This is a genomic window from Bacillus cereus (genome assembly GCF_002561295.1).
Classification (GTDB): Bacteria; Bacillota; Bacilli; order Bacillales; family Bacillaceae_G; genus Bacillus_A; species Bacillus_A cereus_S.
In genome coordinates this window covers 115,343-164,526 of the sequence record NZ_NTUG01000030.1, presented here as the reverse complement: position 1 = coordinate 164,526, position 49,184 = coordinate 115,343, and the positions used below count along the sequence as shown (strand labels likewise).

The following is a 49,184-nucleotide window of genomic DNA, read 5'->3' as shown; positions in this document are numbered from 1 at the left end:
TTTCGTCATTTTGAAATTTCTCCGATTCTCATTTTTCTCTCATTATACAAGAAATACCCTATCGAATAGACTTTTTTAAGTGTCTATTCAATAGGGTACAGTGTAGATATAGCATTCCTTTTTTATTTCTTATACTTGTTTTAAAAAATTTAATACTATTTTAGGAGCATTCTCGTTTATTTGAATTCCTTGAACAGAACCTTTATCTACATCTTTTGCGATTATAATGTTATTTTTATCATCTATCCAGACTAACAAACTTTCTTTCGTATCATCATCAAAAACGACTTCCATATTCGTATGTACAGCATCCCTTACTTTTTTATCTAAAGCTATTTTTTTAGACGTACCAGCTTTGGTTGCGGTAACAATTTGATTGATTAGATCTTCATTATCCGTTCCTGCTTTAGAAATATTATCTTGATCTCTCCTCACTAAATTCATTTCTTTTATTTGTTTTTTCTCAAATACTATTGATGTTTCTTTTTCCTCTTTTTGTTCAGTTGAAGAAGAAGTTTTTGAAGAACTTGTCATATTAGAACATCCAATTAAACTCAAAAACAATATCATTACCAGAAATAAGATCATATTTTTTCTCATTTCACTCACCCCTTCATACAATTTTCAATACTGAATATCGGTATAAATCGATTCCTCAACTCCCGGAAGAAATCTGTATACACTTATTCCGAGTAACGCTTCTATTTCTTTTTTTATTTTATAAAATCCTTTCCAATGAGAAGAAGTATGAGCATTGGTGCCGTGTCTCAATCCAACTGAGATCAATCTTTTTTCAAGTGTAGTAAATCCTTTATCATCGGCTAAAGCATCACAAAGAGTAATAACTTTATCGTATAAATCATAGTTGCTATTTTCATTTAATATCTCTATAAGCTTCACTTTCATGTTTAGAGGAACAAGCTCCCAAGCAGCTGCAACTTCTATATCTTTATTCCCACAAGGAAATGAATGCGTTACACATTTAATTGCATTCCCTCTAAATCCTAATTGTTCTAAGTACATGTATCCATCATAAGAATGTATAACAGATTTTGTGAAACCTTTATACCTACCAATATCATGAAGCAACCCTGCATTGTAAGCCAAATCATGATTCACATCATATCCTTGTTTCATAAATTCTAAGATTATGTTTTCAGTAGCCTGGGCAACATGTATCGAATGTTTATACCAAGGGCCAGAATTTTGTTTATATGCACGTTCAAATAGCTCTCTTGCATATACTCTATCCATGATATATTCCATAACACCATCCCCTATAATCATTATTTTGCATAACTAATCTGTTTCTTTTGCTCCGAAAGATCCAATTCTGGAATTTGCTTCTCCACTAAAATCATTACTTCTTCGATTAATAATTCCAAATCCTTTACACTGTTTTCTGGATTTCCCATTAAGATATTCGACATTCGTGCATAAAGGTTTTCAGGTTTTATTGTCATTCGTTCTATATTAAAAGGCATCCATTTAAATGCAGGGTGATGCACATACATTTTATTCAAACCGAACAAAGCGCCAAATACATTCTTCTGCACTTCACAAATTACATCGTATAGCATAAGCCAATCTTTTCGTGTTAAAAGTGCTTCGCGGTTATTCCATCGATTGCTTAGTAAAAGATTCTCTGTAATCATCTGTTTGGAAAGTTCTAACGGATATTCTGCGATTCTATCTTTTAGCTTTCTAATCGTTTCTTTCCCATGCAAGCTCACACCATCCTGAACAGAAGCTACAATACATTGTTTTTCATAATCAGTTTCATACTTGCCCACTACATCAGAAATAAAATGTTCAACTGTTACAGATAAAAAGTTACTTATTTCTAATTTAATCCCATCTTTCGTTACATAAGATTCAGACCACTCGTCCTCTTCATACGGATGATATGACAAAATGGTCCCACCAACATTTTTAATAGGACCTTCGCGATCTTCATCTTCTGGCGGTGCTGACCATAAAATATGCAACTCTATATCTGAATTTTCATCTTGCCAGTTTCTTGATACGGATCCCGCCAAAAGAATTGCTTCTATTTTCGGATTTTGTTTATAGATTTCTGCCATATCTATTGCTTTTTGCATTAGGTTCATTTGGTTTTCTCCATGTTTGATTATCTATTCGAATATTTTATTTTAGCATTATTACACTGTTTCTATTTATAGATTAATGGAAATTCATTACTATATCAACTAATTATCTTTTATTTCTGATTATTATAGGTAAAAACTTTCTTTGTTACCAAGTACATAAACAGAAAAAGGATATACGCTCCTATATTGAGCATAATATCCTCATCATCATTCTCTACTATATAATTTTCAAATACATAATAAGAATAAATGTTTCTCTTCATAGCCCGTCCCTTTTACAAATAACCATTTTGCTCGCACCATTCATGAAATTGCCCCACATCTACCCCTACTAAAACAATATCTTTTAACTCTACATCGATGTTTTGGCCGTCAATTACAATGATAAAATTTGGTTCTGCCTGCTGTTCCTTTTGCTTTACAATTCCAATCCGATTCCGGTACGGCCCATCTTTTACATATGCTTTTTGTCCTGTAATATCAAAATCCAAGATTCTCACCTCTTTTACTACGCTCAACTTAAAAATACGTTTCCTTTTATTACACCTATTTCTGTATATATATGATGAAACAGTAAAAGAGTCCTTCCTTTATTACAATTATTTTTTCTTTATTTCATTTTGATAAATTATACGTAAAGATTAGGAAAAAACGCATTTGAAAACGCTTTCTTAAGTGGTTTTCATGTTATAATAGAAAAGCAGAACTGCGTAAAGAGGGAGAAAAATGGATATAACAATTATTACAAAAGTAATCGAAGCATTAAAAACATTTGGATTTCAAGATGTAACATACTGTGAAGAAACAAAACAATTCTTATTTCATAATCAGACCGATATCATGAGCGGCTATGCAGAAATCACATATAGTAGTCAATTTGAAAAATTTAATGTGCTAATTCATCCAATTGAAACGCATCATCAAGCGGAGTTACAAGAAGTTGAAAAACACATTCAATCTTGCATCCGAAAAGTCGAGTATTTAAATGCTCTTCTTAGCGGGCAGAAGAAATTAACTGATAAAGTTATTATTATGTAAAAAAGAACGTGATTACCTCACGTTCTTTTTATTATTGTATATTCATTTTCTCTTTCAATTGTAAACTCGTCACAGCCTCTAATACATCCATCGCTTCTCCCATTGTCATATCAAAAACTGTCTTATTCTCTATGTATGGAAACTGTCGAAAACGTTTTTCAAGCATTTTTACTGCATCCGATGAAAATAATGCACTATCTATACCAAATTCTGTTTCAAGAAGAACAATCCAATCTAAAATGTGAAACCCTAATCCATTTACAAATGAAATGAGTCTTTCTTCCGGTTGTGAAGATAAAAATACGTAACGTTCCATTTCACTAAAGAGTTCTTCACCTAAGATTTCTGCTAGTTCTTCATCATGTTCACGATTTACGATTTCATCATATCCATAATCATCTACAAGTTCTTCTACTTCTTCTCCGTCCGCACAAAGCAACTGACTACGCAGTGCACCTTTTTTGAATTCACTTTTTTGTACAACTTCTAAGAAGCTTGTTTCCCATCCTTGTTCTAAATGCATGTGTATAACTCCTTCATATTAAATATATATTGATTGAAACTCTCTTCTTTTATTCATACATGATAACGATATGAACCTACTGGATCTAAAAACATAAAAACATCTTGTTTTGAAGTCATTTCATATGTATGTAAACCACAGACGGATCCGCAATATACAAATGGTACCCTTTGTTCCAACAGCATCCATTGTACCCAGTTTTGAAACATTTTAGAATCCTATCTATATTTTATAAAAACGAAAGGGAAACTCCTTTTTAGCGCTCACGATAATAATAAAAGGGGATCTTGTAAAAAAGGCCCCACCTTCAAAACTTATTTTACGTTTAAATGGTGGGATGCCTGATGGTCCTCTTTTATTTTTTGTTTTTTATCACTTTCACCGGCTAACATATCTAACTCAGCTGTTATTTCCGATTTTTGCAAATTTCGTTCTTGCGAAAATTTTCTTGAAATGTAAACAATCACACTACCAACATACAAAATAAAACATATAATCAGAGCAGTATTTTCAAAAGGACTCAGCTCCAACACAGTCACTCCTAATCCATTCGTTTTTTCACGCTCAAAGAACTGGAATTTCCCTATTAAACCTCTATTATTGTAACATAAATACAATCATTCTTCGAACCTTTCATTCTATTAAAAAGAGACATGATTTTTTATAATCATGCCTCCATAATATATTTCATAATGGTTTGTATCGCTTCTTTTCCACTATACTTTTTTAATTCTTTTTTATACTTCTCACGATTATGATTTAACTCTTCTATATGCTTCATAAAGGACACCACTGTTATATTTTCTTCATATAAAACCGATGCATACCCTTGTCTTTCAAATGATTGTGCATTCAAAATTTGATCACCACGACTTGAAGCTTTCGGTAACGGAATTAAAATCATCGGTTTTTGCAGTGTTAAAAATTCAAAAATTGCATTTGATCCAGCACGTGAGATAACAAAATCCGTTGCTCCTAATACATCTGGTAATTCACCGTGTACATATTCAAATTGTCTATACCCTGTCACACCTTGTAACGTCTCATCTAGATTTCCTTTTCCGCATAGGTGAACAACTTGATACTTTTTAAGCAACTGCGGCAATGCTTCTCGTACTGTTTCATTGATTTTCTTTGCTCCGAGACTTCCTCCCATAATCGTGATGACTTGTTTTTCAGCATGGAACCCAAGAAATTCCAGACCTTTTTCACGATTTCCACGCAGCACCTCTTCCCTGACAGGTGAGCCTGTATAAACCACCTTTTCTTTTGGCAAATGCTGCGCAGCTTCTTCAAATGTAACAAATATTTTCGAAGCAAAGCGGAGTGCAATTTTATTCGCGAGTCCTGGTGTCATATCAGACTCATGTAACAAAACTGGAACACGGTTTAGCCATCCTCCAATTACTACTGGTACAGAGACAAAACCACCCTTTGAAAAAATAACATCTGGTTTTAACTTTCGTATTCGCACATAAGCTTCCATAACGCCCTTCATAACAAGAAAAGGGTCTTTTATATTTTTCAAATCAAAATAACGGCGTAACTTTCCGCTCGCTATACTATAGTACGGGATTCCTTCGTTCTCGATAATCGTTTTTTCAATCCCTTGATGAGAGCCAATATACGAAATATCCCAACCCTTTTCTTGTAAATGTGGAATAATCGCCAAATTGGGTGTCACATGTCCAGCTGATCCACCGCCTGTAAAGACTATTCTTTTCATTTGTCTCCCCCTTTTACACTATAGTACACTAAAATATCGGGCTTCGGGGTGAGCAAATACCATTGCCGTTACAGAGGCTTCCGGCTCCATCATAAACCCTTCTGTTAGTGAAATCCCAATTTCCTCTGGTTGAATTAAGCGAAATAGTTTTTCTTGATCAGCAAGCTCTGGACAAGCCGGATAACCAAAGGAAACACGAATCCCTTGATATTTCGTCCGGAATCGTTCTTCCATCGTCATCTCCGGTGAATCTGGAATTCCAAAGCGATCACGAATTAACATATGTGTTTTTTCAGCAAGACCTTCTGCAAGTTCTAATGCCAATGATTGGATTGCATGACTACGTAAATAGTCCCCTTTCTCCTTCCATTCTTCCGCAATATTACGGACTCCTTCTCCTACTGTAACAGATAAAAAGGCGACATAATCCATCTCGTCACCAACAGGACGTAAATAATCCCCTAGCGTGCGATACGGCGCTTTCCCTTGTCTTGGGAATGAAAAGCGCTCAAGTACACGCGCATGATCTTCCGGATCATAAATAATGATCGTTTGTCCATCACTTTGAGCAGGGAAAAATTGATAAACGGCTTTTGGACGCAGCCAAGATTGCCCCTCTTGCAATAGTTCATCAATTAAATCATTTAATTCATGTGCTCGTTTATCTCCTTCCCTAAGCAATTTTTTCACATTGCCTTTTAAACCAAGGTGGTGTCCAAGTAACATTTGTCTGTTTAAAAATGGGGCAAGATGTGAAACCGGGATATCACGAAGTACGACCCGCTTTGTTGAATCTGGTATCATAACCTCTGCTGGCGCCAACGGCTCGATTACAACTGGTAATTCCGCTTTTTTCTCCTCCTGTTTCACAATAGCATGGAGATGACGATTCTTTTTTTCCTGCTTCATTTTCTCTCGTTCTTCTTCTTTTTGTAATCGATTGATCAGATCAAGTCCTGTCATCGCATCGCTTGCATATAACACAAGTCCATTATAAGAAGGTGAAATACGGTTATCTGTAAACTTTCTTGTCAATGCCGCACCACCTACAACAATTGGAATATCAATATTTGCCGCTTGTAAATCTTCAGCAGTTGCTACCATTTGTTGCGCTGATTTTACTAATAATCCAGAAAGCCCGATAATATCCGGTTTCTTTTCTTTTACTTCTTGAACAATGCGATCAGAGCGGACATTAATTCCTAAATTGACAATATCATAGCCATTATTCGATAAAATAATTTCTACAAGATTTTTACCAATATCGTGTACGTCACCTTTTACAGTGGCTAATAATACTTTTCCTTTTTTTGCACTATCACTAGATTCCATATACGGCTCTAAATATGCAACAGCAGCTTTCATACTTTCTGCACTTTGCAAGACTTCAGCAACAATCAGCTCATTATTATTAAATAGACGACCAACCTCGTCCATTCCTTTCATAAGCGGACCATTAATAATATCAAGCGGCCTTCTTCCTTCTGTAAGCGCGAGACTTAAATCTTCTTGTAATCCTTGCTTTGTTCCTTCTACAATGTAATTTGCTAATCTTTCATCAAGCGTTAATGTTTCTTGTATGACCCCTTCTTTTTTCTTCGCAACCCGGTAGAAGTTTGTAAATTCTTCTAATGTTTCTTTCGTTGTTTCAAATAATAGCGCATCTGCGAGTTTCTTTTCCTCTTCTGGAATGGATGCATAACGTTCTAGTTTTTCAGTATTCACAATCGCGTAATCAAGCCCAGCCTTTGTTGCATGATATAAAAAGACTGAGTTTAGTACTTCTCGGCCAGCTGGTGGTAAACCAAACGATATATTACTTACTCCTAAAATCGTTAAACATTCTGGCAATGCTTCTTTAATAAGGCGAATCCCTTCGATTGTCGCTTCTGCAGATCCGATATATTCTTCATCACCAGTTCCTACTGGAAATACAAGCGCATCGAAAATGATATCGGATGGACGTATTCCATATTTCTTTGTTAATAATTCATAACTTCTTTTTGCGATTTCTAATTTTCTTTCTGCACAAACTGCCATCCCATCTTCATCAATCGTCCCGACTACAATTGCAGCTCCATATTTACGAAGAAGCGGCGTTACTTTCTCAAAGCGCTCTTCTCCATTTTCTAAATTAATAGAGTTAATGACGCCCTTCCCTTGTATATACGTAAGAGCTTTCGCCATTACATTTTCATCCGTTGAATCAATCATAATTGGAACCTTTAATACTTTCGTAACCTCCGCTAAAAAGTTTTCCATATCTTCCACTTCATCACGGTCAGGATCTGCCATACAAATATCAATAATGTGTGCATTTTTCTTCACTTGCGCCCTCGCAATTTCAGCAGCCTCTTCAAAATTCCCGTCAGCTACTAATCTTTTAAACTTTCTTGATCCAATAACATTTGTTCTCTCACCAACGAATAATGGCCTCATAGAATCATCATATTGCAACGCTTCTAAGCCACTAATTCCATGACCTTCTCGTTCATGATTCTTGCGTGCTTTAAGAGATGTAAGCGAAGCTTTTATTGCTCTTATATGATCAGGTGTTGTTCCGCAACAACCACCAATAATATTAATCCAGCCTTCTTCGGCAAACTGTTTCACCTTTTCCGCAAGTGAAGTTGGTGACTCATGATAATGTCCATCCTCGTCTGGAAGACCGGCATTTGGATAACAAGAAATATAACACTCCGATAAATCAGAAAGAGAACGAATATGTTCACGCATAAATTCTGGTCCTGTCGCACAATTTAATCCGACAGATAGTGGTTTCATATGCTCAACTGATAAATAAAACGCCTCGATCGTTTGCCCCGCTAACGTTGTTCCCATCGGTTCAATCGTTCCAGAAATCATAAGTGGAACCGTATGATTAGCTTCCGTGAATGCTTGCTGAATCCCTAAATATGCTGCTTTCACATTACGCATATCTTGGCTCGTCTCTACAAGCAATACATCAACGCCGCCACGCAATAACCCCCTTGCTTGCCTAGTGTATGCCTCAATTAATCCTTCGAAAGTTACACCACCAGTTACACTAATCGCTTTTGTCGTCGGTCCCATTGCGCCAGCCACATATACTTCTTTACCACTCTCTCTTACAGCTTGTTTCGCTAAGCATGCCGCTCTTTCATTCAGCTCCTCATCTAAATGAGATAACTCATAATCGTGTAATACAATATTCGTAGCACCAAACGTATTTGTTTCAATAATATCCGCTCCCGCTTCAATATAAGCTTTATGGATATGTAGAATAACATCTGGTCTTGTCTTTACTAAGTATTCATTACATCCTTCATATTCTTCACCGCCAAAATCTTCTGCAGTTAAATCTGCCTGCTGAATCATCGTTCCCATAGCACCATCTAATATTAAAATATCATGTCGTAATCTCTCTTCTATCGGTCTCATCAGTTGACTCCTTCTTTCACTTCTTGCTTTTCTTTCACATAGTTAACGAGATTTTCTGTAATTTCATATTTCAAAAATGGTGTAATAAGATAAATACCGTTAAAGTATTTCATCGCAGCGTCAATTAACTCTTGTGAAATGCGAATCCCTTCCTCAATTGCAGATTCTTGCGTATCATGTCCATCCATTCGTTGTCTTACTTCTTCTGGTAGTGTAATGCCTGGCACCTCAAAATGAAGAAAGTCAGCATTTCGCTTACTTACTAACGGCATAATCCCAATAAAAATCGGCTGTTCTAAATGTTTTGTCGCCTCGTATACTTCTCCGATTAAAGCTACATCATAAATGGGCTGTGTTAAAAAATACTCTGCTCCAGCTGCAATTTTCCTCTCCATCCGTTTTACAGCTGCTTTTAAATGTCTCACATGTGGGTTAAACGCTCCTCCAACAGAGAATCTTGTTGCAGAACCAATGGATTTCCCTAAAATAGAGCGACCTTCATTCATTTCCTTAATCATTTTAATTAATTCAATAGAGGATAAATCATATACAGACGTCGCCCCAGGAAAATCCCCAACACGAGCTGGATCACCTGTTAAAGCCAACACTTCTTCCATTCCTAAAGCTGATAAACCAAGTAAATGAGATTGTAAGCCAATCACATTATGATCACGGCACGTTAAATGCGTTAGCACTGGAATATCATGTTTCGTTAACAATGCCCCCATTGCCATATTTGAAATGCGCGGGGATGCTAACGAGTTATCTGCTAGCGTAATCGCATCTGCTCCTGCTCTTTTCAACGCCCTTGCTCCTTCAAAAAAACGCTGCGTATCTAATGTTTTTGGGGGATCTAGTTCAACAATAACTGTTGTTTGCTTCTTCGCTTTTTCTGCAAGAGTAACGTGGGTGCTAATACGTTTTGTTTGCATAGGAACCACTTGTTGTCTTTGAACGATTTGTTTTTCTGTAACAGGCGTTACATTCGCAATTGCACGCTTCATCGCTTCAATATGTGCTGGCGTTGTACCACAACATCCTCCTAGCAAACGAATACCTTGTTCAATAAATTTCGGTGTCATCTCTTCAAAATAAGCAGGACTTCCCTCATATACGTAACGCCCTTCTACATAGTTTGGAAGGCCTGCATTTGGATAAGCTGACAAATAACCATTTTTCGGAATCGATATCATTTTGAAAGCTTCCGTCATATGAAGCGGTCCTAACTGACAGTTTAAACCGACTACATTTGCACCGTAATCTAAAAGCTGCTCTAATATTTCATTTACATCATTCCCATTTTGCGTTGTGCCAGCTTCATGAAGTGCTAATTGCGCAATAATTGGTATATCAGTTTGCTTCCTTAGTACTTTCACTGCATGTAGTAATTCAAATTCATCATAAAAAGTTTCAAGTAATAGGCCATCCACATTTTCTTCTATTAATGCCCCAGCTTGCTCAAGTAGCATAAATTCCCGCTCCATATCAGTCGTTGTAACCGCACCGATATGTTTCATCCCACCAATTGTCCCCAAAATGGCATTTCTATCTGTTATTGCTGCTTTTGCCAGTTTTACCGCCGCCCTATTAATTTGAACAACTTGGTTTTCTAGTCCATATGTACGTAATTTCGCTTCATTTGCACCATATGTATTTGTTTGAATAATATCAGCTCCAGCAGCTACATATTGTTTATGAATAGATATAATTAAATCTGGATCTGATAGATTTAATTCTTCAAAACTGCTTTGCAAACCATGAGAATGTAATAATGTACCAACTGCTCCATCGCCGATAATAATTCCTTTTGACAATAAATCTAGAATTTTCACTTGTCTCCCTCTTTTCTATCAATATAAAAACCCCCTCTTCACCTTGAAGAGGGGGACATCATCAATCCTCCTCTTATCATGCAAAACAAATTGTTTTGCAGGTATTAGCACCGTTTCAAACATTTCGTTTGAAGGTTGCCGGGTTTCACAGGGCCTTTCCCTCCACCGCTCTCAATAAGAGTTTGTCTTAATTATTCATCTATTTTTTAAAAGGAAATACGTGTACCTTTTAACAATCTTTGTTAATTTTCTAATAAACTTAGCATAGGACTGACTAAAAGTCAATAGAATTAGAAGGAAAATAAAAAAACATTTAAAATAAAGTTGCAATTCAATTATCTTTTATTGTAAAGTTAAAAGCATAATAAAATTTCATACAAATTATTCTTATCTAGAGAGGTAGAGGGACTGGCCCTATGACACCTCAGCAACCATTAACATGTTCGTTAATAAGGTGCTAATTCCAGCAAATTGTGAAAAGATTTGACAGATAAGAAGAAGACTATATTCGCATGAAAGCCTTCTTCTTAGAAGGCTTTTTTTATTTTTTATTAAGGAGGAATGCAACATGTCAACAATCGAAACAAAACTAGCTCAAATCGGGAATCGAAGCGAAACGACTACAGGAACGGTTAATCCCCCTGTTTACTTTTCAACAGCTTATCGGCATGAAGGAATCGGAAAATCAACAGGTTTCGACTATTCACGAACTGGAAATCCAACACGCGACCTTTTAGAACACGCAATTGCTGATTTAGAAGAAGGGGAACAAGGATATGCCTGTAGTTCGGGAATGGCAGCGGTTCTTCTTGTTCTTTCTTTATTCCGCTCTGGGGATGAACTTATCGTATCAGAAGACTTATATGGGGGAACCTATCGGTTATTTTCAGAACACGAAACAAAGTGGAATATTCGATGTAGATACGTAGATACACAATCTATTAAACAAATAGAACAAGCCATCACTTCTCAAACGAAAGCTATTTTTATAGAAACACCAACCAATCCATTAATGCAAGTAACTGATATTGCAGCTGTCGCAACTGTCGCAAAACGACATGGAGTCCTACTTATTGTAGATAACACTTTCTACACTCCTTATATACAACGACCATTGACAGAAGGAGCAGATATTGTCCTTCATAGCGCCACAAAATATTTAGGTGGTCACAACGATGTATTAAGTGGACTTGTCGTTGCAAAAGGTCAAGCGCTTTGTGAGGAACTTGCCCACTATCATAACGCTTCTGGTGCTGTACTAAGCCCGTTTGATTCATGGTTATTAATTCGTGGCATGAAAACATTAGCTCTTCGTATGACACAACATGAAGAAAATGCAAAGAAAATCGTTTCTTATTTAAATGAGGAAGACGGTATAACCGATGTTTTTTATCCAGGAAAGGGCGGCATGATTTCATTTCGTCTTCGCGATGAAAAATGGATAAATCCCTTCTTACAATCTTTATCGTTAATTACCTTTGCAGAGAGCCTTGGCGGAGTTGAAAGTTTAATGACATATCCAGCAACCCAAACACATGCAGATATCCCAGAAGATGTGCGTACAGCACGCGGCGTATGTAATCGCCTCCTTCGTTTCTCCGTAGGTATCGAAAATAGTGATGATTTAATTCAAGACTTAAAGCAAGCTATTAAGCATGTAAAAGAAGGTGTGAGAATATGAGTTATTCAATAGATACACTCTTACTTCATAACCAATATAAACATGATTCCCAAACAGGTGCTGTTAACGTTCCCATCTTTAATACATCAACATTCCATCAATTTGATGTAGACACCTTTGGAAAATACGACTATAGCCGCTCAGGGAATCCAACACGTGAAGCACTTGAAGATATTATCGCTTTATTAGAAGGGGGCACAAAAGGATTTGCCTTTGCATCTGGAATTGCAGCGATTTCTACTGCTTTTCTCCTTCTCTCACAAGGTGATCACGTTCTCATTTCAGAAGATGTATATGGGGGAACCTATCGGGTTGTAACAGAAGTTCTTTCCCGTTACGGTGTTTCACATACATTCGTTGACATGACCAATTTAGAAGAAGTGAAGCAAAACATTAGACCCAATACAAAAGTCTTTTACGTTGAAACACCATCCAACCCATTGTTAAAAGTAACCGACATCCGCGCCGTTTGCGAATTAGCAAAATCTGCCGGGGCACTCACATTTGTTGACAACACATTTTTAACACCATTATTCCAAAAACCTCTTGAACTTGGCGCGGATGTCGTCCTTCATAGCGCGACAAAATTCATTGCTGGTCACAGTGATGTTACTGCTGGATTAGCAGTTGTAAAAGATGCAGAACTCGCTCAGAAACTTGGCTTCTTGCAAAATGCGTTTGGTGCTATATTAGGGCCAAATGATTGCTCTCTCGTTCTTCGTGGCCTAAAAACATTACACGTACGTCTCGAACACTCAGCAACAAATGCGAATAAAATCGCCCATTACTTACAAAAACACTCAAAGATTCAAAATGTGTATTATCCTGGATTAGAATCACATTCTGACTATAACATACAACAAACACAATCAAAATCTGCTGGTGCAGTTTTATCTTTCACATTGCAATCTGAAGATGCCTTACGCCAATTTTTATCTCAAGTTAAACTTCCTGTATTTGCAGTAAGTTTAGGCGCTGTGGAATCCATCCTTTCTTACCCTGCAAAAATGTCACATGCAGCATTATCACAAGAAGCACGTGATGAAAGAGGGATTTCTAATTCATTGCTCCGTTTATCAGTTGGCCTTGAAAATGTAGATGATTTAATTACAGATTTTGAAAATGCACTTTCCTATGTCGAAGAACCTGTGAATGCATAACATTGCTCTTAATTACCTTTCTTTCATTTAAAAAAGGAAAAGATCCCATTTTAAATGAACGTATCATTTACACTCAAATATAAAAAGAACCTAAAATTAGGTTCTTTTTATATTTCTATTTGCATCGTGTCATGTGCAAACATAACATTAAGTTCTTCTTTCTGAAGATCCATTGCAATTTCATGTAGTTCATCATGGCCAAGATTATCAACTTCTTCAATGTGCGTAATAATTGTTTTCTTTGCTCTTAGCTTTTTCACAACCTCTAAAGTTTCTTCAAATGTCGCTTCCCGTATTCTCTCAATATGCGCTCGGTCAATCAACCGCTCTTTTGTTTTCCAGCTAAATTCAACCATACCCATTGGTAAGATTGCTAAATCTAAATTTCCTATTAAATGTGCCGGTGGTTCCCATTTATATAGTTCATCAGGTGCAATTAGTACTTTCTTTTCATTTTCTTCTAATAGAAATGCATATACATATTCTTCATGTAAACGAAATGGAGTAACTTTAATATTATTTTTAATAAAAGAATGCCCGTCTTGTAAAACTTGAAGATCTATCCATCCTTGTTGATGCATAAATTGCAAATGATCCCATGAACCTAAAAATTGTTTCATATCCGCAGCTACTTGCTCTGGTAAATAAACAGTTGTTCCCCAAGCTTTCTTCGTTTCAAAAGCCATTGTTTCCCAAATCCTTCTCCCCATCGTATGATCAGGATGCCAATGTGAATAAATTCCCGCTTCTACTCTTTGAATATGAGCACGCTCCAATTGCAAACGTATTTCCTCTGGTGTGTCAATCAATAATTTAAGATCATGAATAAACACACTCGGTCCCATTCGGCTATATGGGACTCCTTTTTCACGAGCTTCTTTACACACTTTACTATAGCTTCCCGGTCTTGGGATAGGAATCGCTCCACCTGTTCCTAAAAATTCAATCTTCATGTTATCCCCCTCTTTCCATCCAAAACCTCTATTCTATATAAAGGTGAAAAATCCTTTTTTCTTATTATTTTAAAAATTTTGTATATTTGTTTGAAAGAACAAATAATTCATGATAAAATCGTGTTATAAATGTATCTGTATCTTCAAACATATTATAATGTTCATCAAAAAACACCTTGTTACAAAACGTACAAATTTTGCGAAGTTATTTACACCATGTTCTCTTTTCTTACAATTTCTTTACTGTAGAACATTTTTTCTGCAACAACTATTTTCTTTTCTTTAGATTTTTGGTATGTATAGTATGGGTATAACAGCTCGCATGGAGGTGGAAAAAACATGTTAGAAACCTTTCAAAAGGAATTAGAACTGTACGAAAATAATGCAGAATTATTGAAAGTTCTTGCTCACCCTGTTCGTTTATGTATTGTAAAAGGTTTAATCGAACGCGGTCCAAGCAATGTTTCGACAATGTACACAGGCTTAAATATGCCACAATCCACGATTTCACAACATTTAGCGAAATTAAAAAGCGCTAAAATCGTTTCTAGTGAGAGAAAAGGATTAGAAATTTACTACAAAGTAGAAAATGAAACAATTATCCAACTTGTTCGTGTATTACTAGGTTAGGGGTAACCAACAAAAAAAGGGCGTATTCTATATTTTCTATCTCATATCTTTAATATAAATATATATAATGAGAGAAAATATACAATACTACATATCCTAAAGTCGTATCAAAAAAACAAGACGCAGAACCATTATGCGTCTTGTTTTTTCTATATATGTAAGTACTGCTTCGACTCAAAATGTGGCATTCCTTTTTTTTGTACAACAACATCAAAAGCATCGCTCATCCCACCATGTAAAATCATAGAACGAATCGCCCTGTTTTGTTTCTGTTTCGCAGAAAAAGGATCGGAATCTTGATGACTAGCAAGTTGCTCTAATATACCTGCTGCAAGTAAAAACTCCCTTTGCTTTGTATGCCACACTGTGTATAGCGCATTCTCTTCCCCTATTTCTTTCAATTCATCCCAATGAATATGTGCTGTTATATCCATTTCACCTGGATATTTCAGAGGGTTTCGAATGAGCCTATGGTTATAATACCCTCTTAGACTACCTTCACGGTGCGCTGGATGCATCCACTCTTCCTTTGTATACCCATAATCAACCGTGATGAATAATCCTTCTTTGAGCCAACTAGCAATTTCTTGCACATATATTCCCATAGCTAATGGCACTTCAAATCGTTGTCCTTCAGAAAGTTCAATACGATGTCTTTGAAGGTAACTCTTAATTCTTTCTTCTAACGGCCTTACTACTTCCCCAAGCTTTCCCTCATCGGTATATGTAATCCGCACTTCATACAAATAGTTATCTCGCTTCTCAACGACTTTAACAGGAAATGCATCAAACAATTCATTTGAAAAAACAAGCCCTGTAAAAGACTCACCTAACTCCTCATAGCATTTGTACTGCGAAACATTTTGAAAGAAGTCAAGTTGACGTTTTTGTAATCTTCTATGGAAAGGACTTACTTCAACAATAGAATACTGTAATTTTGCAAAAGTCTCTGGGGAGGACTGTTGCCATTCTTGCAAAACAGCATAAGCAAATCTCCCTGTTCCTCCACCAATTTCACAAATGTTTGGAGGGATTTCCCCATTTTCAACAAGACGGATAAAAAAACGTGCAAATGTCTTCGCAAATACAGAAGAAATGTTACTACTTGTAAAAAAGTCGCCATTCCTTCCAATTTTCTCACGTTCTTTCATATAATATCCGCAATCTTCATCATACAGGGTAAGGTTCATATATGTGCTATACGAAATCGAACGATCCATTTCTTTCTCCATCCATTTTCTTAAAACAAGCTCCATCCCCATATAGCTCCTTATTGTAAAAATGGATTATTTTCTTTTTCAAAACTAATATTTGTTTCTGGCCCATGCCCACATAAGACAGCTGTTTCATCTGGCAATGCGAATAATTTCTCTTCAATACTTCCGATTAATTCTGCAAAGCTGCCTCCTGGTAAGTCCGTCCGCCCAATGCTCATTTGGAATAATACATCCCCTGAAAATACAGCGCTTGCCTCTTTACAATAATATGAAACACTCCCTGGAGAATGCCCTGGCGTCTCAAACATTTCAAATGTAAAGGATCCAATTGTTAGCGTTCCTTCTCCTTCAATTATTTGATCAGCCTGTTTTGCTGTAATGCTTCGATTCATCATAAAGATTTGTGAACCATTGACATTCGCATCACCTAGCCAATCTGCTTCTTCCTTATGTACATACACCGGAATATGAAAAGCATCTCTCACCGTATCAACGGCACCAATATGATCGAAATGAGCATGCGTTAATAAAACTGCTAGTGGTTTTAACTGCTCTTCTTGTAAATACGTTACAAGCTTCTCTCCTTCACTACCTGGATCAAAAATAATACATTCTTTTTGATCATTGCTTAAAATATATGCATTTGTTTGTAATGGCCCTAACGGCATTTGTATCCATTTCATTTTTAAATCTCCTCCAGTAGTTACATTTACTTTTATGATACAACATTTCTTTCCCTTAGGAAAAGAAACGATGCTATCTCGACAATCATTTCTAAAACATGTACAATGAAGAAGAAGAAATATTGCAAAAACTCAAACGAAAGAATGAGAGAGCAGAGGGGGATCATATATGGGTCTTGTTATCATTTTTGCGCTAGTCACTCTGTTAGCTGTATTCGCAACCCTTAGAACGTTACGTGAAAAAAATCTACTTGCGGGCGGCTTTGCTATTGCAACCGTACTTGTTTTCGGATGGTTTACAATTATGACTGTCCTTAATAGTGGGTACCCACCTGCTACTTAATTCACTTACAGTTCTATTCTTCATCAAGATTATGCATAAAAAGAGGAAGGGGTCTCCCTTCCTCTTCTCATTATCGTGCAAATATCAATCGCCTTATCTTCGTTTCGATTCGGCCTCACTGATGACCTTTTTACTTCATAACTTCATATTTATGCTTCTTCACAAGCCAAGCGCCGCCGATTACACCAGCATCATTACCAAGCGTTGCAATCGCAAGCTTCGTGCTCTTAACAGCGCGTGAAAATGCATACTGTTCAAAATAACGCTGAATTGGCTGTAATAATGCATCGCCTGCTTTAGATACACCACCGCCAATAACAATCTTTTCTGGATTTAACGTGCTAGAAAGGTTCGCTACAGCTAGCCCTAAATAAGAAGCTACTTTTTCTACAACTTGCTCCGCTACAGCATCACCTTGACCAAGCGCTTCGAATACATCTTTAGATGTAATACGTCCCTCTTCTTCTAACATAGAGCGAAGTACACTTGCTTCATCTGTATTTTGTAATTTTTGCATAGCAACACGTACAATACCAGTTGCCGAAGCTACTGTTTCTAGGCATCCAGATTTTCCACAATTACAAGGAAATGCATTTTCTGTTACAACTGTAATATGTCCGATTTCACCAGCAGCACCACTTACACCGTGCACAATCTCACCATTTGCAATTACACCGCCGCCAACACCGGTTCCAAGTGTCATACAAATTAAATCTTTTGCACCTTCTCCAGCACCTTTCCACATTTCACCAAGTGCTGCTAAGTTTGCATCATTATCAACGACAACAGGTAAACCTGTTTCTACTTCTAATAAATCTTTTAATGGATAGTTTTTCCACCCTAAATTAACCGCTTCATAAATCATACCTGAAGCAACATGCACAGGACCAGGAGCACCCATACCAATACCAATTAACTTGCTCTTTAGTTCCCCTAGTTCCTCTAACTTTTTATCAATTGCTTTTGCTACATCTAATGTAATATGTTTCCCTTGCTCACTTGTATTCGTTGGGATTTCCCACTTATGTAAAATTTCACCGTACACATTAATAAACGCTAATTTAATCGTTGTCCCACCAAGGTCAACACCAACCAACCATTTTTCTTCCATTTTTGCTAACCTACCTTTATCTAATTCTTGCTCATCTCTTTTTGAATCTCTTGCTTTAGTAGAAATAAAGCTGTTTGATAGTCTTTTGGCTCAATCAACTGTGATTGATTTAATTCACGCAATTCATCTTGCATTAATTGTAAATCAGCAATTCTGTCACCTGTGTAAATGATTGTGCCAAATTTTTTTAGCAATTGCTGAATATCATAAATTGATATCATTTCATCACCCTTTATGCCCACTTATTATGGAAATATAATAAGAAAACGTTCACATATTTTATTATAATCAACAAGAAAAAGCCTCGTCAATTTTTATTTATCTATACAAGTTCATTTTGAACTATTGTTTCTTTTTCTGTAATAATTTTTTGTACATTTTGATCAAATGACTCTGTCGGAATATAATTTACCATTTGAAAATCAAATGCTAATGATAGCGTTTTCCCTTCATATTCTGCAAGATAGCGATCATAATAACCACCGCCGTATCCAATACGTTCTCCTCGTCTTGTATACGCAACTCCAGGGACAAAAAGAAGTTCCATTTCATTTGCCTCTACTTCTACTGTTAACGCCGGTATCGGTTCACGCAAGTTCATATATACTGTTTCTAATTGATCAAAATTTGTAATTTGACGAAAAGTCATTGTTCTCGTTTCTCTATTACACTTTGGTACAGCAACTTTTTTACCTTCTCGCCATGCTTGTTCAATAATAGCATATGTATTCACTTCATTTTCCATTGAAAGAGTAATCCCAATTGTTTGCGCATCTTTCCACTCTTTTTGTTCATATAAAGAAAATACAATTTGTTCTGATAAAGTTTTATGTTGTTCTTTCGGTAAAGAATTCATTTGCCCTACTATTTTTTTACGTAAACGTACCTTCTCCTCTTTCACACTCTTTTCCCCCTATAAAGTGATCCCTGTTACAAAAAAATTTCATCCCTATAAGTAGTTTATCATTTTTTTTAAGCATCATCACTTTTCAATTAAGGGGATAATCATATAAAGTGAAAATTTAATCAGTGTTTTTTCTTCATCTCCCACTGATTATTGGCCTTCACCAATTGTTTTTTTACAGGATAAAAAAAGAAACAGTAGGAAATATTCCTACTGCTTACTTTGTTTCACGGTGTAACGTAGACTTCTTGTCACGCTTGCAATACTTTTTAAGCTCAAGACGCTCCGTGTTGTTACGTTTATTTTTCTTTGAGATATAGTTACGATCTCCGCATTCTGTACATGCTAGAGTAATATTTACACGCATTCTTATTTCCCTCCAGTCACTAATAACTTAAATCAGACTATACTATAATACCACCTTTAAAACAAAAATTCTACACCTTTTGATATTGTCTAATTTTTTCTATAAGAGTTTTCATATTTTCCTTTGCTATTACTGGGTTTCTCGCATGTGAATACACAAGAAATTTTGGATGTTTTGCATCAGAAACAATATAAGACCACTCTTTTTCTGTGTATTTAAACTTGATTCCCTCTAACACTTCAACTTCCCTTTTTTCCATATCTTTCAATAACATTCCCATTACTTTCCCTTTCTCTTTCCATGAACAAACAACTTCATCACATAATAAGTAAAGAGGCGGTGATTGCTCTAACATCATCGATAACGTATTTCCTTGCCTAGCAATTAGTTCGAATACCTTTCCAATACGGTATAAAGTATCTTGCTGCCATCTCATCTGAAACTCCCTTTGTTCACTATACATATAAAAGAGAAGATAACATTCTCCTAATTTTAACGATAATGGATAAACATTTTCTGTTGTCTCAAATAATAAATCCGGTACGTCTATTTCTTCGTATTTTGCACTTCGGTAAATACTACCATGACTATCATATAATTCAAATTTATTTCCGTGTTCATAAAACATAAGAGCCATATGAGCTCGACTGGATTTCATTAACGATTTAATATGCTCTTTTTGCTCATTAGCATAAATCCATGTAATCGTACAACCAAGTTTTTTGAAGAAGGATATAAGTAGAGGCTGAATCATTTCATCTCTTTTATTAATAAGAAGGTGAAATGATTGCTTGCATATCGTTTCAATATCTAAATGTTCTAAGACGGATTCAACATATTTCTCTAAACAAACATGTACCGTTTCATTTCGTCCTAGATTTTTATCATATACGTAACGGAATGTTTCTGACGTATACAAGTGTTCTAATTCTTTTTGTTGCTTATACGATAGCTGTATACCACCTTTTCCATATAGCTGCATAACAATTCCTTCTCCCTGTTCAAAGCGAATAAAAACGCCTCCTGCGCACCCTAGTTCATGAATTGCATATTGAAAAGCTGAATCATTCATTTCTTGACATTCCATCGTGTACAACCCAACACTATGGATTGCGTGTAAAAATAATTTTTTAAAAATATCAACTTCTACATTCTCATATCCCCCAACCAATATGCGCTCCCCTTTTTGAAAAAGAGAACCGTATGCCATTGCAACTTTTACAGCAACTTGAGGTGTCATTTCTATATTCCCTCTACCTACTACCCTACTTTTTTGTAACCAACCTGAAGTTTTTTCATTTTCAGTAATTCCTGAAGAAGAAATAATAGAATGACTATCAATCACTTTACCCGGCCATAGTTTTCCATTTTGTTGTATGACTGTATTATTTCCAATTTGACAATAATCTGCTACCACACTTTTCTCAAACAAAGTAACATCATCTTTGATTGTTGTATTTTCTCCAACGGTCGCTTCTAATAATTCACAGCGCTTTCCTACATACGTATGGGCAAGAACAATACTTTTGTGAAAATGCGTATAATCTGATAGGGTGCTACGCTTACCAATAATTGAATACGGCTCAATTGTCACCCCCGCTCCAATCGTTACTCCTTCTCCGATGAAAGACGGCCCATGTATTTTGGTCCCTTTTTCAATCGTTACTCCTTCTCCCATCCAAACCGTAGGTAATACTTCCGTATAAGAAGTCGGGACGTATACTTTCTTTGTTAGTACATCAAATTGAGCCTGGCGATATTGATCTAGCGTACCAATATCTAGCCAGTAACCATCCGCTTCGTATCCAAAGAGTGCGTTTTTATTTTCTAACTGAGGAAATACATGCTGACTAAAGTCAAAAAACTGATTTGATGCAATATAAGAAAAAATTTTGGGATCCATAATATAAATACCTGTATTTACAGTATTAGAAATCACTTCACTCCAACTCGGCTTTTCCATATAACGTATAATTTCATGTTTTCTATTCATAACGACTGAACCAAATGACAGTGGGTTTTCCACTTCCTTCACGAACATCGTGACCAATCTATTCTTACACTTATGGAATTCAATTCCTTTCGACAAATTAAAATCTGTCAATGCATCCCCACTAATTACAACAAATGGCTCATCTAGAAACGCTTCTGCTTGTTTAATGCTCCCTGCTGTCCCAAGTGGTGGTGAATCTTCGAAATAATGTAACTTCACTCCCCACTTACTTCCATCACCAAAATAGCGCTTGATAGCCGCACCCATATATTGAACTGTAATTGCAATTTCATGAATACCATGACGCTTTAATAACTCAATATTGTACTCCATCACTGGTTTTTCAAGTAATGGTAACATCGGCTTGGGAAGGCTACATGTTAACGGTCTAAGCCGCTTGCCCTTTCCTCCAGCTAAAATAACCCCCTTCATATACATTCATCCTCCACTTTTATAATGTTGAACGACCTTGTATATCATATGTATGTTACTTATGTAGAAATTAACCGTCTCGCTTCACTACAACCTAATAGTAAGCGCTTACCTTTTTGTGTTTTATAACATAAAAACATACTACTAAAATTCAACGAGTAACTGTTTTCTCCACCCTTGCCTAATCAAATATTGCATTACATTGTTTTATTTTTCCATATTATGATACATCTTATCATCATAGATAGAACAAAACAACGAGCTTTTTTTGTCATGTTTTGACTAAAAAAAGCAAGTGATATTCCATCACTTGCTAGCTTCTTATTCGTTTAACAAATAATGTTTCCCTTTCACTAAATAAAAAACATTCTCAGCAATATTCGTAATATGATCCGCTACACGTTCAATGTAACGTGCAATAAAAGATAATTGGGTAACTTGCGTAATCGCTTCAGGATGTTCTGGGATAGAGGAAATAAACTCACGAATCGCTCTCCCATATATTTCATCAACAGAATCATCCATCTCTGCAATTTGTTTCGCGGAAGTTAAATTTTCTTCTTGATATGCTTTTAGCGATAACTTTAACATATCTGTAGCAATCGTAAACATTTGCTCTAAGCTCTGTAAATTGACAGCTATATCTTTTTCGCCCAGCCGGATTGTTGATTTTGCAATATTTACAGCATGGTCTGCAATACGTTCTAAATCTGTTGCCGTTTTAATTGAAACAAAAATTCTTCTCAAATCACTCGCAACAGGTTGCTGCTTCGTAATTAACATAAGTGCAAGATCATTAATTTCTTCTTCTAAATTATCCATACGGTAATCACTATCAATGACTTCTAATGCTATCTCTATATCTCTCTTCCGAAGCCCTTCCATAGAACGAGAAAGGGCTTCCCCTGCCAATTCCCCAAGTTCAATCACCTTTTGCTGTAATGTTTGTAAATCATATTGAAATTGTTCTCTTACCATGTCAACTTCCCCCTATCAATTATTACATATATGAAAAGTTTCTACACTGATAGTGACTCTTCAACAATCCATCTTTTACAGGCAGTATTCTTGCCTGCCTCATCCAGGATCTTAAAGTCCACAAAAAGCGGAATAAAGTAATAAAAGCCCCTATAAAGGGGCTCTACTCCCAAAAATATTAACCAAATCGTCCCGTAATATAATCTTCTGTTCGTTTATCTGTAGGAGTCGTGAATAATTTATTCGTATCTGTATATTCAACAACCTCACCACTTAAGAAGAAAGCTGTTTTATCAGAGATACGCGCTGCCTGTTGCATATTATGCGTGACAATGACAATACTAAAATCTTTCTTTAATTCTTGAATTAACTCTTCAACTTTTAATGTAGAAATCGGATCCAGAGCCGATGTCGGTTCATCCATTAAGATTACATCTGGTTCAATCGCCAAACAACGCGCAATACATAAACGCTGTTGTTGTCCGCCCGACAAACCATATGCATTATCGTGCAATCTATCTTTTAATTCATCCCAAATCGCCGCACCACGTAAGCTTTTTTCAACAATTTCATCAAGTGTTTTCTTATCACGAATACCATGGATTTTTGGACCATAAGCAACATTTTCATAGATAGATTTTGGAAATGGATTCGGCTTTTGGAACACCATTCCAACATGCGTACGTAATTCTTCAACAGGATATGACTTATCAAAAATATTGCGATCCCGATATTCAATCACTCCCGTTGTGCGAACAATCGGCACTAGCTCTACCATACGGTTCAATGTTTTTAAATATGTTGATTTTCCACAACCACTCGGTCCAATAATTGCTGTTACTTCATTCTCATGAATACTTAAATTCACATCTTTTAACGCATGATCTTCTCCATACCATAAGTTTAAATTTTTTGTATCAAATACCACTTTCTTCGCCGCTGACTCAATTTTCGTTTCATTTTTCACCTGTACATTTACTACTGTTGCTACCATTTTGAATTCCCCTTTCATCCACTACTTACGATTTCGCAACCATAAGACAATCGCATTCATAATCAGCAACAATCCTAATAAAACAATCATACCGGCTGCTGCTACATGTTGAAATTCCTCTTGTGGTCTACTCATCCAATTAAAGATTTGAATTGGTAAAACTGTAAATCTATCAAACATGTCAAATGGGATATAGTTAGCAAAAGCAAGTGCCCCAATAACTAACAGTGGTGCTGCCTCCCCAATTGCCCTCGATAACGCCAAAACACATCCTGTTAAGATACCTGGCAAAGCAGTTGGCAATACAATTTGATACATCGTTTGCCATTTTGTAGCACCAACGCCATACGAAGCTTCCAACAAATTACCCGGTACCATACGAATCGCTTCTTGGCTTGATACAACGACAGTTGGTAATACAAGAAGACTCATTGTAAGTGCTGCAGTTATGATGCTCTCTCCTAACTGAAGACCATATACAAAAATAGTTAATCCAAGCAATCCAAATACAACTGATGGTACACCCGCTAATGTTTGAATATTTAATTCTACAATTTTTGTGAATACAGATCGCTTAGCATAATGTTCTAAATAGAGAGCCGTACCTACGCCAAATACAAAGGAAACTGGCACTACTATACTCATAAATAAAACGGTTCCTGACAATGCGGCTGCTATACCAGCTTGCTTCGGATCACGCGAAGCAAAGTTTATAAAGAAATCTATCGAAAGATAACTTACACCTTTTTCAACGATTTGATAAAGCAACACAATTAGTACACAAATAGAAAATAGCATTGTCATATAAGAAATCGCCTTATATATTTTATCCTTCCAAAAACGCGATGCCATATTTTCTTTTATTCTCTTATGATTCAGTATTCGCATCTTATATCGCCTTTCTAAAACGGCGCATAACCTGCTGTGAAATCATATTCATCATGAATGTAAATATAAGTAACGTCGCACCTACCGCGTACATGCTGTAGTATGTGATCGTTCCATGCGGGGCATCACCTAAACTTACTTGCACAATATAAGCCGTTAACGTTTGGATGGAATGTGTCGGATCTATTGATACATTGGGAGTTGAACCCCCAGCAATGACTACAATCATTGTTTCCCCAATCGCACGTGAAGCCGCTAATAAAATTGCAGCCATAATACCAGTAAAAGCGGCTGGAAATACAACATTTCGCACCGTTTCAAAACGCGTTGCACCTAGCCCAAGCGAAGCCTCTTTTATCCCTTTAGATACAGCTCCCATCGCATCTTCAGAAAGAGAAGCAATTGTTGGAACCATCATAATCCCTATGACAATTCCCGGACTAATTGCATTAAAGAACTGCAAATTTGGAATTATATGCTGCAAAGCTGGTGTCACAATTGTTAAAGCAAAAAATCCATATACAATGGTAGGAATGCCAGCTAGTAGTTCTAAAATGGGCTTTAACACTCTTCTAGCAAAGTGTGACGCATATTCATTTAAAAATATGGCACATCCTAGCCCAATTGGAATAGCTACCATCATAGCAATTATTGTTACAAGTACGGTCCCACATATTAGAGGAAGTATTCCAAATTTGGGCTCCTCAAAAAACGGTAACCATTCTTCCCCAGATAAAAAAGAATACAATGGTATTTCATGAAAAAACATAATCGTTTCATTCGCTAGCGTAACAATAATACCGATTGTTGTCATAATAGATATGCTAGCAATTGCTTTTAATAATAACGGAACCATTCGATTGATTCGCTGCGTTTTTCTTCTTTTGATTGTGTTTCCTTCAATCAAATGTTGCACAGAAAATGTAATTTGACTTTTGTCATTTCGAGCCAAAGATGAAAACCCCTTTCCACCCTGACATTATCTTTTTATTTCTGTTAACATCCGCAGCTGTTCACTATATTTCTTTTGTGGTAACTTAACATATCCAACTTCTTCAGCGAGCCTGCCTACATGTTGCATCATAAATGTCACATACTCTGCTACGCTACTGTTATTTCGAATAGAATCATGATTTACATAAGCAAATAGCGATCTTGATAGTGGCTGATAGGCACCTGATTGAATGGTTTCTTTCGTTGGTCGTACACCATTTACTTTTATGGCTTTTACTTTATGTTGATTCGCCATATAGTACGCATACCCCACAAATGCAATTGCATTTTTATCATTCATTACCCCTTGCATAATGACTTGATCGTCTTCAGATAAAGAAACTGTTTTTGCAAGACGATTATTCTGTAAAACAACACTTTGAAAATAATCATACGTACCGGAATCAACACCTGGCGCATAAAATTGTACCTTTTCATGCGGCCACCCAGGATGAATATGTGACCATCGTTTCGTTTTTCCATTTTCACTCCATAATAGACGTAGTTCCTCTATTGTCATATTATCTGCCCATGTATTTTGACGATTCACAATGATTGTGAGGCCATCATAAGCGATTTCAAATGGTGTAAACTGGATGGAATTTTCCCTCATAAATTCTTCTTCGACTTGTTTCACCTTACGTGAAGCATTATTAATATCTACTTCACCTTTTCCAAAGCGATGAAATCCTCCTCCTGTCCCAGATATACTAATAGAAATCTTTACACGTGGGTCTTTTTTTGTGTATTCTTCCGCTATCGCTTCCATAATAGGAAAGACGGTTGAGGATCCATCAACTCTCACTTCCTTCACATCATTAGCAGCGGATATAGTAGACGTATGTGAAAACATAAGGCATGTCGATATTGCAAAAATCTCGATATATTTCCTTGTCCACTTCACGTGTATTTCCTCCTAGAAGTATCCTGAAATAACAGGATTACAGATATAAGAATACTGCCGAACTATTAATTCGGTTTTAATAATTTGTAAAAGTTTTGTAAATTTCAACTTAATACGAAGGAATACATGCCCCTTTCTCATTTTGTGCACATAATATGCTCGTCCATAATTACTACACTCTATGCATAAAATACAAAAAAAAGCACACTATCTTTTGAGATAGTGTGCCAAATTTACATATTGTTTATTCGTCTTTTTTACTTTGTTCTTCCTTAGGTGCTTCCCCTGTTACTTCTTGTTTTTTCAAATCAAAGTAAGCGTCCATAATTTCACGACCGATGTATCCGTTAATTCCAGATTTATCATCAACCCATGGAACGACAACAGAGAATGCCACTTCTGGATTATCATATGGCGCGTAACCTACTAGCGTTAAATTATAAGTTTCTTTACGTTGCCCTGTTCCATCTCTTCCGATTTCTTTATCGCCACCATAAACTGTTTGAGCAGTTCCTGTTTTTCCGGCTGCTGTATATTTTGCACCAGTAAAGTATTTTGTCCCAGTGCCCCCCTGGTCATTGAACACTTGTCTAAACCCTTCTTGCACACGTTTGATGTTTTCTTCAGGCATATCAACACGATTTAATACTTTTGGTTCCATTGATTGAACCACTTTTCCGACTTCATCTGGTTTAGATGTTGGTTGACGAATCTCTTTTACAACTTGCGGTTGCATACGATAACCACCATTTGCAATTGTAGATACATATTGTGCTAATTGAAGTGGAGTATATGTATCATACTGTCCGATTGCTAAATCTAATAAATAACCCGGTGTATAATCCGTCCCTTTAATTCCAGGTGTTTCGTTTGGCAAGTCAATACCTGTTTTTACCCCAAGGCCAAATTGACTGAAATAATAACGCATGTCATCAAATGATTTTTTCTTAATGTCTAAAGTACCACCTCTAGTATATTGTACATTAGCAATGTTCATAGCTGTTCTAAACATGTATACGTTAGATGACATCTTTAAAGCAGTAAGATCATCAATATACCCCATGTTTTTCCAAGATTTTTTAGGCTTTGTACCCTTTAAGACAATTGGTTCATCATACATTACATCACCTGGTTTAATAGCACCCATTTCGTATCCCGTTAGCAACGTAGCACCTTTTACAGTTGAACCCATCGGATAAGAACTTGTCATTGTTCCTAATGCAAAATCATTCACTTCTGTTTTCCCATCTTTTTCCACTAACTGTTTTCCAGCCATAGATAAAACTTCACCATTTTTCGGATTCATCATCACAACAAATGCACGGTCTAACATTGGTTGTGAACCTTTATACTGCATTAAACTCTTCGTAATAATTTCTTCTACACGCTTTTGCAGTTCCATATCAATTGTTAAATTCAAATCGTTTCCTCGTTGTCCTTTAGAAACGTTTATTGTTTCTAAAATATTACCATCTTTATCAGTAACATTCCTTACTTCTGATTTCGTACCATGAAGTGCATCTTCATACTGCTGCTCAATATAACTCTTTCCAACACGATCGTTACGGTTATAATCTCTGACAAGGAAATAATCCAGTCGTTCTCTCGGCAACCCTTCATCTGAGCTAGTTACTCCTCCAAGTACACTTCGGAACATATCATCATACGTATATTTCCGTTCCCAATCAACCGTTGTATCAATACCAGGTAACAATGCTAAGTTTTCACTAATAATTGCATATTCTTCTGGCGTTACATCTTTTTTAACAACTTGCGGTGTCATTGCATATCCGCCATCCATCTTACTCTTAATCGCAAGTATTTCTAAATCTTCCGCTGTTAATTGATTGATTTCTTCCTCTGTCACACGACTGCGTTGACGCTCGGCCATTTCTTTATCATCAATTTTTTTCGCTTTAAAATCAGATCTGTCTTTATCTGTAAATTTCGCTTCCGCTTCCTTTTCATGTAAAGAAAGCCAATAATCTTTTTTATCACGTTCTGTTAATTTATCTGGCGATACTTCAATATACTCCGCTAGTTTTTTCGCCGTTTCTAAACGTTCCTCTGAAGTTGATCCCTTCATTCTTGTAAACGTAATCGTACGAACTGGATTATTATCTACAACCGGGCGACCATATCTGTCAAAGATTTTCCCACGTGGAACTGGATTGCTTATAGTTGAGTTCTCTTTTTTTTCGACCTCATTTTTATAATCTTCACCATGTACAATCTGTACCATTCCAAGCTTCACAATAATCGCTGAAAACATTAAAAACACACAAAAAAACAACACGTTAAGCCGAAACGGAACGTGGGTCTTCTTTTTTTTCTTCTTTTTACTCATACGAACCCCCTCTACCAACAGCTATGTAATAGGAAAGGGACACCTTACTACAGGTGTCCTCACTGCTGTTTCACATGTCTTTTTATTCTAGCATAAAAACGAGAAGAAGTTAACCTTCTCGTTCAGTATGATTTTGTGTCGTTTCAGGCGCTGGAATGCCTGTTTTATTCGGATTCCCTTCCTCATATTTGACATTTCTAACAGCAAAATAAATAAGTAAATGTCCAGCTCCAAGAATACATAGTAAAACAGGTAAGCTTTTTGCTGGCTCAAAAAATGATACTGCACATAAAAAACTTAGAACCGAACATATTCTGCCACCGTTCAACCATAACTCTCGTACAACAATATACTCAACACGCCACTCTCTCGCCTGCTTCGCTCTTCCAATTACATCATACGTCATAGAACCGTATGGAACGAGTAAAATTGGATAAGCAATAGCGATACATGCTGCATAAATCAGTAATTTTACATATGTAACTTGAAAAATAACTAAAAATACAACGACATACAAAATAATGCCACCAAGTAAAATCGCTTTTTTTCGCCATTCCTTTTTTAACATACGTGCAACCAAGTAATAGCATACAAATGAAACAGCGGAATTGACTAAACTATACTTTCCTAATGCAAATTCGCTCCCTGATGCTAAATAGACATAAACAGAAATAACAAAAATAAATGTTCCTTCCCTTAATCCTTGAAAAAAGTGAGCAAGTGTAATCCTTCCCCAGTTTTTATCAATCTTACGTTCTTTTAAAACTTGAACAATTTCATAGCGCCCTTCACATTCTCTTTTCGATAAAAAGAAGCTTATAACAACGGCAATTGCAAATAAAGTTAAAGAAAGAAAAAAGATAACTGTATAACCACTCCATTTTTCCATACGTGAAATGGTATACCCCGCTGCTATTGGCCCAATCATTCCCGAAAATGAGGTAAGAAGACCAAGAAAACCGTTAAAAAAATCACGTGTTTCCGGTTCCGTAATTTCAAATGTCAACAAATTAAATGCCAACCAATAAAAACCGTACCCAATTCCAAGAAGACCACCAAGCAATAAAATATAATGGGAAGCATGCGTCCCTGCAAGTAAAACAACAATAAAAAAAGTCGCTAACGTTCCTACACCAATTCGCAGTAAAATAGCACGATCTATCCGCTTTGCCAATTTTCCTGCAAAAAGAAATGTTAGTGGTTGTAATACAACACTTGCTAAATTATACAATCCAAGGTTCACATAATTTTGTGTTTGCTTCCATAAATAAATGTTAACAAACGTATTGGATAAAGAAATCGCAAGCGTATATAATCCACCCATAACAAGCAACAATATTAAGTCACGATTCACCTCGACATCGCCAATTACATGTTTCCACTTCATACATAACTCTCCTTTACTTCATGTTCTAGTCTTCCAAAGACAAGCGCAATTATGTAAAAGAAAGCATACAAAAAAGCTAGGGGAATATTCCCCTAGCTTCTTCAATATCGACTTGCATAAAATGAAATATGCAATATTATTTAGCTTCTTGGTAACGCTTTTCAGCTGCGTTCCAGTCTACAACGTTCCAGAATGCGCCGATGTAGTCAGGACGACGGTTTTGGTAATGTAAGTAGTAAGCATGCTCCCAAACGTCTAAACCGATAACTGGAGTTTTACCTTCTGTTAAAGGAGAGTCTTGGTTCGGAGTGCTTGTTACTTCTAGCTCACCATTGTTTACTACTAACCAAGCCCAACCAGAACCGAATCGAGTTGCGCCAGCTTTTGCAAATTCTGCTTTGAACGCATCAAAGCTACCGAATTTCGCTTCAATTGCAGCTGCAAGTTCACCTACTGGTTGTCCGCCACCGTTTGGTGATAAGATTGTCCAGAAGAACGTGTGGTTTACATGTCCACCACCATTGTTACGCACTGCAGTACGAATCGCTTCTGGTACTTCATTTAAGTTTGCAACTAATTCTTCAACACTTTTGTCAGCTAATTCTGCATGACCTTCTAATGCAGCATTTAAGTTTGTTACGTAAGTGTTGTGGTGTTTTGTATGATGGATGTTCATTGTTTCTTTATCAAAGTGAGGTTCTAAAGCATCATACGCATAAGGTAAATTTGGTAATTCATGTTTTGCCATTGTTACATTCCTCCCAGTTTATGTATTGCCAAAATAATTTAGCATACAACTTCATTTTACCCTAATTGCCATAGGGTGAAAACAAATTAAATCACATTGTCTTGCTATCATTAACGTAGCAAAATTCCCATTTCATTTCAAACAAAATGCTCATACATTTCGTAAAAAAAGCTCCCTTCTACAAGGAAGCTTCTCGTCTACATAATAAACATGTGAAATGGATATGGACCCTGTAGGACTCGAACCTACGACCGGACGGTTATGAGCCGTCTGCTCTAACCAGCTGAGCTAAGGGTCCAAAGTTATGTATATAGCGGTGATTGAAATTCAGATTCACCACCAAATCTCCAAAGAACATTCCTAAAAATTACGAGATATATTCTTTAAGAAATGTAAGATAAATTTACCATATTAAAAAGAAAAGTGTCAATTGTATTTTCATCCTTCTTTCACTAATGATGAACCTCAACGAATTGTACTTTTCCCTCCGCTTAACATCTCACTCCCCGCTGCGCAAAAACAGACGTACCTTGTACTCCTTCTCTCTTTCTTTACAAAAAAGAAAAAATCTACCTAAGCAGATTTTTTTATAGACACGTATAACGCATAACCCTTCTTTCATACGATATAACTTGTGATTCTCTAGATTCTTACGTTACAATGATTTTATACATGAATCTAATATACACATAACAAAGGAAGTGAATAGATGTCCATCTTTACACAACTAATAAAAAGTTTGTATTCACCAAAGGATATAGCTCTTTTTCGTTTTCAAAAAATGGGAAAAACAATTCTGTACGTCATGTTACTATGCTTCATTGCAACAATCCCGAAAACTTTTATATTCGGAAATTTCGTACAAGAAGTTGTTTCTACTGTGCACCAATCCATTGAAAAAGATCTCCCAGATTTTAAAATTGAAGATGGTGAACTTCATGCCGACATCAAAGAACCTATTATAAAAGAAGATGGAGATTTTGTTTTCGTGTTTGATCCTAATGCAACAAATACGGATGCATATACAAATAAACAAGGTATATTCGTTTTAAAAGATAAAGTTGTATCTATGAATAACAATCAAACACAAAGTCAATCTTACAGTGACTTCGGTAATGGGACTTTCGAGAAAAAAGATATTAAAGGCATCGTATCAGCGGTTGATAATATCTATCCATTCCTCATGTTCGGTGTTGGAGTAGCAATTTACTTGTACCAATTATTTATTTCGTTCCTAGGTACAACTATTTTAGCTTTTATCGGTGCAGCAATGGTTGGTCAGCGAAAAGTATCTTACAAACAAGTTTGGACATTAACAGCCTACAGTTACACAATTCCAACAATTTTCTTTATGATTATGAATGCATTACAAATAAATGTACCCGGTACATTCCTGCTATACACTGCCGTCATTTTAATTGTACTGTACTTAACTATTAAAGAAATACCAAAGCCGAAAGAAAAACACGAACTATAAAAAAATGCCAATTTGGCATTTTTTTTTTGGACAAGCATATATTCCTAACAAAGGAGTGAGGAATATGAAGAGACTTGGTGCACTCTTGCTTGTGCTTGTTCTCGGCTATGTATTTTATTACGATATAAAAATTGGTACCCTACCAATGTTAAGTTCATACAAAAAAACAACAGCTGCTCAAACTGTAAAAAAAGAAAATGTTGATACAAAAGCAAAAAAAGAAACAGATGTGCAGTATAAAGCGATCGAAGTCAAAACAGGAGATACTGTTTTATCCATTACAGAAGCGATTAATAAGAAAAAAGTTCCTTCTATTGAAAAAGTCATCGATGATTTTAAACAGTTAAATAAAAATACGTCTGCAACAAAAATACAGATCGGAAAATCTTACAAATTTCCGTTATATCAATGAGCGATCACTTAATCCTTGTCAATTACATAAAGGCGCTGATACAATAGTAAAAGTGAAACCGAGCATATGGGTTTCTATTGCTTCATATCACATATACTATATTTGATATGAAAGACAAAATAAGAAACTTCTTTTATAAGGAGAGCGATCTATTCGTGAATGAAATGACTCATCGTACAAAAACACGTCCTGTTAAAGTCGGTAATTTAACAATTGGCGGTAATAATGAATTAATTATACAAAGTATGACAACAACAAAAACACATGATGTAGAAGCAACTGTTGCTGAAATCAAACGCTTAGAAGAAGCGGGGTGTCAAGTTGTCCGCGTTGCTGTTCCAGACGAGCGTGCGGCAGATGCAATTGCTGATATTAAAAAACAAATTAACATCCCACTTGTTGCTGATATTCACTTTGATTATCGCCTTGCATTAAAAGCAATTGAAGGTGGCATTGATAAAGTACGTATCAACCCAGGTAACATCGGGCGTCGTCATAAAGTAGAAGCGGTTGTAAATGCTGCAAAAGAACGTGGCATTCCAATTCGTATTGGTGTAAATGCAGGTTCATTAGAACGTCATATTTTAGAAAAGTATGGCTACCCTACTGCAGATGGTATGGTTGAAAGTGCACTTCATCATATTAAAATTTTAGAGGATCTAGATTTCCATGATATTATCGTATCAATGAAAGCCTCTGATGTTAATTTGGCAATTGAAGCGTACGAAAAAGCATCACGCGCTTTTGATTACCCATTGCACTTAGGTATTACAGAATCCGGAACACTATTTGCTGGAACTGTAAAAAGTGCTGCTGGTCTTGGTGCTATCTTAAGTAAAGGCATCGGAAATACACTTCGTATTTCATTAAGTGCCGATCCAGTTGAAGAAGTAAAAGTTGCTCGTGAATTGTTAAAATCATTCGGTCTTGCATCAAACGCTGCAACACTTATTTCTTGTCCAACATGCGGTCGTATCGAAATCGATCTTATCAGTATTGCAAATGAAGTAGAAGAATACATCTCCACACTGAAAGTACCAATTAAAGTCGCTGTACTTGGATGCGCGGTAAACGGACCTGGTGAGGCTCGAGAAGCTGATATCGGTATTGCCGGTGCACGCGGAGAAGGTTTATTATTCCGTAAAGGAAAAGTGGTTCGTAAAGTACCTGAAGAAACAATGGTCGAAGAACTGAAAAAAGAAATTGATGTAATCGCTGCTGAAATGGCTGCAAATCAAGAAAAAGAAAAACAAGAACAAAAATAAAGAAAAGGCTGCTTTCATTTTACAAGCAGCCTTTTCTTTATAGAAAAACTCGTCAGTTTCATAACTGGCGAGTTTTTACTTTGCACATTTCGGACAACGTCCATATATTTCAAACTTATGTCCCGTGACCTCGTATCCCTTAAAATCTTTATTCATAAAATCCATTGGACAAGAAGTAATTTCCTTTGTACCTCCGCAGTCCAAACAAATAAAGTGATGATGATGTTCCATAACAGAACATGTAAACCGAAAATGTTTTTCTCCATTTAGTTCCGTTTGCTCCAAAACACCAATTTCAGCAAATACCGTTAAATTACGATAGATTGTATCAAAACTTAATCCTGGATAATCATCTTTCATATGCTCTAAAACGTCTTTTGCGGTTAAATAACGATTATGAGCCGCAAATAATCGTAACATCTCTTCCCTTTTTCCAGTGTGTTTATAGCCTTTTTCCTTCATAAGGCGTAACGCTTCTGTCAGATTCATAACTATCCCTACTTTATGCAGTTTTTTTCTTCTTCCATAAAATTGCACCGATTAAAATAAGAACTGCTAGCATAACAATTGTACCACCTGGGGCTAAATCAAGCTGATAAGAAGCGAACAGCCCCCCTATCACAGAAATTTCACCAAATAAAATGGAAAAGAAAATTGTCTGTTTAAACCCATTTGCGATACGAATACTCGCTGCAACTGGTAACGTCATTAAAGATGACACAAGTAAAACCCCTACAACACGCATAGATATTGCAACAACAAGAGCTACTAAAATAATGAAAATAAAGTGGATCCATTTTGTACGAAGCCCAGTTGACACAGCATACTCTTCATCAAATGATAATAAAAACAGTTCTTTATATAATAAAACAATAGTTGCAATAACGACGATTGCTACGATACCAATAAGAATTAGGTCCGTGCTTGTTACAGCACTTACACTACCAAATAAATAACTAAATAAATCTGTATTAAATCCATTCGCAAGCGAAATAAAGATGACTCCCATTCCCATCCCTGCCGAAAGAATAATCGGGATCGCCAATTCTTGATAATGCTTATATACAGTACGTAATTTTTCAATTAATAGCGCTCCGCCTATCGAAAAAATCATCCCCATATATAACGGATTTAAAAAACCGCCTGTAAAAATCGTTTTTTCTAGTAACAAACTTGCAGCAATCCCTGATAATGTCACATGACTTAAAGCATCTGCAATCAATGACATACGGCGAATCACCACAAACACACCGATTAACGGGGCAACAAGCCCTATTAGAATACCAGCGTATAAAGAATTGCGTAAAAAATCATATTGTAAAAAATCCTGTATCATTATATCCTCCCGTGATGCCCATGATCATGCTCTAAACGATGAACATGATGTCCATATAAAATCGACATTTCTGCATCTTCTAACTCTCGGAATTTCTCAACATTTCCATGGAAATGTAAATGCTGATTTAAACATGCAACATGTGTCACCTTCTCTGTTACAGCTCCCATATCATGTGTAACCAGAATCAATGTGATCCCTAGTTTTTTATTTAAATCTTCTAGTATCTCATAAAAGCTCTCCACACTCTTTACATCAATCCCAACTGTAGGCTCGTCCAAAATCAATAATTCTGGGTTACTTACAAGTGCACGTGCAATAAATACACGTTGCTGTTGTCCACCGGAAAGCTCTCCTATATTACGATTTTGAAATTCACTCATTCCTACATCTGCAATTGCCTTTGTAACCTTTTCTTTATCCTCTTTCTTCAAGAAACGAAATAGACCTTTTTTTGAAACAAGTCCCATTGAAACAACTTCAAAGACAGTCGCTGGAAAACCAGAATTAAAGCTATTGGCCTTTTGTGAAACATAACCAATTTTATTCCACTCTTTAAATTTCTTACTATCAATACCGAATAACCGAACACTACCCTTTTTCGGTTTCAAAACACCTAATATACATTTTAATAAGGTCGATTTACCAGATCCATTTGGCCCAACTAAACCTAAAAAAGCTCCCTCGGGAACTTGCAAATTAATATCTTCTAACACATTTCGGTCTTCATATCGAAATGTCAATCCTTCTATTTCCAACATATTCTTCATAGCATCTCACCTATTTTAATTCAGAATGATTCCGATTTATCTCTATTTGAATTATAGTATAGCTTACTATAGTTGTAAACTAATCTGCCCAAAAATATATTCTTTATTTTAAGCAACCTTATTATTATAACAAAAAAGCAGAGAAAATCTCCCTGCTTTTTAAAGATATTCAAAATCATGAACAAGATCGCTACTACAAATCTTTGCGTAGCAGAACTCCTGGTCTCTCTTTACCTTCTTTTAAACATATCATTTTAATGAATAGCTGATTTAAATTTACCACCATTTGTTTCTTGCGTACTCATAATTGTAATAAAGGCATTTTCATCAATTTCATGAACAATTGATTTTAATTTCGTTACCTCAAGACGTGTAACGACCGCATAAATTACCTCTTTTTCTTTATCTGTATAACCACCTTTAGCAACAAGTTTCGTTGTCCCACGACCAAGGCGGTGTAAAATTGCATTGGATACTTCTTCATATTGATCTGATACAATTAAAACTGCTTTCGTTTCATCCAATCCTTGAATCACCGTATCAATGGTTTTAAAAGCAATATAGTATGTCATAACAGAATACATCGCTTGCTCAACACCAAATACAAAAGCTGCCCAAGCAAAAATGAATAGATTTACAAACATAACGAATTCACCGACTGAAAACGGTAATTTCTTTGTTAATAAAATCCCCATAATTTCTGTACCATCCATTGAACCACCATGACGAATAACAAGCCCTACACCAATGCCTAAAATAAGACCACCAAAAACCGTTGCTAAAATAGGCTCTGTCGTAAACGGTTTAAAGGTATGTAATGTCGACTCAATACATGCTAAAGCCACAATCCCAAAAGCAGAAGATAACATGAATGTTTTCCCAATTTGTTTATAACCAGAGTACATAAATGGTATATTGAGGATCACGACTAAAGTGGAAAAACTCAACCACCAGATGTTTGGGGTAAGGTAGTCTAATATGAGGGAAACACCAATAATTCCACCATCTATAATTTTATTTGGCATTAAAAACAGCTCAATGGCTACTGCCGCACATGCCGCACCGAAGACAATCATGACTAAACGATACAATAGGTGCATAACACTTTCTTTTCGATGTTGCTTCTTCTCCATAAGCCCTCCTTATATATTCTGTATAATTTCGTTCTCTTATTATAACACACTCTTCTTTTCACCATGGAAAAAACGACTGTTATACGAATATATACAAGCACCGTACACATATATTTTCGATATAAGAACGACTGAAGGAGGACCGCATTATGAACCTCATCAAACACATTGTAAACAAAAAGTTAAATCATATGACCACAAAAGAATTACTGAAATATAGTAAAGAATATGCAGTTTCCATCACAACTGAACAGGCTGAGCAAATTGTTCCTTTACTAAAAGGACAAAATGTAAATATTTACGATACAGGAGAAAGACTAGAACTTCTAAAAAAAATTGCGAAGGTCACCTCTCCTGCTACCGCCCAACAAATTAATACGTTATTCCAACAATTATTAAAATAAGGAGGGGGAAATCCCCTCCTTATTGCTCTTTAATCTTCTCTAGAAGACCTTCATCAAATGAACCGCTCTTTAGCATTTCAATTTCAAATTTATATGGTGGTTTTTTATCTTTCTTATCCTCACCTACATATGGTGTTTCAAGAATTTTTGGTACATGTTGTAATTGTGGATGATGCACAATATGATGCAACGCTTTATAACCAATATGGCCAAAGCCAATATTTTCATGACGGTCTTTTCCAGCCCCGCGTACATTTTTACTATCGTTAATATGCAACACTTGCAAACGATCAATCCCAACAATTTTATCAAATTCGTTTAATACACCATCAAAATCATTCACAATATCATAACCTGCATCATGTGTATGGCACGTATCAAAACATACAGATAGTTTTTCGTTATATGTTACACCATCGATAATTTTTGCAATTTCGTCAAAACTACGTCCGCACTCTGTTCCTTTTCCAGCCATCGTTTCTAGTGCAATATTTACTGTTTGTTCTGGCGTCAACACTTCATTGAGCCCTTTAATGATTTGCTGGATACCAGCTTCAGCTCCTGCACCAACGTGAGCACCTGGGTGAAGTACAATTTGCTTCGCTACCCCTAACGCTGATGTTCTTTCGATTTCCATACGAAGGAAATCGACACCTAGTTGAAATGTTTCAGGTTTTGTCGTATTCCCAACATTAATAATATACGGCGCATGGACAATAATTTCCTCAATACCATTCAGTTCCATATGTTTTCGTCCAGCTTCTATATTTAACTCTTCAATTGGTTTTCTTCTCGTATTTTGCGGTGCACCTGTATAAATCATAAATGTTGTTGCACCATATGAAACAGCCTCTTCACTCGCTGCTAATAACATCTTCTTACCACTCATAGAAACATGAGATCCAATTTTCAACATATAATCACCTCTTCCATATACAATAGCTATAATGATAGCATAATTTGTAGAAATATGTAGTGAATTGTTTGTTCATAAAAGAATGTATATAAACACAATTTGAAAAACTGAGTAAAAACCATTCTTTTTAGGTGGGAAGAGAGTGGAGAGCTTCTTTTGCTTTCATAGCAGCGATTTATTTTTCGGGAAATCCAGTTGGATATATACAACAATAAGCTCATTACTCTTTCAACACGAGGAGATAAAGTGAAACTTTAATCTGTGTTGCCCGCAAATAGCGCAATAAAAAAAGATAAGGGATCTCCCCTTATCTTTTCTTATGGCTATATTTTCTCTTCACTTTTTCACGCTCAGTTGCCAATTTTTTCTTATAACCTGGCTTGACCTTTTTCGGTTTTTTAACAACTTTTGTTGCCATAACATCCAACTCATCATTTGGCTTTTTACGGCTTTTACGACGACGACGCTCACCTAAATCTGCCCATTCGTCGCCACGTAAGTCTACATGTTTAAACGTAATGTTACGTTGTTTTTCTAGGCTATCTATTGCTTCCTCGTTTGCTGGATCATAAATAGTCACTGCAATACCTGAATAGCCAGCGCGTGCTGTTCTCCCAACGCGGTGAACGAAGAAATCTAAATCTGAAGGAAGTTCATAGTTAATTACATGGCTTATTCCTTCAATATCAATACCACGTGCTGCTAAGTCCGTTGCGACAATGTATTGGAACTCTAAGTCACGAACTTGCTTCATCATTTTTTTACGATCACGCGGAGATAAATCACCGTGTATACGCCCAACTTTTAATCCACGCTCTGTTAATCCATTCGCAACTTCATCTGCCATTTTTTTCGTATTTGTAAAGACGATTGCTAAATATGGCTTAAATTGAAGTAACATATTTTTCACTAATTCAATCTTATTGCGATGTCTAGAAGGTACTAAATAGTGCTCAATATTCCCTGCCGCAACTTGTTTCGGATTAATATGAATATGCTCTGGATTCTCCATGTACTTCTTCATAAATGGCTTTAATTTTTGAGGAATCGTTGCAGAGAAAACAAGCATTTGCAAGTTTTTAGGCATGCGTGCTGCAATTTTATCTACATCTTGAATGAATCCCATATCAAGCATTAAATCCGCTTCATCGACGATAATAGTAGTTGCTTTATGAACAAATAGAGCTTGTTCTTCCACTAAATCTTTAATACGCCCTGGTGTTCCAACAACAACATGAGGTTGCTTTTTCAGCTTTTCAATTGATCGTTGTTTGTCTGTTCCTCCGATTAAGCAACGTGCTGTAATCATTTGTTCTTCCGCACAGAACTTTGTTAACTTCACAATCTCTTGATAAATTTGTTGTGCTAACTCACGAGTAGGCGCTGTAATAACAAGTTGTACTTCTTCACGATTTGCATTAATTCTGTTTAAAGTAGGGAGTAAGTATGCATGTGTTTTCCCAGAACCTGTTTGGGATTGTCCAATTACACTCACACCTTTTTTCACGACCGGAAAAATTTTCTTTTGTATTTCTGTCGGCTCTGAAAAGCGTAGGTCACGAACTGCATCTATTAAAAATGGTTGAAAATCATACTGTGTAAAAGTTTGTAGTGTCATAAGTTACACCTTCTTTCTAAAATTTCTACTGCGCGCACAAATCAGTCAAGTCTACATTATATCGAAATCTAATAGTAAAATCCATCTTTAGTTTAGGTTTTCATTTCAAAAACTAACCTTATTTCTTTTCATTGCATATTGTATGTGTATATACCTAACTGAAGAAAGGAGGATTTCTCTTATGTATCCGAAATCCCCTATGGGGCAAATGTATGCAAATCAACAACAACCATATACTCCATATCCCATACCTAATTTACCTCCTATGATGCAAAAAAAGAAAGGATTTCTCGCAAAACTATTCCAAAAGCATGATCCAACCCATCCCTATATGCAGATGGTTCCTTCCTATCGACAAATGGAGGGCCAACCGATGATGCACCAACATCAACAGCCTTATATGCAGCCATCACAACACACAATGCCACCCCAAATGATGCCAACTCAAATGATACCCCCTCAGAACGAAACACGTGGCTCAGCGCCGGTGACATCTAGCGGTGGTATTGGTAGCTTCTTTTCCAACTTACTCTCGAATCCCACTGGTATGATAAATAACATTGAAAAGGTGGCTCAAGTTGCTCAATCTGTCGGACCTGTCGTCCAGCAGTACGGCCCCATTGTTCGCAGCATACCCAGCATCGTAAAAATTCTTACTTCTGGAAAAGGTGCTGCTGAAGAACCAACGGAAGAGGTGGAAGTAATCACTACACCTCCACCACCTTCAAAAAAGAAAAAAAGAAAGAAAATAATTTTAGAACCAGTTATTGAACAAGATCTTCCGAAAGAGGATATTCCGCGTATGGTAACAAAACCAAAACTATATGTTTAACAATCCTTTGTTTTCTGTCCGCTCCTCCTTTATAATGAAAAAGACTATGTACAAAAAAGGATCCCTTGTTTAGAAGGAGAGGATTACTCATATGAAAATTGTTAAAATTTCCCCTCGTGGTTATTGCTACGGTGTTGTTGACGCAATGGTTATTGCACGCAACGCTGCACTAGATAAAACATTACCGAGACCCATTTATATTTTAGGTATGATTGTTCACAACAAACATGTAACTGATGCTTTCGAAGAAGACGGCATTATTACATTAGATGGCCCAAGTCGATTAGAGATTTTAGATAAAATTGATTCTGGTACTGTTATTTTTACAGCACACGGTGTTTCTCCAGAAGTTAAACAACGTGCAAAAGAAAAAGGATTAACAACAATCGATGCAACATGTCCAGATGTTACAAAAACACATGACCTTATTGAAACAAAAAAAGCAGAAGGATATCATGTAATCTATATTGGAAAAAAAGGACATCCAGAACCAGAAGGCGCTGTCGGTATTGCACCAGATATCGTCCATCTCATTGAAAAGGCAAATGACTTGGAAGCACTCGAAATCCCAACAGATAAAATTTTAGTTACAAATCAAACAACAATGAGCCAATGGGACGTTCAGCACTTGATGGAAGACATTCAGAAAAAATTCCCAACAGCTGAATTTCACAAAGAAATTTGTTTAGCAACACAAGTTCGTCAAGAAGCGGTTGCAAAGCAAGCAGATGTAGCTGATTTAACGATTGTTGTTGGTGACCCTAAAAGCAATAACTCAAATCGTCTAGCTCAAGTATCACAAGAGATTGCTGGTACAAAAGCATACCGCGTTGCAGATGTAAGCGAAATTCAATTAGAGTGGCTACAAGGTATTGAAAATGTCGCTGTTACTGCAGGGGCATCTACACCAACGCCAATTACAAAAGAAGTAATCGCCTTTTTAGAACAGTACGATCCAATGAACCCAGCAACTTGGGAACGTAAACGAAACGTACCACTTCAAAAAATCTTGCCGCGCGTAAAGGTAAAAAAACAACAATAAAAAAATCCGTTGCTAATTTGCTAGCAACGGATTTTTTATTACACTGTTTATACAAAAGTAAACGGATCTGTATGTAACTCTGAAGCGTGAATTTGTACCGCGAATTTTTTCTCATCCACTTTTTGTTGCAATTGTTTTTGCACACCCTGTTTCATTACTTTCTCAACATTATGTCCTGGGTCCACAATATTTAATCCGAGCATCATCGCATCGTGTGCAACATGATAATACATATCACCTGTCACATAGACATCTGCCCCTTTAAATTTTGCCTGCGTAATATATTTATTCCCATCACCGCCAAGCACTGCTACCTTCCGCACTTTGTCGTCTAAACTCCCAACAACTCGTGCTCCTTTTACATCTAATGACGATTTCACATGATTAGCAAACTGCCCTAATGTCATTTCTTCTTGTAAATACCCAATCTTACCAAGTCCCAATGTTTCTCCCTTATTATCAAGCGGATACACATCATAAGCCACTTCTTCATACGGATGAGCCATTAACATCGCTTTTACGACTTTTCGCTCTAGTGAAGCTGGAATAATCGTTTCAATCTTTACTTCTTCCACTCGCTCTAGCTGTCCAGTTTCGCCTATATGAGGGTTTGTGCCCTCTCCCGGCATAAATGTACCTATCCCTTCACTATTAAACGTACAATGGCTATAGTTGCCGATATAACCTGCGCCTGCATCTCCAAGAGCTTTTCGAACTTCTTCTGTATGCGTTACAGGCACAAATACAACAATCTTTTTCATTTCTTCCGAATATGTCGGAACCAATACTTCTGTATTTTGTAATCCTAACGCGTCAGCCAGTAAATCATTTACTCCACCTTTTGCTACATCGACATTTGTATGTGCCGCATAAACAGCAATATCGTTTTTGATACAAGTTTCAATAATTCTTCCATAAGCCTTATCTGTATGAATCGCTTTTAATGGATTAAAAATAAGAGGATGATGAGCAATAATTACATTCGCTCCTATTTGAATCGCCTCTTCTACAACTGCTTCTGTAACATCTAATGCAATTAATACATGCTGAACCGGCTTATTTAACGCCCCAATCTGCAAGCCAATCTTGTCACCTTCCATCGCGAGATGCTTTGGGTACATACTTTCAAATAAAGAAATTATCTCATGCCCATTTGGAATTTTACTCATGATAAAACCTCTCCTATCATTTTCATTTTCTCTGCTACTTCATCCCGTTTTGCTTTTGTGTCTTCCGAATTTGCTGCGCGTTCTAGTTGCTTCAAGATATTTTGAAAGTTTTTTGATTCACCTTCCCATTTCTCAATAAAAGCATCATTCTTTTCTTTCATCAAAAACGGTCCAATAAATAGCTCAGCTTGTTTATTTTCAGAGTAAGGTGCTAAAGGATTTCCTTTTTCTCCAACTAAAATCTCATAAATTTTGCCGTCTTCTTTTATAATTTTTTCATGAATAAGCTCCCAACCATTTTCAATGAACCATTCACGAATATGATGTGCGGCAATATTCGGTTGTAAAATTAAACGCTTTACACCATTTAGTTTTTCTTTTCCGCTCTCCAAAATATCACGAATTAACGCGCCACCCATACCAGCAATCGTAATCACATCAACCTCTCCTGGTGTAATGACAGCTAACCCATTCCCTTTTCGAACGTCTACCTTTTCTTGCAAGCCACTTTCTGCTACTGTAGCTTGTGCAGAACGGAATGGCCCATCTACCACTTCTCCTGCTACTGCCTTTGTAGCAATATGATTTATAATTGTATAGCACGGTAAATACGCATGGTCAGAACCAATGTCTGCAACTGTAGATCCTACCGGAATTTCCCGTACTACTTCTTCTAATCTTTTTGAAAGCTTCACTTCATTCATTTATTCCCATTGCTCCTTCACTTGTCAGTCTGTCTCCATGATAATGAATTTACAGTCCTTGTTGCAAGTAAAGAAACAAAACAATTCATTTATTTCATCTGATTTTAGGGTAAAAGAAAAAACAAGCTCCCCGCCAATAAGCAAAGAACTTGTTTTTTTAGTCGTATCCCACTACATAAGAACCCTAAAATTCTCACAGATTAAAAATTCACCTTATTTTTTCTTCGCTAACCAATCAGCTACTTTAGAAGCTTGATCAGCTGGAATTAAATTTGGTGGCATATTCCCTTTCCCTTTTACAATTACTTCTTTAATTTCATCTTTGGAAAGTTTTCCACCAACTTTTTGTAAGTTAGGCCCTACCGCACCTTGCAACTGATCACCATGACAGCTTGCACAACTTTGTTTCACAATATCTTCTGGTTTCGAAGCCGTTTGCGCTGGTTTCCCCCCATTTTTCGCATCGGCTAACTCTTTAGATTTATGTAACCCCTCAAACGAAAATACAAACATAATAACAATCCCTATTACAGCAATGAGTGCAAACGGAATCAACGGATTACGTTTCATACTTTTTCTCCCCCCTCTACGCCCCTAATAGTTAGATGATTCAGTTATTTCCATTGTACTTGAAAACATTCTATCAGAAAAGACAAAACTATCAGTTGTTAAAAATATTCCATAAATTCAGTTTATTGATTATCTCTCTTTTATCACATATTATTTTGATAAATATCAACTCTTCTCATCATATTTTTTGTTTTTCTGCATATATTTTTGTATAGAATAAACGAAATTAATCGAAAAATCGAAAAATGAGCATTTGCAAATCAAAAGACAATTCTGTAAAATAAATTACAAGAATTGTAATCGTTACTTACAGCTAAATCTTAACAAAAATTAACAAAATAAAAAAGTTTACTTCACAAAGGTGAAGTAAACTTAAAAAGAAACCTATTCTAAGAAATCTTTTAGACGTTTGCTACGGCTTGGATGTCTTAATTTACGAAGTGCTTTTGCTTCAATTTGACGAATACGCTCTCTCGTTACGCCGAATACTTTCCCAACTTCTTCAAGCGTACGAGTTCGTCCATCATCCAAACCGAAACGAAGACGTAGAACATTCTCTTCACGATCTGTTAGAGTGTCTAACACATCTTCTAATTGTTCTTTTAGCAACTCATACGCTGCATGGTCCGCAGGTGATGTTGCTTCTTGATCTTCGATAAAATCGCCTAAATGTGAGTCGTCCTCTTCACCAATTGGTGTTTCAAGAGAAACTGGCTCCTGTGCAATCTTTAAGATTTCGCGTACTTTTTCTGGAGCAAGATCCATTTCTTCTCCAATCTCTTCTGGAGATGGTTCACGTCCTAAATCTTGTAACAATTGACGCTGTACACGGATTAATTTATTAATTGTTTCAACCATATGAACTGGAATACGAATTGTTCTCGCTTGGTCTGCAATAGCACGTGTAATTGCTTGGCGAATCCACCAAGTTGCATACGTACTGAATTTAAAACCTTTACGATAATCGAACTTTTCAACAGCTTTAATTAGACCCATATTTCCTTCTTGAATTAAGTCTAAGAAGAGCATACCACGGCCTACATATCGTTTTGCAATACTTACAACAAGACGTAAATTCGCTTCCGCAAGACGGCGCTTCGCTTCTTCATCACCTTCTTCAATGCGTGTTGCAAGTCGAATTTCCTCTTCAGCAGATAGTAAGTCGACACGGCCGATTTCTTTTAAATACATGCGAACAGGATCGTTGATTTTCACACCTGGTGGCACACTTAAATCATTTAAATCGAATTCTTCTTCAGTCTTTGTGATTTGATGACGATTTGGACCTTCATCGTTGTCACCAACTAAATCAATTCCTTGTTCACCTAAGTATTCATAATATTCATCCATTTGATCGGATTCAATTTCAAATCCATTCATGCGTTCTGCAATCTCTTCATATGTAAGAACGCCACGTTTTTTTCCGAGCTCAGTGAGTTGTTCTTTCACTTGCTCAAGGGTCATATCAGTTTCAATTTGTTTAGAACGAGCTGGTTTATCAGCCATTTGTTCCCCTCCTTACGCGAGATACAAACATTCATTATAATAAAATTTTATACAAAAAGCTATCTTCTTGTTTTCTGATTTTGTAAATATGCTACATAAAATTTCGCAGCTTCTACTGGATCTGTTTTTTCCATTTGCTTTATGGTAAAAATAGTTTCCATTTTTTTCAATTTTTGCTTATGACGACTTAACGCCTCTAAGTGACCTTGTAATACCTCATCCGTGTATTCTGGATTAATGAATTCATCCGTTGAGATATTCGTAATAATATTTTTCATTTTCTCATCAGAGAGCCAGCTCAAGAAATTCCCGACTGAAGGTTCATTTCCCTTTTCATAATATGCATATAGTTCATATAAAATCCCTTTATGTTCTTCCGTATGAAAATCTTCTATATGAGGTTCGATACGGAAAGCAACTTCTGCACTCTGTAGCATATGGTAAATGAGCTCTCTTTCCGCTCTTTCAAAACCTGAAAATTTCGGCTTTGCCTGAACGATTTGAGGCGGTTTAGAAATTTGCTTCGTTTGTTTTTGCTGTACCTTTTGTTCTTTGCGATATTGGTGTAATTGGCCTAAAAGTGTTTCCATTGAGTAAGAAAATTCTTGCGATAATGATTTTAAATATGACTCTGCTTGCATTGCATCTTGCAATAAAGCTAACTCTTTTAAAACACTTTTCACATACTCTTCTTTACCAGACTCATCTTGCAAATTTTTCCCTAAACGCAAGTAATTTATTTTGAATCCAACAAAACTTATACTAGCCTTTACAAGATTTTCAAACGCCGTTGTTCCATATTGTTGCACATACTCATCAGGATCAAGCTTATCTGGCAATGAAGTAACCTTGACGTGACAGCCAACTTGCACTAGCAATTGACCTGCTTTCATTGTCGCTTCTCTTCCTGCTTTATCACCATCATAGCAAAGAACAACAGTTTCAACATTACGTCGCAGAAGTTTTGCTTGCTCTTCTGTTAAAGCTGTTCCCATTGTCGCAACTGATTCTTCAATCCCGCTTTTCACAGCAGCTAATACGTCAGCATAGCCTTCAAATAGAACAACCTGCCCTCGTTTTCTGATAAACGATCTTGCTTGATGAAAGTTATACAGCAACTTACTTTTGTGAAAAATAGGTGTTTCTGGACTGTTTAAGTACTTCGGAGTATCATCTCCTAATGCCCTTCCACTAAACGCTGCTACTTTCCCTTGCAGTGTGTGAATCGGAAACATGACCCTTCCACGAAAACGATCATGATGACTGCCATCCCTTTCACTCCTTACAAGTAAACCAGCTTGCTCCATAGTTGCTAGCGAAAAACCTCTTTTTTGTAATATTTTTGCTGCCGCATCCCAAGCTGGAGATGCATAACCAATTTCAAACTTTGCAATCATCTCTTTTGTAATACCTCGATTTAACAAATAAGAGAGAGCTTCATTTCCCTCTTCAGTATTCACTAAAAGATGGTGATAGTACTTTTTCAAAAGTTCGTGAGCCTGTAACATAATGACACTGTCATCAGATATATTCTCTTGCTGTTCTTGTCCCGATGTATAATCTACAACCGAAATATTATTTCTTTCTCCAAGCTTTTGCACAGCTTCTATGAAAGAGAGTCCTTCCATCTTCATGAGAAACGAAAAAACATTTCCTCCCTCTCCACATCCGAAGCAATGAAAAATTTGTTTGTCTGATGAAACAGAAAATGAGGGTGAATTCTCACCATGGAATGGACAAAGGCCGAAATAGTTACGTCCTTGCTTTCTGAGCTGAACATACTCACCAATCACTTCTACAATATCAGATGATGTCCGAATCTGTTCAACAACTTCTTCGGGAATTCTGTTTCCCATAACTCCATCTCCGTGTCGTATTTTGTATTCGATACAAATTAAAGGATTCCTTTATAATTCGACAATATTTTTTCTGAATTTGTAAAAAAACATTGTCGATCGTGCGTTGAAAATGATTTTGGACCTTTTGTATAGGTCCCTTGTCTGCGTAACTTCGCAGATACATATCTACTATATAAAATTGTATCCATTTGCTCATCCGTCACAAATGTACCTCGTGGAGATAATACGTATACTCCTTTTTTCACAAGAAGACCAGCAAGTCCCATATCCTATGTGATCACGAGATCTGAAGATTTAGCGTGTTTATAAATATAAAAATCCACTTCATCTTGTTCAGAATCTACATATATCCAATTTCCTTGCTGTTTTCTCGAACGATGGGCGTAGGATGCGACAAACAAAATTTCGACATGGAATTTCATCCTTCACAGGACATGCATCTGCATCAACTAGAACCTTATTGATGTTTTGCATATTTCTGTATTCTACATCCCTTCTGTGAATCCTTCCATGATGCGCGTTTTCTTGTCCGGATTTTTGTCGATTTTACGTAAGTGTATACCTTTTCCGTAAATCCTATCCCTAGTTTATTCTGAAAAATTAAAGTCTAAACGTAAAATGTACCTTTTTATCACAATTTTTTATTATAATATATTTTCTTCAACTTCGCTACATATCCTTTAAATTTTCATCTAGCTATTTATAAGTAAAAAGCGGTCCGAGCGAAAAAAACACATTCACCTATGGTAAATGTGCTAAAACATTTTTTGGTTTTGCACTGCATTCACGATAATATTGGCGGTTTCCT

The 49,184-nt window shown here is 36.3% G+C and carries 50 protein-coding genes, 1 tRNA gene, 1 pseudogene and 2 riboswitches (1 of these 54 cut by a window edge); of the genes and pseudogenes, 11 read left to right on the top strand and 41 right to left on the bottom strand.

What is annotated here, in order from left to right; genetic code table 11:
• Window positions 1-129: 129 nt before the first annotated feature.
• The 4 genes from CN373_RS17340 to CN373_RS17325 all read right to left on the bottom strand — a co-directional run bounded on the left by CN373_RS17340 (window position 130) and on the right by CN373_RS17325 (window position 2,602).
• Window positions 130-600 (bottom strand): hypothetical protein, encoded by a 471-nt coding sequence (locus CN373_RS17340; protein WP_001230757.1) that lies wholly within the window; start codon window positions 598-600, stop codon window positions 130-132.
• 24 nt (window positions 601-624) lie between these two features.
• On the bottom strand, window positions 625-1,266 hold the full coding sequence (locus tag CN373_RS17335) for an HD domain-containing protein (RefSeq protein ID WP_098359788.1): 642 nt from the start codon (window positions 1,264-1,266) through the stop codon (window positions 625-627).
• 20 nt (window positions 1,267-1,286) lie between these two features.
• Window positions 1,287-2,111 carry a DUF4037 domain-containing protein gene (locus tag CN373_RS17330; RefSeq protein ID WP_098359787.1) on the bottom strand — a complete coding sequence of 275 codons (825 nt, stop codon included), beginning with the start codon at window positions 2,109-2,111 and terminating at the stop codon, window positions 1,287-1,289.
• Between the two features lie 275 nt (window positions 2,112-2,386).
• Window positions 2,387-2,602 (bottom strand): DUF3912 family protein, encoded by a 216-nt coding sequence (locus CN373_RS17325; RefSeq protein WP_000344907.1) that lies wholly within the window; start codon window positions 2,600-2,602, stop codon window positions 2,387-2,389.
• Between the two features lie 235 nt (window positions 2,603-2,837).
• Between CN373_RS17325 and CN373_RS17320 the strand changes: the two genes are divergently transcribed.
• Window positions 2,838-3,149, top strand: a complete 312-nt coding sequence (locus CN373_RS17320; RefSeq protein WP_098359786.1) for a hypothetical protein — start codon at window positions 2,838-2,840, stop codon at window positions 3,147-3,149.
• 31 nt (window positions 3,150-3,180) lie between these two features.
• Here CN373_RS17320 and CN373_RS17315 read toward each other — a convergent pair whose 3' ends face one another.
• From CN373_RS17315 to CN373_RS17295, 6 genes are all read right to left on the bottom strand, one after another.
• Complete coding sequence (locus CN373_RS17315; RefSeq protein ID WP_000549949.1) at window positions 3,181-3,672, bottom strand: hypothetical protein; 492 nt, start codon at window positions 3,670-3,672, stop codon at window positions 3,181-3,183.
• 53 nt (window positions 3,673-3,725) lie between these two features.
• Window positions 3,726-3,881, bottom strand: coding sequence for a hypothetical protein (locus CN373_RS25610; protein ID WP_002057781.1), 156 nt, complete (start codon window positions 3,879-3,881; stop codon window positions 3,726-3,728).
• A 105-nt stretch (window positions 3,882-3,986) separates the two neighbouring features.
• On the bottom strand, window positions 3,987-4,289 hold the full coding sequence (locus CN373_RS17310; RefSeq protein ID WP_079999557.1) for a DUF3966 domain-containing protein: 303 nt from the start codon (window positions 4,287-4,289) through the stop codon (window positions 3,987-3,989).
• A 50-nt stretch (window positions 4,290-4,339) separates the two neighbouring features.
• Window positions 4,340-5,398, bottom strand: coding sequence for an undecaprenyldiphospho-muramoylpentapeptide beta-N-acetylglucosaminyltransferase (locus tag CN373_RS17305; protein ID WP_000822897.1), 1,059 nt, complete (start codon window positions 5,396-5,398; stop codon window positions 4,340-4,342).
• A gap of 18 nt (window positions 5,399-5,416) precedes the next feature.
• Window positions 5,417-8,818: a methionine synthase gene (gene metH / locus CN373_RS17300; protein WP_001247363.1), complete on the bottom strand. Its 3,402-nt coding sequence runs from the start codon at window positions 8,816-8,818 to the stop codon at window positions 5,417-5,419.
• Window positions 8,818-10,650: a bifunctional homocysteine S-methyltransferase/methylenetetrahydrofolate reductase gene (locus CN373_RS17295; RefSeq protein ID WP_098359785.1), complete on the bottom strand. Its 1,833-nt coding sequence runs from the start codon at window positions 10,648-10,650 to the stop codon at window positions 8,818-8,820. The genes metH and CN373_RS17295 overlap by 1 nt, the downstream gene beginning before the upstream one ends.
• Window positions 10,651-10,720: 70 nt before the next feature.
• A riboswitch (SAM riboswitch) is annotated at window positions 10,721-10,831 on the bottom strand.
• Window positions 10,832-11,034: 203 nt separating this feature from the next.
• A riboswitch (SAM riboswitch) is annotated at window positions 11,035-11,147 on the top strand.
• Between the two features lie 71 nt (window positions 11,148-11,218).
• Between CN373_RS17295 and CN373_RS17290 the strand changes: the two genes are divergently transcribed.
• Together CN373_RS17290 and metC are read left to right on the top strand one after the other, a co-directional pair.
• Window positions 11,219-12,331, top strand: coding sequence for a methionine biosynthesis PLP-dependent protein (locus CN373_RS17290; RefSeq protein WP_098359784.1), 1,113 nt, complete (start codon window positions 11,219-11,221; stop codon window positions 12,329-12,331).
• Window positions 12,328-13,491, top strand: coding sequence for a cystathionine beta-lyase (gene metC, locus CN373_RS17285; RefSeq protein WP_000122279.1), 1,164 nt, complete (start codon window positions 12,328-12,330; stop codon window positions 13,489-13,491). The genes CN373_RS17290 and metC overlap by 4 nt, the downstream gene beginning before the upstream one ends.
• Window positions 13,492-13,598: 107 nt before the next feature.
• On the opposite strand, the gene CN373_RS17280 is transcribed toward metC, so the two are convergent.
• Complete coding sequence (locus CN373_RS17280) at window positions 13,599-14,444, bottom strand: MBL fold metallo-hydrolase (protein WP_000687461.1); 846 nt, start codon at window positions 14,442-14,444, stop codon at window positions 13,599-13,601.
• Between the two features lie 339 nt (window positions 14,445-14,783).
• On the opposite strand from CN373_RS17280, the gene CN373_RS17270 reads away from it, so the two are divergent.
• Window positions 14,784-15,074, top strand: coding sequence for an ArsR/SmtB family transcription factor (locus tag CN373_RS17270; RefSeq protein WP_000894376.1), 291 nt, complete (start codon window positions 14,784-14,786; stop codon window positions 15,072-15,074).
• Window positions 15,075-15,223: 149 nt separating this feature from the next.
• Here CN373_RS17270 and CN373_RS17265 read toward each other — a convergent pair whose 3' ends face one another.
• Together CN373_RS17265 and CN373_RS17260 are read right to left on the bottom strand one after the other, a co-directional pair.
• Window positions 15,224-16,336, bottom strand: a complete 1,113-nt coding sequence (locus CN373_RS17265; RefSeq protein ID WP_098359783.1) for a class I SAM-dependent methyltransferase — start codon at window positions 16,334-16,336, stop codon at window positions 15,224-15,226.
• Between the two features lie 8 nt (window positions 16,337-16,344).
• Window positions 16,345-16,974, bottom strand: a complete 630-nt coding sequence (locus CN373_RS17260; RefSeq protein WP_098359782.1) for an MBL fold metallo-hydrolase — start codon at window positions 16,972-16,974, stop codon at window positions 16,345-16,347.
• A 169-nt stretch (window positions 16,975-17,143) separates the two neighbouring features.
• Here CN373_RS17260 and CN373_RS17255 point away from each other — a divergent pair, with 169 nt between their 5' ends.
• Complete coding sequence (locus CN373_RS17255) at window positions 17,144-17,317, top strand: DUF2759 domain-containing protein (protein WP_000524848.1); 174 nt, start codon at window positions 17,144-17,146, stop codon at window positions 17,315-17,317.
• A 130-nt stretch (window positions 17,318-17,447) separates the two neighbouring features.
• Here CN373_RS17255 and glcK read toward each other — a convergent pair whose 3' ends face one another.
• From glcK to CN373_RS17185, 14 genes are all read right to left on the bottom strand, one after another.
• Window positions 17,448-18,428, bottom strand: a complete 981-nt coding sequence (gene glcK / locus CN373_RS17250; protein WP_000391718.1) for a glucokinase — start codon at window positions 18,426-18,428, stop codon at window positions 17,448-17,450.
• 20 nt (window positions 18,429-18,448) lie between these two features.
• Window positions 18,449-18,649 carry a YqgQ family protein gene (locus CN373_RS17245; RefSeq protein ID WP_016116335.1) on the bottom strand — a complete coding sequence of 67 codons (201 nt, stop codon included), beginning with the start codon at window positions 18,647-18,649 and terminating at the stop codon, window positions 18,449-18,451.
• A gap of 101 nt (window positions 18,650-18,750) precedes the next feature.
• Window positions 18,751-19,329: a 5-formyltetrahydrofolate cyclo-ligase gene (locus CN373_RS17240; RefSeq protein ID WP_000656855.1), complete on the bottom strand. Its 579-nt coding sequence runs from the start codon at window positions 19,327-19,329 to the stop codon at window positions 18,751-18,753.
• Between the two features lie 220 nt (window positions 19,330-19,549).
• Window positions 19,550-19,699: a 50S ribosomal protein L33 gene (gene rpmG / locus CN373_RS17235; protein ID WP_001265618.1), complete on the bottom strand. Its 150-nt coding sequence runs from the start codon at window positions 19,697-19,699 to the stop codon at window positions 19,550-19,552.
• Between the two features lie 70 nt (window positions 19,700-19,769).
• The gene (locus CN373_RS17230) at window positions 19,770-22,124 is read right to left on the bottom strand and encodes a sugar phosphate nucleotidyltransferase (RefSeq protein ID WP_098359781.1); all 2,355 of its coding nucleotides are present in this window, start codon (window positions 22,122-22,124) and stop codon (window positions 19,770-19,772) included.
• 321 nt (window positions 22,125-22,445) lie between these two features.
• On the bottom strand, window positions 22,446-23,102 hold the full coding sequence (gene phoU, locus CN373_RS17225; RefSeq protein ID WP_000251247.1) for a phosphate signaling complex protein PhoU: 657 nt from the start codon (window positions 23,100-23,102) through the stop codon (window positions 22,446-22,448).
• A gap of 178 nt (window positions 23,103-23,280) precedes the next feature.
• Window positions 23,281-24,096 carry a phosphate ABC transporter ATP-binding protein gene (pstB, locus tag CN373_RS17220; protein WP_000226694.1) on the bottom strand — a complete coding sequence of 272 codons (816 nt, stop codon included), beginning with the start codon at window positions 24,094-24,096 and terminating at the stop codon, window positions 23,281-23,283.
• 21 nt (window positions 24,097-24,117) lie between these two features.
• Entirely contained in the window at window positions 24,118-24,984 is an 867-nt protein-coding gene (pstA, locus tag CN373_RS17215) for a phosphate ABC transporter permease PstA (RefSeq protein WP_098359780.1), read from the bottom strand.
• A gap of 1 nt (window position 24,985) precedes the next feature.
• Complete coding sequence (gene pstC, locus CN373_RS17210; RefSeq protein WP_000113455.1) at window positions 24,986-25,936, bottom strand: phosphate ABC transporter permease subunit PstC; 951 nt, start codon at window positions 25,934-25,936, stop codon at window positions 24,986-24,988.
• A gap of 27 nt (window positions 25,937-25,963) precedes the next feature.
• Window positions 25,964-26,881 carry a PstS family phosphate ABC transporter substrate-binding protein gene (locus CN373_RS17205; RefSeq protein WP_000872321.1) on the bottom strand — a complete coding sequence of 306 codons (918 nt, stop codon included), beginning with the start codon at window positions 26,879-26,881 and terminating at the stop codon, window positions 25,964-25,966.
• A gap of 244 nt (window positions 26,882-27,125) precedes the next feature.
• On the bottom strand, window positions 27,126-29,228 hold the full coding sequence (locus tag CN373_RS17200) for a peptidoglycan D,D-transpeptidase FtsI family protein (protein WP_098359779.1): 2,103 nt from the start codon (window positions 29,226-29,228) through the stop codon (window positions 27,126-27,128).
• A 109-nt stretch (window positions 29,229-29,337) separates the two neighbouring features.
• Window positions 29,338-30,615, bottom strand: a complete 1,278-nt coding sequence (locus CN373_RS17195; RefSeq protein ID WP_000871392.1) for an MFS transporter — start codon at window positions 30,613-30,615, stop codon at window positions 29,338-29,340.
• Window positions 30,616-30,751: 136 nt separating this feature from the next.
• Window positions 30,752-31,363, bottom strand: a complete 612-nt coding sequence (sodA, locus tag CN373_RS17190) for a superoxide dismutase [Mn] (protein ID WP_001052039.1) — start codon at window positions 31,361-31,363, stop codon at window positions 30,752-30,754.
• Between the two features lie 224 nt (window positions 31,364-31,587).
• Window positions 31,588-31,661, bottom strand: a tRNA-Ile gene (locus tag CN373_RS17185).
• Window positions 31,662-32,072: 411 nt separating this feature from the next.
• Between CN373_RS17185 and CN373_RS17180 the strand changes: the two genes are divergently transcribed.
• Entirely contained in the window at window positions 32,073-32,840 is a 768-nt protein-coding gene (locus tag CN373_RS17180) for a DUF1189 domain-containing protein (RefSeq protein ID WP_000021905.1), read from the top strand.
• Here the strand turns inward: CN373_RS17180 and CN373_RS26195 are convergent.
• Window positions 32,800-32,949 (bottom strand): hypothetical protein, encoded by a 150-nt coding sequence (locus CN373_RS26195; RefSeq protein ID WP_410255763.1) that lies wholly within the window; start codon window positions 32,947-32,949, stop codon window positions 32,800-32,802. The genes CN373_RS17180 and CN373_RS26195 overlap by 41 nt on opposite strands.
• Here CN373_RS26195 and CN373_RS17175 point away from each other — a divergent pair.
• Both CN373_RS17175 and ispG read left to right on the top strand, forming a co-directional pair.
• Window positions 32,905-33,252: a hypothetical protein gene (locus CN373_RS17175; protein WP_098359778.1), complete on the top strand. Its 348-nt coding sequence runs from the start codon at window positions 32,905-32,907 to the stop codon at window positions 33,250-33,252. The two genes, CN373_RS26195 and CN373_RS17175, sit on opposite strands and share 45 nt — an antisense overlap.
• Before the next feature lie 164 nt (window positions 33,253-33,416).
• Entirely contained in the window at window positions 33,417-34,517 is a 1,101-nt protein-coding gene (ispG, locus tag CN373_RS17170; protein WP_165770989.1) for a flavodoxin-dependent (E)-4-hydroxy-3-methylbut-2-enyl-diphosphate synthase, read from the top strand.
• 75 nt (window positions 34,518-34,592) lie between these two features.
• On the opposite strand, the gene CN373_RS17165 is transcribed toward ispG, so the two are convergent.
• From CN373_RS17165 to CN373_RS17150, 4 genes are all read right to left on the bottom strand, one after another.
• Window positions 34,593-35,006, bottom strand: coding sequence for a Fur family transcriptional regulator (locus CN373_RS17165; protein ID WP_098359777.1), 414 nt, complete (start codon window positions 35,004-35,006; stop codon window positions 34,593-34,595).
• Between the two features lie 13 nt (window positions 35,007-35,019).
• Window positions 35,020-35,853, bottom strand: coding sequence for a metal ABC transporter permease (locus CN373_RS17160; protein ID WP_000613826.1), 834 nt, complete (start codon window positions 35,851-35,853; stop codon window positions 35,020-35,022).
• Window positions 35,853-36,623, bottom strand: coding sequence for a metal ABC transporter ATP-binding protein (locus CN373_RS17155; protein ID WP_098359776.1), 771 nt, complete (start codon window positions 36,621-36,623; stop codon window positions 35,853-35,855). The genes CN373_RS17160 and CN373_RS17155 overlap by 1 nt, the downstream gene beginning before the upstream one ends.
• Window positions 36,624-36,877: 254 nt before the next feature.
• Complete coding sequence (locus tag CN373_RS17150; protein WP_000412587.1) at window positions 36,878-37,756, bottom strand: YitT family protein; 879 nt, start codon at window positions 37,754-37,756, stop codon at window positions 36,878-36,880.
• A 149-nt stretch (window positions 37,757-37,905) separates the two neighbouring features.
• Between CN373_RS17150 and CN373_RS17145 the strand changes: the two genes are divergently transcribed.
• Window positions 37,906-38,160: a DUF2624 domain-containing protein gene (locus tag CN373_RS17145; RefSeq protein WP_033664252.1), complete on the top strand. Its 255-nt coding sequence runs from the start codon at window positions 37,906-37,908 to the stop codon at window positions 38,158-38,160.
• A 19-nt stretch (window positions 38,161-38,179) separates the two neighbouring features.
• Here CN373_RS17145 and CN373_RS17140 read toward each other — a convergent pair whose 3' ends face one another.
• On the bottom strand, window positions 38,180-39,076 hold the full coding sequence (locus tag CN373_RS17140) for a deoxyribonuclease IV (protein ID WP_000912462.1): 897 nt from the start codon (window positions 39,074-39,076) through the stop codon (window positions 38,180-38,182).
• A gap of 307 nt (window positions 39,077-39,383) precedes the next feature.
• On the bottom strand, window positions 39,384-40,694 hold the full coding sequence (locus CN373_RS17135; RefSeq protein ID WP_098359775.1) for a DEAD/DEAH box helicase: 1,311 nt from the start codon (window positions 40,692-40,694) through the stop codon (window positions 39,384-39,386).
• Window positions 40,695-40,875: 181 nt separating this feature from the next.
• On the opposite strand from CN373_RS17135, the gene vrrA reads away from it, so the two are divergent.
• Together vrrA and CN373_RS17125 are read left to right on the top strand one after the other, a co-directional pair.
• Entirely contained in the window at window positions 40,876-41,526 is a 651-nt protein-coding gene (gene vrrA / locus CN373_RS17130; protein ID WP_098359774.1) for a VrrA/YqfQ family protein, read from the top strand.
• 91 nt (window positions 41,527-41,617) lie between these two features.
• The gene (locus tag CN373_RS17125) at window positions 41,618-42,568 is read left to right on the top strand and encodes a 4-hydroxy-3-methylbut-2-enyl diphosphate reductase (protein ID WP_000706664.1); all 951 of its coding nucleotides are present in this window, start codon (window positions 41,618-41,620) and stop codon (window positions 42,566-42,568) included.
• Between the two features lie 47 nt (window positions 42,569-42,615).
• Here the strand turns inward: CN373_RS17125 and CN373_RS17120 are convergent, their stop codons facing one another.
• The 7 genes and pseudogenes from CN373_RS17120 to CN373_RS17085 all read right to left on the bottom strand — a co-directional run.
• On the bottom strand, window positions 42,616-43,737 hold the full coding sequence (locus tag CN373_RS17120) for a Nif3-like dinuclear metal center hexameric protein (protein ID WP_000036204.1): 1,122 nt from the start codon (window positions 43,735-43,737) through the stop codon (window positions 42,616-42,618).
• Window positions 43,734-44,441 carry a tRNA (adenine(22)-N(1))-methyltransferase gene (locus CN373_RS17115; protein ID WP_001006533.1) on the bottom strand — a complete coding sequence of 236 codons (708 nt, stop codon included), beginning with the start codon at window positions 44,439-44,441 and terminating at the stop codon, window positions 43,734-43,736. The genes CN373_RS17120 and CN373_RS17115 overlap by 4 nt, the downstream gene beginning before the upstream one ends.
• Window positions 44,442-44,654: 213 nt before the next feature.
• Window positions 44,655-45,011, bottom strand: coding sequence for a cytochrome c550 (gene cccA, locus CN373_RS17110; RefSeq protein ID WP_000828153.1), 357 nt, complete (start codon window positions 45,009-45,011; stop codon window positions 44,655-44,657).
• A 384-nt stretch (window positions 45,012-45,395) separates the two neighbouring features.
• A complete protein-coding gene (rpoD, locus tag CN373_RS17105; RefSeq protein WP_000764055.1) occupies window positions 45,396-46,517 on the bottom strand; it encodes an RNA polymerase sigma factor RpoD in 1,122 nt (373 codons plus the stop codon).
• A gap of 59 nt (window positions 46,518-46,576) precedes the next feature.
• On the bottom strand, window positions 46,577-48,373 hold the full coding sequence (dnaG, locus tag CN373_RS17100; protein WP_000528236.1) for a DNA primase: 1,797 nt from the start codon (window positions 48,371-48,373) through the stop codon (window positions 46,577-46,579).
• A gap of 38 nt (window positions 48,374-48,411) precedes the next feature.
• Window positions 48,412-48,850: pseudogene (locus CN373_RS25875) on the bottom strand (YaiI/YqxD family protein).
• 281 nt (window positions 48,851-49,131) lie between these two features.
• Window positions 49,132-49,184, bottom strand: the final stretch of a protein-coding gene (locus CN373_RS17085; protein WP_000368932.1) for a pyruvate, water dikinase regulatory protein. Its footprint extends 760 nt past the window's final position; 53 of the gene's 813 nt are visible here — the last part of the coding sequence; its start codon lies beyond the right edge, outside the window — the gene reads right to left on this strand; its stop codon occupies window positions 49,132-49,134.

Excerpts from the sequence above, each read along its gene's own strand:
- CN373_RS17340 (WP_001230757.1), bottom strand. The coding sequence starts at position 600 with ATGAGAAAAAATATGATCTTATTTCTGGTAATGATATTGTTTTTGAGT.
- CN373_RS17335 (WP_098359788.1), bottom strand. The coding sequence starts at position 1,266 with ATGGAATATATCATGGATAGAGTATATGCAAGAGAGCTATTTGAACGT.
- CN373_RS17330 (WP_098359787.1), bottom strand. The coding sequence starts at position 2,111 with ATGAACCTAATGCAAAAAGCAATAGATATGGCAGAAATCTATAAACAA.
- CN373_RS17320 (WP_098359786.1), top strand. The coding sequence starts at position 2,838 with ATGGATATAACAATTATTACAAAAGTAATCGAAGCATTAAAAACATTT.
- CN373_RS17315 (WP_000549949.1), bottom strand. The coding sequence starts at position 3,672 with ATGCATTTAGAACAAGGATGGGAAACAAGCTTCTTAGAAGTTGTACAA.
- CN373_RS25610 (WP_002057781.1), bottom strand. The coding sequence starts at position 3,881 with ATGTTTCAAAACTGGGTACAATGGATGCTGTTGGAACAAAGGGTACCA.
- CN373_RS17305 (WP_000822897.1), bottom strand. The coding sequence starts at position 5,398 with ATGAAAAGAATAGTCTTTACAGGCGGTGGATCAGCTGGACATGTGACA.
- metH (WP_001247363.1), bottom strand. The coding sequence starts at position 8,818 with ATGAGACCGATAGAAGAGAGATTACGACATGATATTTTAATATTAGAT.
- CN373_RS17290 (WP_098359784.1), top strand. The coding sequence starts at position 11,219 with ATGTCAACAATCGAAACAAAACTAGCTCAAATCGGGAATCGAAGCGAA.
- metC (WP_000122279.1), top strand. The coding sequence starts at position 12,328 with ATGAGTTATTCAATAGATACACTCTTACTTCATAACCAATATAAACAT.
- CN373_RS17280 (WP_000687461.1), bottom strand. The coding sequence starts at position 14,444 with ATGAAGATTGAATTTTTAGGAACAGGTGGAGCGATTCCTATCCCAAGA.
- CN373_RS17270 (WP_000894376.1), top strand. The coding sequence starts at position 14,784 with ATGTTAGAAACCTTTCAAAAGGAATTAGAACTGTACGAAAATAATGCA.
- CN373_RS17265 (WP_098359783.1), bottom strand. The coding sequence starts at position 16,336 with ATGGGGATGGAGCTTGTTTTAAGAAAATGGATGGAGAAAGAAATGGAT.
- CN373_RS17260 (WP_098359782.1), bottom strand. The coding sequence starts at position 16,974 with ATGAAATGGATACAAATGCCGTTAGGGCCATTACAAACAAATGCATAT.
- CN373_RS17255 (WP_000524848.1), top strand. The coding sequence starts at position 17,144 with ATGGGTCTTGTTATCATTTTTGCGCTAGTCACTCTGTTAGCTGTATTC.
- glcK (WP_000391718.1), bottom strand. The coding sequence starts at position 18,428 with ATGGAAGAAAAATGGTTGGTTGGTGTTGACCTTGGTGGGACAACGATT.
- CN373_RS17245 (WP_016116335.1), bottom strand. The coding sequence starts at position 18,649 with ATGATATCAATTTATGATATTCAGCAATTGCTAAAAAAATTTGGCACA.
- rpmG (WP_001265618.1), bottom strand. The coding sequence starts at position 19,699 with ATGCGTGTAAATATTACTCTAGCATGTACAGAATGCGGAGATCGTAAC.
- CN373_RS17230 (WP_098359781.1), bottom strand. The coding sequence starts at position 22,124 with ATGAAGGGGGTTATTTTAGCTGGAGGAAAGGGCAAGCGGCTTAGACCG.
- phoU (WP_000251247.1), bottom strand. The coding sequence starts at position 23,102 with ATGGTAAGAGAACAATTTCAATATGATTTACAAACATTACAGCAAAAG.
- pstB (WP_000226694.1), bottom strand. The coding sequence starts at position 24,096 with ATGGTAGCAACAGTAGTAAATGTACAGGTGAAAAATGAAACGAAAATT.
- pstA (WP_098359780.1), bottom strand. The coding sequence starts at position 24,984 with ATGCGAATACTGAATCATAAGAGAATAAAAGAAAATATGGCATCGCGT.
- CN373_RS17200 (WP_098359779.1), bottom strand. The coding sequence starts at position 29,228 with ATGAGTAAAAAGAAGAAAAAAAAGAAGACCCACGTTCCGTTTCGGCTT.
- CN373_RS17195 (WP_000871392.1), bottom strand. The coding sequence starts at position 30,615 with ATGAAGTGGAAACATGTAATTGGCGATGTCGAGGTGAATCGTGACTTA.
- sodA (WP_001052039.1), bottom strand. The coding sequence starts at position 31,363 with ATGGCAAAACATGAATTACCAAATTTACCTTATGCGTATGATGCTTTA.
- CN373_RS17180 (WP_000021905.1), top strand. The coding sequence starts at position 32,073 with ATGTCCATCTTTACACAACTAATAAAAAGTTTGTATTCACCAAAGGAT.
- CN373_RS17175 (WP_098359778.1), top strand. The coding sequence starts at position 32,905 with ATGAAGAGACTTGGTGCACTCTTGCTTGTGCTTGTTCTCGGCTATGTA.
- ispG (WP_165770989.1), top strand. The coding sequence starts at position 33,417 with ATGACTCATCGTACAAAAACACGTCCTGTTAAAGTCGGTAATTTAACA.
- CN373_RS17165 (WP_098359777.1), bottom strand. The coding sequence starts at position 35,006 with ATGAATCTGACAGAAGCGTTACGCCTTATGAAGGAAAAAGGCTATAAA.
- CN373_RS17160 (WP_000613826.1), bottom strand. The coding sequence starts at position 35,853 with ATGATACAGGATTTTTTACAATATGATTTTTTACGCAATTCTTTATAC.
- CN373_RS17155 (WP_098359776.1), bottom strand. The coding sequence starts at position 36,623 with ATGAAGAATATGTTGGAAATAGAAGGATTGACATTTCGATATGAAGAC.
- CN373_RS17150 (WP_000412587.1), bottom strand. The coding sequence starts at position 37,756 with ATGGAGAAGAAGCAACATCGAAAAGAAAGTGTTATGCACCTATTGTAT.
- CN373_RS17145 (WP_033664252.1), top strand. The coding sequence starts at position 37,906 with ATGAACCTCATCAAACACATTGTAAACAAAAAGTTAAATCATATGACC.
- CN373_RS17140 (WP_000912462.1), bottom strand. The coding sequence starts at position 39,076 with ATGTTGAAAATTGGATCTCATGTTTCTATGAGTGGTAAGAAGATGTTA.
- CN373_RS17135 (WP_098359775.1), bottom strand. The coding sequence starts at position 40,694 with ATGACACTACAAACTTTTACACAGTATGATTTTCAACCATTTTTAATA.
- vrrA (WP_098359774.1), top strand. The coding sequence starts at position 40,876 with ATGTATCCGAAATCCCCTATGGGGCAAATGTATGCAAATCAACAACAA.
- CN373_RS17125 (WP_000706664.1), top strand. The coding sequence starts at position 41,618 with ATGAAAATTGTTAAAATTTCCCCTCGTGGTTATTGCTACGGTGTTGTT.
- CN373_RS17120 (WP_000036204.1), bottom strand. The coding sequence starts at position 43,737 with ATGAGTAAAATTCCAAATGGGCATGAGATAATTTCTTTATTTGAAAGT.
- CN373_RS17115 (WP_001006533.1), bottom strand. The coding sequence starts at position 44,441 with ATGAATGAAGTGAAGCTTTCAAAAAGATTAGAAGAAGTAGTACGGGAA.
- cccA (WP_000828153.1), bottom strand. The coding sequence starts at position 45,011 with ATGAAACGTAATCCGTTGATTCCGTTTGCACTCATTGCTGTAATAGGG.
- rpoD (WP_000764055.1), bottom strand. The coding sequence starts at position 46,517 with ATGGCTGATAAACCAGCTCGTTCTAAACAAATTGAAACTGATATGACC.
- dnaG (WP_000528236.1), bottom strand. The coding sequence starts at position 48,373 with ATGGGAAACAGAATTCCCGAAGAAGTTGTTGAACAGATTCGGACATCA.